53 protein-coding genes and 1 pseudogene (2 of these 54 cut by a window edge) are annotated in these 57671 nt (G+C 34.8%); 11 read left to right on the forward strand and 43 right to left on the reverse strand.

Annotated features, from left to right (window positions below):
• The 9 genes and pseudogenes from nadC to FNJ88_RS08065 all read right to left on the reverse strand — a co-directional run.
• Positions 1 to 617, reverse strand: the 5' portion of a protein-coding gene (gene nadC, locus FNJ88_RS08025) for a carboxylating nicotinate-nucleotide diphosphorylase (RefSeq protein ID WP_143852682.1). The gene continues 244 nt to the left of window position 1, outside the view; the window shows 617 of its 861 coding nt (coding positions 1-617); its start codon is at positions 615 to 617; the stop codon falls past the left edge of the window.
• Between the two features lie 48 nt (positions 618 to 665).
• Positions 666 to 1508 (reverse strand): sulfurtransferase, encoded by an 843-nt coding sequence (locus FNJ88_RS08030; RefSeq protein WP_143852683.1) that lies wholly within the window; start codon positions 1506 to 1508, stop codon positions 666 to 668.
• Between the two features lie 12 nt (positions 1509 to 1520).
• The gene (locus FNJ88_RS08035; RefSeq protein WP_143852684.1) at positions 1521 to 2069 is read right to left on the reverse strand and encodes a GNAT family N-acetyltransferase; all 549 of its coding nucleotides are present in this window, start codon (positions 2067 to 2069) and stop codon (positions 1521 to 1523) included.
• A gap of 10 nt (positions 2070 to 2079) precedes the next feature.
• Positions 2080 to 3654, reverse strand: a complete 1575-nt coding sequence (gene nadB, locus FNJ88_RS08040) for an L-aspartate oxidase (RefSeq protein WP_143852685.1) — start codon at positions 3652 to 3654, stop codon at positions 2080 to 2082.
• A gap of 40 nt (positions 3655 to 3694) precedes the next feature.
• Positions 3695 to 4324 (reverse strand): NAD(P)H-dependent oxidoreductase, encoded by a 630-nt coding sequence (locus tag FNJ88_RS08045; protein ID WP_143852686.1) that lies wholly within the window; start codon positions 4322 to 4324, stop codon positions 3695 to 3697.
• Positions 4325 to 4473: 149 nt separating this feature from the next.
• Positions 4474 to 5377, reverse strand: a pseudogene (locus FNJ88_RS08050) (IS1595 family transposase).
• Between the two features lie 228 nt (positions 5378 to 5605).
• Positions 5606 to 6088: a ribonuclease HI gene (gene rnhA, locus FNJ88_RS08055; RefSeq protein ID WP_143852687.1), complete on the reverse strand. Its 483-nt coding sequence runs from the start codon at positions 6086 to 6088 to the stop codon at positions 5606 to 5608.
• A 2-nt stretch (positions 6089 to 6090) separates the two neighbouring features.
• Entirely contained in the window at positions 6091 to 7680 is a 1590-nt protein-coding gene (dnaB, locus tag FNJ88_RS08060) for a replicative DNA helicase (RefSeq protein ID WP_143852688.1), read from the reverse strand.
• 246 nt (positions 7681 to 7926) lie between these two features.
• Complete coding sequence (locus FNJ88_RS08065; protein WP_143852689.1) at positions 7927 to 9165, reverse strand: MFS transporter; 1239 nt, start codon at positions 9163 to 9165, stop codon at positions 7927 to 7929.
• 208 nt (positions 9166 to 9373) lie between these two features.
• On the opposite strand from FNJ88_RS08065, the gene FNJ88_RS08070 reads away from it, so the two are divergent.
• Positions 9374 to 9712, forward strand: a complete 339-nt coding sequence (locus tag FNJ88_RS08070) for a DMT family transporter (protein ID WP_143852690.1) — start codon at positions 9374 to 9376, stop codon at positions 9710 to 9712.
• Positions 9713 to 9714: 2 nt separating this feature from the next.
• Here the strand turns inward: FNJ88_RS08070 and FNJ88_RS08075 are convergent, their stop codons facing one another.
• The 5 genes from FNJ88_RS08075 to FNJ88_RS08095 form a co-directional block, all read right to left on the reverse strand.
• The gene (locus FNJ88_RS08075; protein WP_143852691.1) at positions 9715 to 11214 is read right to left on the reverse strand and encodes a GH3 auxin-responsive promoter family protein; all 1500 of its coding nucleotides are present in this window, start codon (positions 11212 to 11214) and stop codon (positions 9715 to 9717) included.
• A gap of 74 nt (positions 11215 to 11288) precedes the next feature.
• Complete coding sequence (locus tag FNJ88_RS08080; RefSeq protein WP_143852692.1) at positions 11289 to 11900, reverse strand: hypothetical protein; 612 nt, start codon at positions 11898 to 11900, stop codon at positions 11289 to 11291.
• The gene (locus tag FNJ88_RS08085; protein ID WP_143852693.1) at positions 11900 to 12268 is read right to left on the reverse strand and encodes a hypothetical protein; all 369 of its coding nucleotides are present in this window, start codon (positions 12266 to 12268) and stop codon (positions 11900 to 11902) included. The genes FNJ88_RS08080 and FNJ88_RS08085 overlap by 1 nt, the downstream gene beginning before the upstream one ends.
• A 67-nt stretch (positions 12269 to 12335) precedes the next feature.
• Complete coding sequence (locus FNJ88_RS08090; RefSeq protein WP_143852694.1) at positions 12336 to 12599, reverse strand: hypothetical protein; 264 nt, start codon at positions 12597 to 12599, stop codon at positions 12336 to 12338.
• Between the two features lie 222 nt (positions 12600 to 12821).
• Complete coding sequence (locus FNJ88_RS08095; RefSeq protein WP_228414501.1) at positions 12822 to 13250, reverse strand: hypothetical protein; 429 nt, start codon at positions 13248 to 13250, stop codon at positions 12822 to 12824.
• A gap of 276 nt (positions 13251 to 13526) precedes the next feature.
• Between FNJ88_RS08095 and mfd the strand changes: the two genes are divergently transcribed.
• Both mfd and pth read left to right on the forward strand, forming a co-directional pair.
• Positions 13527 to 16952, forward strand: coding sequence for a transcription-repair coupling factor (gene mfd / locus FNJ88_RS08100; RefSeq protein WP_143852695.1), 3426 nt, complete (start codon positions 13527 to 13529; stop codon positions 16950 to 16952).
• A 42-nt stretch (positions 16953 to 16994) separates the two neighbouring features.
• Entirely contained in the window at positions 16995 to 17558 is a 564-nt protein-coding gene (gene pth, locus FNJ88_RS08105; protein WP_143852696.1) for an aminoacyl-tRNA hydrolase, read from the forward strand.
• Positions 17559 to 17575: 17 nt separating this feature from the next.
• On the opposite strand, the gene FNJ88_RS08110 is transcribed toward pth, so the two are convergent.
• From FNJ88_RS08110 to FNJ88_RS08160, 11 genes are all read right to left on the reverse strand, one after another.
• Positions 17576 to 18211 carry a carbonic anhydrase gene (locus tag FNJ88_RS08110; protein ID WP_143852697.1) on the reverse strand — a complete coding sequence of 212 codons (636 nt, stop codon included), beginning with the start codon at positions 18209 to 18211 and terminating at the stop codon, positions 17576 to 17578.
• A gap of 38 nt (positions 18212 to 18249) precedes the next feature.
• Complete coding sequence (locus FNJ88_RS08115) at positions 18250 to 19806, reverse strand: SulP family inorganic anion transporter (RefSeq protein ID WP_143852698.1); 1557 nt, start codon at positions 19804 to 19806, stop codon at positions 18250 to 18252.
• A gap of 136 nt (positions 19807 to 19942) precedes the next feature.
• Positions 19943 to 20236 carry a hypothetical protein gene (locus tag FNJ88_RS08120; RefSeq protein WP_143852699.1) on the reverse strand — a complete coding sequence of 98 codons (294 nt, stop codon included), beginning with the start codon at positions 20234 to 20236 and terminating at the stop codon, positions 19943 to 19945.
• Positions 20237 to 20267: 31 nt separating this feature from the next.
• Positions 20268 to 20933, reverse strand: a complete 666-nt coding sequence (locus tag FNJ88_RS08125; RefSeq protein WP_143852700.1) for a carbonic anhydrase — start codon at positions 20931 to 20933, stop codon at positions 20268 to 20270.
• A gap of 107 nt (positions 20934 to 21040) precedes the next feature.
• A complete protein-coding gene (locus FNJ88_RS08130; RefSeq protein ID WP_143852701.1) occupies positions 21041 to 21598 on the reverse strand; it encodes a serine acetyltransferase in 558 nt (185 codons plus the stop codon).
• Between the two features lie 26 nt (positions 21599 to 21624).
• Entirely contained in the window at positions 21625 to 22815 is a 1191-nt protein-coding gene (locus tag FNJ88_RS08135; RefSeq protein ID WP_143852702.1) for a glycosyltransferase, read from the reverse strand.
• 3 nt (positions 22816 to 22818) lie between these two features.
• The gene (locus FNJ88_RS08140) at positions 22819 to 23379 is read right to left on the reverse strand and encodes an acyltransferase (RefSeq protein ID WP_143852703.1); all 561 of its coding nucleotides are present in this window, start codon (positions 23377 to 23379) and stop codon (positions 22819 to 22821) included.
• 3 nt (positions 23380 to 23382) lie between these two features.
• Positions 23383 to 24543 (reverse strand): glycosyltransferase, encoded by a 1161-nt coding sequence (locus tag FNJ88_RS08145; RefSeq protein ID WP_143852704.1) that lies wholly within the window; start codon positions 24541 to 24543, stop codon positions 23383 to 23385.
• A 12-nt stretch (positions 24544 to 24555) separates the two neighbouring features.
• Positions 24556 to 25608 (reverse strand): acyltransferase family protein, encoded by a 1053-nt coding sequence (locus FNJ88_RS08150; RefSeq protein WP_143852705.1) that lies wholly within the window; start codon positions 25606 to 25608, stop codon positions 24556 to 24558.
• A 96-nt stretch (positions 25609 to 25704) separates the two neighbouring features.
• Positions 25705 to 26541: a glycosyltransferase family 2 protein gene (locus FNJ88_RS08155; protein ID WP_143852706.1), complete on the reverse strand. Its 837-nt coding sequence runs from the start codon at positions 26539 to 26541 to the stop codon at positions 25705 to 25707.
• 70 nt (positions 26542 to 26611) lie between these two features.
• The gene (locus FNJ88_RS08160) at positions 26612 to 27538 is read right to left on the reverse strand and encodes a glycosyltransferase (protein ID WP_228414502.1); all 927 of its coding nucleotides are present in this window, start codon (positions 27536 to 27538) and stop codon (positions 26612 to 26614) included.
• Positions 27539 to 27579: 41 nt separating this feature from the next.
• On the opposite strand from FNJ88_RS08160, the gene FNJ88_RS08165 reads away from it, so the two are divergent.
• Genes FNJ88_RS08165 through FNJ88_RS08175 form a run of 3 tightly spaced genes read left to right on the forward strand, consistent with a single transcriptional unit; the run spans position 27580 to position 30755 of the window.
• On the forward strand, positions 27580 to 28350 hold the full coding sequence (locus tag FNJ88_RS08165; RefSeq protein ID WP_143852707.1) for a class I SAM-dependent methyltransferase: 771 nt from the start codon (positions 27580 to 27582) through the stop codon (positions 28348 to 28350).
• Positions 28351 to 28360: 10 nt separating this feature from the next.
• Positions 28361 to 29794: an MBOAT family O-acyltransferase gene (locus tag FNJ88_RS08170; RefSeq protein ID WP_143852708.1), complete on the forward strand. Its 1434-nt coding sequence runs from the start codon at positions 28361 to 28363 to the stop codon at positions 29792 to 29794.
• Between the two features lie 49 nt (positions 29795 to 29843).
• Positions 29844 to 30755: a hypothetical protein gene (locus FNJ88_RS08175; RefSeq protein ID WP_143852709.1), complete on the forward strand. Its 912-nt coding sequence runs from the start codon at positions 29844 to 29846 to the stop codon at positions 30753 to 30755.
• On the opposite strand, the gene FNJ88_RS08180 is transcribed toward FNJ88_RS08175, so the two are convergent.
• The 17 genes from FNJ88_RS08180 to FNJ88_RS08260 all read right to left on the reverse strand — a co-directional run bounded on the left by FNJ88_RS08180 (position 30747) and on the right by FNJ88_RS08260 (position 47871).
• Positions 30747 to 31685 (reverse strand): glycosyltransferase family 2 protein, encoded by a 939-nt coding sequence (locus FNJ88_RS08180; RefSeq protein ID WP_143852710.1) that lies wholly within the window; start codon positions 31683 to 31685, stop codon positions 30747 to 30749. The two genes, FNJ88_RS08175 and FNJ88_RS08180, sit on opposite strands and share 9 nt — an antisense overlap.
• 3 nt (positions 31686 to 31688) lie before the next feature.
• The gene (locus tag FNJ88_RS08185; RefSeq protein WP_143852711.1) at positions 31689 to 32627 is read right to left on the reverse strand and encodes a glycosyltransferase family 2 protein; all 939 of its coding nucleotides are present in this window, start codon (positions 32625 to 32627) and stop codon (positions 31689 to 31691) included.
• Positions 32628 to 32632: 5 nt separating this feature from the next.
• Positions 32633 to 34429 (reverse strand): asparagine synthase (glutamine-hydrolyzing), encoded by a 1797-nt coding sequence (asnB, locus tag FNJ88_RS08190; protein ID WP_143852712.1) that lies wholly within the window; start codon positions 34427 to 34429, stop codon positions 32633 to 32635.
• A gap of 17 nt (positions 34430 to 34446) precedes the next feature.
• Positions 34447 to 35409, reverse strand: a complete 963-nt coding sequence (locus tag FNJ88_RS08195) for a glycosyltransferase family 4 protein (RefSeq protein WP_143852713.1) — start codon at positions 35407 to 35409, stop codon at positions 34447 to 34449.
• An 88-nt stretch (positions 35410 to 35497) separates the two neighbouring features.
• Positions 35498 to 36283 carry a glycosyltransferase family 2 protein gene (locus tag FNJ88_RS08200; protein ID WP_143852714.1) on the reverse strand — a complete coding sequence of 262 codons (786 nt, stop codon included), beginning with the start codon at positions 36281 to 36283 and terminating at the stop codon, positions 35498 to 35500.
• A gap of 4 nt (positions 36284 to 36287) precedes the next feature.
• The gene (locus FNJ88_RS08205; RefSeq protein WP_143852715.1) at positions 36288 to 37238 is read right to left on the reverse strand and encodes a glycosyltransferase family 2 protein; all 951 of its coding nucleotides are present in this window, start codon (positions 37236 to 37238) and stop codon (positions 36288 to 36290) included.
• A 9-nt stretch (positions 37239 to 37247) separates the two neighbouring features.
• Positions 37248 to 38171: a glycosyltransferase family 2 protein gene (locus FNJ88_RS08210; RefSeq protein ID WP_143852716.1), complete on the reverse strand. Its 924-nt coding sequence runs from the start codon at positions 38169 to 38171 to the stop codon at positions 37248 to 37250.
• Positions 38168 to 39049: a glycosyltransferase gene (locus FNJ88_RS08215; protein ID WP_143852717.1), complete on the reverse strand. Its 882-nt coding sequence runs from the start codon at positions 39047 to 39049 to the stop codon at positions 38168 to 38170. The genes FNJ88_RS08210 and FNJ88_RS08215 overlap by 4 nt, the downstream gene beginning before the upstream one ends.
• Positions 39050 to 39907, reverse strand: a complete 858-nt coding sequence (locus FNJ88_RS08220; protein WP_143852718.1) for a glycosyltransferase family 2 protein — start codon at positions 39905 to 39907, stop codon at positions 39050 to 39052.
• A gap of 1 nt (position 39908) precedes the next feature.
• Positions 39909 to 41009, reverse strand: a complete 1101-nt coding sequence (locus FNJ88_RS08225) for a DegT/DnrJ/EryC1/StrS family aminotransferase (RefSeq protein ID WP_143852719.1) — start codon at positions 41007 to 41009, stop codon at positions 39909 to 39911.
• Positions 41002 to 41781, reverse strand: coding sequence for an acyltransferase (locus tag FNJ88_RS08230; RefSeq protein ID WP_143852720.1), 780 nt, complete (start codon positions 41779 to 41781; stop codon positions 41002 to 41004). The genes FNJ88_RS08225 and FNJ88_RS08230 overlap by 8 nt, the downstream gene beginning before the upstream one ends.
• Complete coding sequence (locus FNJ88_RS08235; protein ID WP_143852721.1) at positions 41771 to 42184, reverse strand: sugar 3,4-ketoisomerase; 414 nt, start codon at positions 42182 to 42184, stop codon at positions 41771 to 41773. Before FNJ88_RS08235 ends, FNJ88_RS08230 begins: the two co-directional genes overlap by 11 nt.
• Positions 42177 to 43352, reverse strand: a complete 1176-nt coding sequence (locus FNJ88_RS08240; protein WP_185145791.1) for a glycosyltransferase family 61 protein — start codon at positions 43350 to 43352, stop codon at positions 42177 to 42179. Before FNJ88_RS08240 ends, FNJ88_RS08235 begins: the two co-directional genes overlap by 8 nt.
• Positions 43345 to 44604 (reverse strand): ABC transporter ATP-binding protein, encoded by a 1260-nt coding sequence (locus FNJ88_RS08245; protein ID WP_143852723.1) that lies wholly within the window; start codon positions 44602 to 44604, stop codon positions 43345 to 43347. The genes FNJ88_RS08240 and FNJ88_RS08245 overlap by 8 nt, the downstream gene beginning before the upstream one ends.
• An 85-nt stretch (positions 44605 to 44689) precedes the next feature.
• Positions 44690 to 45541 (reverse strand): ABC transporter permease, encoded by an 852-nt coding sequence (locus FNJ88_RS08250; protein WP_143852724.1) that lies wholly within the window; start codon positions 45539 to 45541, stop codon positions 44690 to 44692.
• Positions 45542 to 45575: 34 nt separating this feature from the next.
• Positions 45576 to 46553 carry a hypothetical protein gene (locus FNJ88_RS08255; protein ID WP_143852725.1) on the reverse strand — a complete coding sequence of 326 codons (978 nt, stop codon included), beginning with the start codon at positions 46551 to 46553 and terminating at the stop codon, positions 45576 to 45578.
• Between the two features lie 7 nt (positions 46554 to 46560).
• Complete coding sequence (locus FNJ88_RS08260) at positions 46561 to 47871, reverse strand: UDP-glucose dehydrogenase family protein (RefSeq protein ID WP_143852726.1); 1311 nt, start codon at positions 47869 to 47871, stop codon at positions 46561 to 46563.
• Between the two features lie 192 nt (positions 47872 to 48063).
• Here FNJ88_RS08260 and rimP point away from each other — a divergent pair, with 192 nt between their 5' ends.
• The 5 genes from rimP (at position 48064) to FNJ88_RS08285 (ending at position 57382) form a co-directional block, all read left to right on the forward strand.
• A complete protein-coding gene (gene rimP / locus FNJ88_RS08265) occupies positions 48064 to 48531 on the forward strand; it encodes a ribosome assembly cofactor RimP (RefSeq protein WP_143852727.1) in 468 nt (155 codons plus the stop codon).
• A gap of 98 nt (positions 48532 to 48629) precedes the next feature.
• Positions 48630 to 49877, forward strand: coding sequence for a transcription termination factor NusA (gene nusA, locus FNJ88_RS08270; protein WP_143852728.1), 1248 nt, complete (start codon positions 48630 to 48632; stop codon positions 49875 to 49877).
• A 74-nt stretch (positions 49878 to 49951) separates the two neighbouring features.
• On the forward strand, positions 49952 to 52801 hold the full coding sequence (gene infB, locus FNJ88_RS08275; RefSeq protein WP_143852729.1) for a translation initiation factor IF-2: 2850 nt from the start codon (positions 49952 to 49954) through the stop codon (positions 52799 to 52801).
• 295 nt (positions 52802 to 53096) lie between these two features.
• The gene (locus FNJ88_RS08280) at positions 53097 to 55949 is read left to right on the forward strand and encodes a SusC/RagA family TonB-linked outer membrane protein (protein WP_143852730.1); all 2853 of its coding nucleotides are present in this window, start codon (positions 53097 to 53099) and stop codon (positions 55947 to 55949) included.
• Positions 55950 to 55960: 11 nt separating this feature from the next.
• Positions 55961 to 57382 (forward strand): RagB/SusD family nutrient uptake outer membrane protein, encoded by a 1422-nt coding sequence (locus tag FNJ88_RS08285; protein ID WP_143852731.1) that lies wholly within the window; start codon positions 55961 to 55963, stop codon positions 57380 to 57382.
• Positions 57383 to 57661: 279 nt separating this feature from the next.
• On the opposite strand, the gene FNJ88_RS08290 is transcribed toward FNJ88_RS08285, so the two are convergent.
• A protein-coding gene (locus FNJ88_RS08290; RefSeq protein ID WP_143852732.1) for a hypothetical protein crosses the window boundary here: on the reverse strand, positions 57662 to 57671 show its end. It continues 686 nt past the right edge of the window; only the last 10 of its 696 coding nucleotides appear in the window; its start codon lies beyond the right edge, outside the window; its stop codon occupies positions 57662 to 57664.

Here is a 57671-nt window from a genome sequence, read left to right on the forward strand (position 1 = left end):
TTTCTGGTTTCGACTTCTATTTTTAGCGGTTTCTTTGTTTTTTCAATATAGTTTTTCGCCATTTTCACTGCGTTAGTGATACTTCCATTATAATCAATGTGGTTATCTTTCAGCATGATCATGTCATACAAACCATATCGGTGATTGGTGCCACCTCCAATAGCCACTGCCCACTTCTCGCAAAGTCTAAAGTTAGGGGTTGTTTTTCTGGTATCCAAAAGTTTGGTCTTTGTGCCCAAAAGTCGAGCGTCCCAGTCATGCGTCATAGTTGCAATACCGCTCATTCGCTGCATACAGTTCAAAACAAATCGTTCTGTGGAGAGAATAGAGCGTGCACTGCCGGTAACATAAAACGCAATATCACCCACCTTTGCAGAATCACCGTCTTTCATTAAAAGTTCTACTTTTAGATTTTTATCAAATTGTTTAAAGATTAATTCAGCCAATTCTACTCCGGCTAAGATGCAATCTTGCTTGACCAATAACTTGGCTTTTTGCTGTAAATCTTTCGGAATCGTTGCGAGGGTAGAGTGGTCACCATCCTGAATATCTTCTTCTAAAGCGTTTTTTATAAAAGTTTTTAAAGCTTCTTTGGTAACGTATGCGGGTTTCTTCATTTTTTTATATTTGAAATAAGCTGAGCTATTATTAAAGTTTGAATTTAGTTATAAGTTAGTAGCGATCGGTTTGTCATTTCTAGACCATTCGCTCCAAGACCCAATATACAAATTTGGAATTTTAAAACCAGCATAATCTAAAGCTAATAGAGTATGACATGCCGTAACTCCAGATCCACAATGGATGATGATTTTATGGGAAGGAATGTCTTTTAAAAATTCCACGTATTTTTTTTGAAGAATTTTTGGTTGTTTAAAAGTCCCGTCTGCATTCAGATTATCTTTAAAAGGAATATTTACCGCTCCGGGAATATGTCCAGCAATTTCATCGATCGGTTCAGATTTTCCAGCATATCGATCTTTATCTCGGACATCGATGACTAGATAGTCTGTATTTTCTGATACTTTTTCAACAAAATCAATATCGACTAAAGGAAGTTTCCAATGTTTCAAGGAAATTTTTTCTACTTTTTTGGGTTCGACTTTATTAGAATTAATTTTTGAACCTTTGTTTTTTGCGTTTTGCAGACCACCATTTAAGACTTGAGTATTTTCTATTCCAGCAGATCGCAGCATCCACCAAAATCTTGCAGCTGCATTGGTGCCATTTTGATCATCATAAACGATCACATGTGACTGCTCGCTAATTCCTAAACTTTGCAAAACTTCTGAAAACTTGTCTAAAGTTGGCAAAGGATGTCTCCCACCGTTTTTTGCATCGTTCGGTATTTCAGCTAAATCTTTGTTGAGATCAACATAAAGTGCATTATCTAAATGTTCTAAAATATATTTTTTATAAGCAGCATCTCCGCTTCCAGCGTTAACGGTTACAATATTTTCTTGGTCTAATACCTGTAATTCTTCAGGATTGATAATTGACGGCAAATTCATAATATGTAGCTTTTATTTGGTTGTATTCAATTGCCAATCCTTAATTTCAATTGTATACAAATCCATTTTCTGATCGTTATAAATTATTTCATGAGAATAATTTAGTCCGTTTTTCAAGGCAACATTTTTTGAGTTAAGATTTTCAGCATTAATTATAGATATCAATCTATTATGAAAATTATTTTCGAATGCAAAGTCTCGACATTTCATTGCGCTTTCAGTTGCGAAACCGTTTTGTCTGAATTTTGGTAGAATTGAATATGCAATTTCAATTTCAAATTTGTTTTCTACTTCTCTCACTAAAAGACCACATTGCCCAACTATTTGGTTATTAATTTTTGAAATTAAAATATTTTGACCTCCTAAATCGTTTTTATATCGGTGAAATGTCCATTCGAACCATTTTTCGCAGCGCTCTCTTGGTGTTTTGAATTCATGCATTCCAAGTAATCGTGTTACTTCTTCATCTTCAAATAATTCCTGCCATTCTTCAAAATCATTATCGTTTAATTTTCTGAATTTTAATCGCTCTGTTTCCTGATTTGTCAGTAGAAATTTCATTTGAATTATTTTATTTCACTAAATCTTTATTGAAAAACGCACCTTTGTTTTCAGTCATTTTCAAAGAATGTTTAATAATCAAATAAGAAATATTTGTCAGATTTCGTAGCTCGGAAAGCTTAGGGGAAATAATGGAATAACTGTACAATTCATTAACTGCTTCAAAAATTTCTTGCTGTTTTCTTTTGGCAATTTGAAGCCGCTCGTTGGTCCTCACAATGCTTACCAAATCACTCATCATTTCTTGCAACTGTCTTCTGAGGTAAGAAACCATGACCATTTCATCCATCATTTTCATTCCTTCTTCGTCCCATTCTGGAATTGCCTTTAAATCATCAAAGTTGAAATCGTTAATTTCTAAAAGTTCCACCGTTTTCAAAGCCGCGTTATGTCCGAAAACCATTCCTTCTAATAAAGAATTGGAAGCCAGTCGATTAGCACCATGTAATCCAGAATTGGTACATTCGCCAACAGCAAATAGATTTTTAATGGAACTTTGTCCATCAAGATCAATGTCGATTCCGCCCATTAAATAATGACAAGCAGGCACAACGGGAATGAGTCGCTGGAAGGGATCAATTCCTTCATCCATACATTTCTGGTAAATATTCGGGAAATGTTCGGTGAATTTTTCGTGATCCATTTCCCGACAGTCAAGTCCGACATAATCGTCACCCGAAATTTTAAGTTCATTGTCAATAGCTCTGGCAACAATATCACGTGACGCTAATTCTTCGCGCTCGTCATATTTGTGCATGAATTTCTCACCATCTTTGGTTCTTAATTTTGCACCATCGCCACGAACTGCTTCTGAAATCAAAAACAACATTCCATCTCTTTTAGAAAATAAAGCCGTTGGATGAAACTGATAGTACTGCATATTGGAGATTTTACCACGCGCTCGGTGTACGAAAGCTATTCCGTCTCCGGTTGCGATAATCGGATTGGTTGTGTTTTTATAAACGTGACCCGCTCCTCCAGTTGCAACCAAAGTGATTTTCGCCGTGATTTTTTTTATCTTTTTATTTTTCTCGTCGAGAATATAGGCGCCGTAACAGTCGATTTTCTCAAGATCGAAAACTTTCTCTGGAACATGGTGTTGCGTAATCAAATCAATGACATAATGATGGGCCATGATTTCGATATTGGGTGACCTGTTCGCCGTTTCCAACAAGGCGCGTTCGATTTCTTTTCCAGTAATGTCTTTGTGATGTACGATTCGGTTTTCGGTGTGCCCGCCTTCTCTGCCCAGCATGAGGTGACCATCTTTTTCGTCAAATTGAGTTCCCCATTCTACCAGCTCCCGGAATCGTTCGGGACCTTCCTGGATCACCATTTTTACGACCTCGAGATTATTTTCACCGTCACCAGCTCTCATGGTATCGTCAATGTGTTTTTGAAAACTGTCTTTATCAAAGTCTGTTACGACCGATAGACCGCCTTGGGCGTATTTGGTGTTGCTTTCATCTTCATCTGCTTTGGTGACAATAATAATTTTGGCCTCCGGCATTCTTTCCGAAATTTTAATTGCATAAGAAAGTCCGGAGATTCCTGAACCTATCACGAGAACATCTGCTTTTATCATGGAGTGGATTGAAAGTTAATTGTTGAGAAAATCATTTTAATTAAATAAATTTAAACAATTTCTCATTGGGTTTACGTACTTTTTTTAAATTTTGAAAATCATCTTCTTCTGATCGATAGCCAAGAGCTAGAGTCACGGCAACTTTTTCTTTAGTTATATCTAAATCTAAAATTTCATCGATAATATCTTGTTTAAATCCCTCCATCGGACAGGTATCTACATTTTCCAGAGCTGCTGCAAACATTAAGTTTCCTAACACGATATAACATTGCTTGTCTGCCCAGGTTATTACCTGTTCAGTGGATAAGCGATCAATATGTTTACTGATGCTTTCTCGAAAAGGATTTAAACTTTCTAACGAAACGTCCCTTGTTTCTGATATTTGCGTGAAATAAGCACCAATATATTTGGATTCGATATCATTTTTAGAAACAATGGCTATCAAATGCGAACACGTTGAAATTTGAGAAGGATTATAAAAAGCGGGAATTAATTTTTCCTTCATATCAGCACTTTGTGCGATGATGATTTTGTAGGGTTGTAAACCAAGCGAACTCGCAGAAAGTCTTGCTGCTTCTAGGATATGATAAAGCGCGTCTGCAGAAACACTCTTTTCTGGGTCAAATTTTTTAACCGAATATCTTTTGTTCAGTGCGTCAAGGTAATTCATCTAACAAAGATAAATAAATGAGACGGAAGTTTTGTGGATGAATCTTTTTAAGTGAATGGTGAATTTCAGTGAGTGAATTTTAAAGATGCGCTCAAAATTTTTGACTTATCAAAATAACTTAATAAATTTTTATGTATATCCGTTTTTCATCATACTCCTGTAATACTTGCTATCACAAGTCTATCGAACAGTTTATCTTCAAAATATCTCCGATTTAACTTATAAACAAACTCATTTAGATAAAGTTGAAGGTTTTTGCGTTTTATTTTGTGGTAATTTCCTAATAAATTCCTTTTCGCATTACTGATAAATATGTGAACCCAACGCAAAGTATCTTTTGTAGTTTCTTTCGAAGATTTTTCTGAAATATGAATTTCTACAAGTTGTGATATATCAACATATGACGTGCTTTGATCTGTAAAAACTATGCTGGATTCTGCCAAAGATTCTTTAATAGTCTCATTAATTCCCTCTGCTGTATGATCTTCTAATACTATTGCTTTAAAATATCTACAAGATTTCGATGTCTCTCCTGTTTCTATATTTTCTAATGGCGTAGATTCCGCCATCACTGCAACATTTTGCTTTCCAACTGCTCCTCTTCCACGAATCCCTTTCTCTTGTTCCAGTTCTCTAGATTCAACTGTAAAATACCCTTCATCCATTTCAATCATGCCCTCTAAAGTGTATCTTTCATCTCGTTTTCCCATCCCTTTTCTCAATTTGTGCATCAGCCCAAACTGGCTCATAGCGCTTCAAACCTAATTGCCTTTGCATTTCTTTAGCAGAAAATCCCTTTTTTGTTGCACTCATCAAAAACATCGCTTTATACCAAACTAGAAAGGACAAATTGGAATTCTCCATGATGGTTCCACTTCGTAATGAAGTTCGCTTTCTACAAGATTTACACTCGTAACTTAATCTGCTTTTAATCCAAAAAAAATCAGTTTTTCCGCACTTGCAGGAAACACCAATTTTGTCACGTTCTGCTTTGAAATGAGATATACAATCCTCTTCACTGCTAAACTCTACGCCAAAACTAAAAATATTCATCTCAATTATTTAATTATCAAACAAATATACGGAATTATGGGAAGTTACGGACATACATATAAATTTTTAATTCCTTTACCCAAATATTAACGGTTAAATTTCTTCATTTGAAATAGTGAATGAGGAATTTCAGTGAGTGAATAAGTGCATTTTGAATTTAGTGATCGCGAATTATAAAAAATTATCCATTCACTGCGAAGCAAATTGATACGAAGCAATTGACCATTTTCAGAAAAGCCCGCCGTCCTGTTGATTTTCAAAAAACTCATCAATCAGCAAAGGTTCTGTTTGGGCTGCTTTAACCGCGAGCTGATCGCAAATTTCATTTTCCAGATGTCCAGCGTGACCTTTTACCCAATGAAAAGTAGTTTGATGGGTTTTCAATAAAGGAACCATTCTGCGCCACAAATCCGGATTTTTTACATTTTTAAAACCTTTTTTAATCCAACCGAAAATCCATTTCTGATTAATGGCATCAGAAACATATTTACTGTCGGTATAAATGTGGATATCGTTTTCGGTAGATTTTAGTTTCTCTAGAGCTACAATCACAGCCAACAATTCCATGCGGTTATTGGTTGTTCTGCGAAAACCTTGTGAATATCTTTTTTCGTAATTTTTTTCGGGAACCTTCATCACAATGCCGTAACCACCTTTTCCCGGGTTTCCACTGCAGGCTCCATCTGTATAAATTTCTATTTTAAGCGCCATTCCTAGAATTGAAAATCGTCATCATCATCTAGATCATTCATAGAAGAACCGGAAATGTTTTTTTGATCACCAATATCAAAAGCAGCTCCTGGATCAATGGTTGTCTTTATTTTTTCGAAACCTCCAGGTGCATCCTGTTGCCCGAAATTTGAAGATTGGTAGCCATGTCCGCCGCCAAAGAGATCAAGATCGGCAAACTTTGCGATATTTTTGTAGAAAGACATTCTTACGTCTGCAGTTGCACCGTTACGGTGTTTTGCGATAATTAATTCTGCCTGATTTTCAGTGGAAGATTCACCGCCGTCTTCATCATTATCCCAGGTGGTGATTTTATAATATTCGGGACGGAAAATGAATGATACAATATCCGCATCCTGCTCAATCGCTCCAGATTCCCGTAAGTCGGAAAGCATGGGTCTTTTCCCAGGACGTGTTTCTACACTTCTCGAAAGCTGGGAAAGTGCAATTACGGGGACATTAAGTTCTTTTGCAATTGCTTTTAGAGAACGGGAAATCATCGCAATTTCTTGCTCCCGGTTTCCAGCACCGCCTTTTCCTGAATTTGCAGTCATCAGTTGTAAGTAATCCACCATGATTATTTTTACCCCGTGTTGCATAACCAATCTTCTGCATTTTGCGCGGAAGTCAAAGACAGAAAGTGATGGCGTTTCATCAATAAATAACGGAGCATTTTCCAAAGCAGAAACGTTGGAAAATAAGCGCTGCCATTCTTCATCAGACATTTGTCCTTTTCTTAATTTTTCAGAAGAGATGCCTGTTTCTGAGGCGATCATTCTGGTAATTAACTGTACAGATGCCATCTCCAGTGAGAATAAGGCTAAAGGAATATTATGTTCTACGGCAATGTTTCTCGCCATAGATAGTAAGAACGCCGTTTTACCCATTGCTGGACGAGCGGCAATGATAATTAAATCTGAATTTTGCCAACCGCCCGTTTCTTTGTCAATATCTTTAAATCCAGACGGGATTCCCGAGATCCCTTCTTTGTCTTTTAAGGCTTTGATGGTTTCAATTGCTTGGGTAACTAAAGTGTTTGCAGTGTCAAATCCTTTTTTAATCGTTCCGTTGGTAATTTCAAAAAAGGATTGTTCTGCTTTGTCCAGCAGTTCGAAAACATCAGTAGATTCCTTGTAAGAACTGTCGATAACGTTCGCAGAAACATTAATTAAACTTCGTAAAATAAATTTCTCCAAAATAACCCGAACGTGGTATTCAATATGTGCACTTGAAGAAATACCCATTGTTAAATCAATGATATAGTGGTCGCCACCAGCAAAACCTAACTTTTCTGTTTTCTTTAATTCCTGAATAACGGTCATTAAATCGACTGGATGATTACCTTCAAATAACTTAACAATTGCGCGGAAAATTTCCTGATGTCTGGGATCATAAAAAACATCTGGCGTTAATAAATCGATAGAAAAATCCAAACCTTTTTTATCAATTAAAAAAGTTCCGATAACGAGTTTCTCAAATTCTATTGCATTGGGAGGCATTTTACCATCGGAAATAGAAAGTTCCTTGGCGAAGTTACCGTGTATTAAAGATGATAAAGTTTCCTTCTGAGTCATGTGGCAAAGATAGTTTTTTTAAGTTTTTATTTCAATTTATTAATCAACAATCCTAAATATTTTATTATTAACTAACTGTTTAATAATCTATTACGGTGTTGATAAGTAAAAAGTACGGAATTTTTATTCTAGTCCGGATCGAAATGAAAATCCTTTTTTCGCGTTGGGGTTAAGGTAAGGTAAAAAAAGATTGTAATGAAGAGCCGGATCAAATTTGGAAAAAAGCAAAATCTTGATGCTCGTCAATTAATAGTTCATTTTACGAAGTTTTGGAACAGTAGTACCTACTAATAGCGCAATTAAAACGGTCATGGTTCCGCCAAAAATCACTGACCGCACGACGCCGAAGAGTTTAGCTGCCACGCCACTTTCAAATTGTCCCATTTCATTACTCGACATAATGAAAATTGAGTTCACGCTCAAAACCCTACCACGAATATGGTCAGGTGTTTTCAGCTGTACAATAGTACCGCGGATCACCACGGAAATTCCGTCGAGCATTCCGCTGGCGACTAGTAAAAAGAAGGAGAGCCAATATAATTTGGAAAGCCCAAAACCAATAATACATAAACCAAATCCAGCAACGGCAACAAGTAGAATCTTACCTTGATTCTTCGTCAATGGTACAAAAGCGAGGGTCATGATAATACACATGGAGCCAATATCCGAAGCAGCGTTCAGTAGGCCAAAACCTTCTGAACCCACCTTTAAAATGTCTGTTGCAAAAACGGGAATCATGGCGACAGCGCCGCCAAAAAGTACCGCAAACATATCGAGACAGAGAGCGCCTAAAATTTCTTTAGTTTTGTAAATGTACGCAAGCCCTTCACGCATACTCTTTACAACACCCATTTTTCGATCACTATTTTCTGACGGGTGTTTATTTAAAAACCAAAAGAAGATAGAAGCAAAAATCATCACGCCTACCACCACTAAAATTGTTCCTGAAATATCAATCCAATGGATTAAGAATCCACCGAGCGCATGACCAGAAACTGAAGCGGTCAAAAATGTAGCCTGGTTTAGGGTAATGGCGTTAGGCAGGGTTTCCTTGGAAACGATTTTTGGAATCATCGATGGTACGATGGGTCCGATAAATGCTCGGCAGAATCCTGTGCAGAAAATCACAGCATAAATAAAATAGGAAATCTGAACATTGCTTAAATGCATTAAGCTGTTGCCAAAGAAAGCAGGAAGTGCCAATAAGCTTATTAAAATAACATAGGCATAATTACAGATGAGTAAAAGCTTCTTCTTTTCCGAATTATCGATAACATGTCCTGCGTAAAGCGCCGTGGAAACTGCGGGGATCACTTCAGATAAACCAATTAAGCCGATGGCAAACGGATCTTTTGTCAATTTGTAAATCCACCACCCCATTAAGGTTGCCAACATTCGGAAGGCTAACACCAAAAAAAACCGACCTGCCATCAAGTTGCGGAATTCGGGAATTTTTAATGTCTGGATGGGTTGCAAAGAAATCATTTTGCAAAAATAGATTTTAGAAATGAGAAATCTTTTAAAAATGGTTGCTTCCCAGTAATTTATTTGATAATAATTACAAGCAGTTTTTGAATGAGCAGTTTTTCACCAAATTTGAATAAGTGTTTTCGTAATTTTAATTATCCTCAGTCTGTTACGGACAAATCTGATAATTATTTAAAAATTTAATTTAAAAATTTATCTTTGAAAAATGAATTGGATTTTACTCATCATCGGTGGATTATTTGAAACTGGATTCGCAACCTGTTTGGGCAAGGCTCAGGAAACGAGCGGAAGAGAAAGTTATTTTTGGTGGGCCGGTTTTGTGATTTCACTTTTTATGAGTATGTTTTTATTGTACAAAGCAATTTCTGTAGGCGCGAATCCAATTCCGATAGGGACGGCTTATGCGGTCTGGACGGGAATCGGTGCAGTAGGCGCAGTTTTTATGGGTATTTTTGTATTTAATGAACCTGCAACTTTTTGGCGCATGTTTTTTGTGTTTACTTTAATTGCATCTGTGGTTGGGTTGAAAGTAGTTTCGAATTAATTTTATTTCTTTAATTTTTCCAAAAAATCTGCAATTTTACGGTCATTGGCCAAACGAGGAATTTTGTTTTGTCCTCCCAATTTACCTTCAGATTTGGCATAGTCCTGAAACGCATTTCTCTTTAAATTGGTAATAATTAAAGGCTGCAATATTTTACCAGAAATTAAATCGTCGTAATAAGAATTCCTTTTTCGCATTTCTGCATCTAAATTATTTCTAAAGTTCTCTAAACTTTCCGGTTCTTTTTCAAACTCGATAAACCATTCGTGATAAGGCAATCCTTGAGTTGGATTTACCTGTGGTGCCAAATGAAACTCAGTGATTTGTGCGGGAAATTTTTCGACGGTTGCTTTCAAAGCTTCTTCCACTTCAAAAGCAATAACGTGCTCGCCAAAAGCAGACGTAAAATGTTTGGTTCTTCCTGAAACTAAAATACGATAAGGGTCTTTTGAAATAAACCGCACCACATCGCCGATGGAATAGGCCCAAAGTCCAGAATTCGTCGTTAAAATCAAAGCATAATCTTTATGAAGTTCGATCTCTTTTAAAGTCAAACGTTGTGCATTTGGCTTACCATATTGATCCAAAGGAATAAATTCATAAAAAATTCCATGATTCGTTAGTAACAATAATCCTTCTTTTTCAAAATCATCCTGAAAGGCAAAGAAACCTTCGCTCGCGGGAAAAGTTTGCAAAGTGTCGACTGGTTTGCCCAAAAGCTCACTCATCTTTTCACGGTAGGGTTCATAGTTCACACCGCCAGTAATAATCAGTTGGAGGTTTGGAAACAGTTCAGTTATTTTCTTGCCATTTCTTTCGATCAATTTTTCAAAATACATGATTAACCACGGTGGAATTCCCGAAATTAAGGTCATGTTTTCCTTCTCGGTTTCCTTTACGATTTCATCTACTTTCGTTTCCCAGTCTTCGATGAGGTTCGTTTTCTCACTCGGAAGTCTGTTTTTCTGCAAATAGGTAGGAATATGATGGGCCACAATTCCAGACAAGCGACCAGTTTTAATTCCGTTGATTTCTTCTAATTTTGGACTTCCCTGCAAGAAAATCATTTTGCCAGCTACGAAGTCCGCATTATTTTTTTGCGCGATATAATGGAAAAGGGCACTTCGGGCGGCGTTAAGTTGATACGGCATTCCTTCTTTGGAAATTGGGATATATTTTGCGCCGGAAGTAGTCCCGGAAGTTTTCGCAAAGTATTCAGGGGTTTCTGTCCAAAGAATCTGTCGTTGTCCTTTTTTTACTTTTTCAATATAGGGTTTCAAATCTTCATAGTCGCCGACTTGAACTTGATTTTGAAAGTCTTGGATGTTTTTAATATTTTCAAACTGATGGGTGCGACCGAACAAAGTTTTTTCAGCAGTTCTCACGAGTGCTCGTAAAAGATCTTCTTGATCTTTCACTGCATTTTGTTTAAAGGATCCGCTTCCTTTTACATGATTTTTCGCCCAGATCAGAGCAATGTTTTTCTTTATGAAATTCAGCATATCGCAAATTTAAATTATTTTCCAGATCAAAGACAAAACGCCCGGGATAAATGGTTGGTGCTATTACTCTTTTCTTAGAAATTATAGCGATAACCTACGTTTAAACTAAAAAAAGTAGAATGGTTGTAGAATTTTTTGATCTCAGCATTCTCGTTGTAAACGTTAGTGAAATAGAAATTGACTTTCGCGGCAACAAAAACCTGTTGATATCCTTCACGATCTAACGTGTATAACGCTTTTCCGCCCAAATTAAAACCGGTTGCATTATCCTTTGTCTTCTGACTTTTTGCGTCCACTAATAAATTAGTTTGGCGATAATAACTAAATCCAGCCATTTCTTCTATTGAGAAATCCTCCGATATCATTTCGCGGTGGGTTAAATAAAGGTCGATATTCGCAATAGTCGGCGAGCCTATATTTCCATAAAGATTCTGTTCACCATACTTAACATTCGCATACAATAGGTTATAATCCAGCCCAATTCCGAAATTAATTGGTGTCATTAAATTAGCTCCAAACCCGTAACCATAAAAAGGAGTCAGCAATTTCGACAGATGATTGTTTCCAATGGGCTTCATTGCAATGATTTTCACCTCGATATTAGAAACTACGTCGGGACCATATTTCTTTTTCTGTCCAGTGTATAAAGATGAGATTCCAAGAAAGAGTAAAAGTGCAATTCTCATTATTCTAGTTTTATTTCATTGAAGGTGATATAAGTGGTGCCCACTGGAATTTGAATTTGTAGAGAATCGGTTGACAGTGTGCAACCAAGCTTAGTAGTAGAGAATGATTTAATTTTTGTATTGAGTACTAAAGTAAATGAATCGTTCAGTAACGGTCCGGATAAAGTGAAATTTCCAGAAGCATTAGGAATTACTTCAGCTACATTTTTGCCATCGCTTTTAATACTGACCGTTGCTTTGGAAAGTACAGCTTGTGTTCCAGTTATTTTACCTTCAACATAGGCGCGGGAATTATCGCGGTTTTCGGAATTACAGCTGATAATGAGAATGAGCACAAAGGAACTGAGAATGTGATAAAAGAGTTTCATAATATTTTTTAAAGATAATAAAAAAGCATCAAAATAACAGTGAGGCTTATTAGTTAGATGAAATTAACTATTTTTTTTTGAATCTTTTGTCAGGGGTTCCGTCTTTTTTCAGATGTTCGTTTGCCTTATATCTTTTATCGGGAGTTCCATCCTTTTTCATTTTTATCGCAGAATTTTTATTGGTTGTTTTTGTTGCTACTGCTGGTTTCGCAGTTTGCATTTGCTCAGCTTTTGGCGGTGGAGGAGGTGTTGTCTGTTGCGGAGTAACTTGTTGTGCGGTAGCGAGTCCCAGTCCTAAAACCAAAGACAATACTGTTAATAATTTTTTCATTTTCTTCTAAGGTTCAAATTGGTGTTGTGTTGATTTTCAACAAAGTAAAAATAAACAAATAACAAGATCAATTATTGTTGTTGAATGATTTAACCAAACTTTAACGAAGAGGATGATTGTTAATTTGTTTCGTTTTTGAAGGTTAAGTATTCGGTATTGTAAGTTTTAACAAAAAAATTGCCTCAAAAATTGAAGCAATTCTAGTTCTGTAATATTTGTAAATTATCTTGTACAGTTAGCGGTCCAGGTTTTTCCGTCTTTCGTATAAGCTATTTTCAAAGTATTGTTATCTATTCTTATATAAGCGGTGCCAGTAGAACCTACCATTACCAAAACGTTATCGCCTTGCTTATTAAATTCCACACCATTTAAGTCTGGAATTCCGTCAGAAAATCTAAAATTATATTTTGTCCCACTCGCGATCTTCGTTACGAAAACACTTCCGTTGTCTTTGGAAAGATCTGTAGAAACATCATTGTATGCAATGCTACCTTTGTATGTTCCTGCGAAGAAATCGTTGTCTACCGGATCATCGTCACTTCTGCAAGAGGAAATTGCGAACATTGAAAAAACAAGAAGAACTAATCCTAAATATTTTAGGATATTTTTACGAGTTGATTTGCCAGAGTTTTCTAAAATTGTTGACTTCATAATATTTTTTATTTTTATTTTGATGGAGACAACTTTCCAAAATTAATGCCGTGACTTCAGAAATTCTTAATTTTAATAGGATGTTAATACTTTTTAGGAAACTTTATAAGTTGGAGGAGGCATTTGAGCTGTAATTAAACCTTCTTCTACGGATGCGAGTGTAATAGAAATAATTCCTAAATTTGTCCTTTCAAACGATTTCGGAATACTCCCGAAATCGCTTTTCCCGTTTAGGGCCGATTCATTTTAAAGACGATTATTTAGCGTCAGAATTATATGCAGTTAAAAAAAATTACCGAAACATTTCTTCCCGAACTCCTTCATTTAGGTTTTGGAAAAGAACTGATCACGCAACTCGATCACAATAAGCACCTTGCTGTAAAATCCTTTGCAGGATCCTCACCAGCCGTCTTCGCCGCAGAGTTATTTCTGATCAAAAAGAAATCTCTTTTGTTTTTAACAGATGATCGGGAAGATGCTTTATATATTACAGCGGAATTAGAGGATCTATTAGGTAAGGAAAATGTGCTCTATTTTCCGCCCACTCATCTGGAGCCTTATCAAATTGAGAAAACTCAAAATGCCAATTTGGTTTTAAGAACTGAGGTTTTGAACCGAATCCATACGGATAAAAAACCCAGAGTGATGATCGCTTCATTTTCTTCTCTAGCGGAAAGAGTGATGAAGAAAGAAGATTTTAAAGCAATTTCTCATACGATCAAAACTGGTGATCAGTTAGATTTTGATTTTACTGAAGAATTATTGCATCAGTTTAATTTCAATCATACCGATTTCGTTTCGGAACCAGGAGAGTTTTCAGTTCGGGGAGGTATTGTAGATGTTTTTTCTTATTCTAATGAGGAGCCGTATCGAATTAATTTTTTTGGAAATGAAGTAGAAAGTATCAAAACTTTTGATATCGAAACCCAACTTTCGAAAGAAAGAATTAAAGAATTTCAGTTGGTTTCAAATATGAATTTTTCTGGAGTAGGGAAGAAAGTATCGTTGTTTGATTTAGCACCGAAAGATTTAGTTGTAATTACTAAGAATGCTTTTGTGGGTTTTAATTTTATTAAAAGTTTCTATGAAAAAGCAGAAGTAAAGTTCGGCACTTTAGGTACAGAAATCAGACATCAAAAACCAAATGAACTTTTTGTTTCGGAAGAGGAATTTATTAACGATATCAATAAATTTGAATGGATCGATTTTACTTTACAGGAAGTTAAAGAAAGCGATGCTGCAATAATTCAGTTGAATCAAACTCCGCAACCAAGCTTTCATAAAAAGTTTGAATTATTACTGGAAGATCTAGAGGAAAAACAGAATAACGGTTTTGAAACATGGATTTCCTTTTCCACCGAAAAGCAGAAAGAGCGATTAGAATCTATTTTTGAAGAATTATCTGCGCAGCAGCGTTCTTCGATAGAGAATATTAACCAATCTTTAGAGAAAGAATCGAAGGTTTTATTCAAGTCTTTCAAATCTGAACTTCATGAGGGATTTATCGATCTTGACCATAAAATATCAGTTTATACGGATCACCAGATCTTTGATCGTTATCAAAGATTTAAAGCCAAAAACTCTTTTGCGAAATCGGAACAGATTACGCTGAAAGATTTAATGCAGATGAAAGTCGGCGATTATATTACGCATATCGACCACGGTATCGGTAAGTTTATGGGATTGGTGAAAGTTAATAATAATGGAAAGATTCAGGAATGTTTTAAACTCGTTTATAAAAATGGAGATTTACTTTATGTAAGTATTCACTCTCTCAATAAAATTTCAAAATACAATGGACCCGACGGACGGGAAATCGTTTTATCAAAGTTGGGATCGCCGGCATGGAAAACTTTGAAACAAAAAACAAAAGCGAAAGTAAAACAGATTGCTTTTGATTTGATTCGGCTCTATGCCGAGCGAAAAACGGCGAAAGGTTTTGCTTTTACACCAGATACTTATTTGCAAAATGAACTGGAAGCCAGTTTTATTTATGAAGATACACCCGATCAGGAAAAAGCGACAGTTGATGTAAAAACGGATATGGAAAATGATACGGTGATGGATCGTTTAATCTGTGGTGATGTAGGTTTTGGGAAAACAGAAATAGCAATTCGAGCAGCCTTCAAAGCTGCAACTGATGGTAAACAGGTAGCTATTTTAGTTCCGACAACGATTTTAGCTTTTCAGCATTACCGAAGTTTTAAGGAAAGATTAAAGGATTTCCCAGTTGAGATTTCTTATATGAATCGTTTTCGGACTGCGAAACAAAAAGCGGAGACTTTAGAAGGATTAAAATCCGGTAAAATTGATATCGTAATTGGAACGCATCAATTGGTTGGGAGTAGTGTAAAATTTAAAGATTTAGGTTTATTAATTATTGATGAAGAGCATAAATTTGGCGTCGCAGTAAAAGATAAACTAAAAACCATTAAGAGTAATATAGACACGCTAACATTAACTGCGACGCCGATTCCGAGGACTTTGCAATTCTCTTTGATGGCAGCCAGAGATTTATCGGTCATTAAAACGCCCCCACCGAACCGGCAACCTGTTGATACGCAAATCGTAGGATTTGATGAGGAGATGATACGGGATGCTATTTCTTACGAACTTCAACGGGATGGTCAGGTTTATTTTATTAATAATAGAATTGAAAATCTGAAAGATATCGCGGGCCTGATCCAGCGGTTAGTGCCTGATGCGAAAGTAATTACTGGTCACGGACAAATGGAAGGCAAACAGCTTGAACGGAATGTTCTCGATTTTATGGAGGGCAAATATGATGTTTTAGTTTCCACGACAATTATAGAAAGTGGAGTAGATGTGCCCAACGCAAATACGATTTTTATTAATGATGCACAACGTTTTGGGATGGCAGATGTTCACCAGATGCGTGGTCGGGTTGGTAGGAGTAACAGGAAGGCTTTTTGTTTTTTAATTACACCGCCTTTCGATATGGTCTCGTCTGATGCCCGAAAGAGATTAGAAGCTATTGAACAGTTTTCTGATCTGGGAAGTGGTTTTCAGATTGCTATGAAAGATTTAGAAATTCGGGGTGCAGGTGATTTATTAGGTGGTGAACAAAGTGGTTTCATTAATGAAATGGGATTTGATACCTACCAAAAAATTATGCAGGAAGCGCTGGAAGAATTACAGAATGATGAGGAGTTCGAAGATTTATTTGATAATGAAGAAGATCGTAAAAAACTCTTTAAGTCAACCAAGGAAGTTAATATTGATACGGATTTAGAATTAATGTTACCTGATTCTTATGTTCAAAGTATTGAAGAGCGATTGTCTTTGTATCAAAAATTAGCAGAAATTGAAAACAAAGAAGACTTGTACCAATTAGAATTGGAATTAATCGACCGTTTTGGAGCTTTACCATCAGAAGCGATTAATCTTTTAAAATCAGTGGAATTAAAATGGATTGCGGCCGAAATTGGCTTTGATAAAATTGTGGTGAAGAATGGTATCTTCCTCGGATATTTCCCGCCAAATCCTCAGGATAAGTTTTATCAAAGTGAAAAATTTAAGAATATTATTTCTTATTTATCAAAGAATCCGAGGGAAGCAACCTTAAAAGAAAAAACAAGCAAAGAAGGAAATCAATTAATGATGCGGAAAGAGAATGTACAAAATGTAGATGAAGTGAATTCTGTTTTGGAAAGGATTTTAGGGAATCATTCAGTGACCTAAATTTCTAAAAAAATAGTACTTTTGCTGATATCAATTTTTAATATGAAATACCTCATCGTTGGTCTAGGAAATAAAGGCGAAGAATACGCAGAAACCCGGCATAATGTAGGGTTTAAAGTTGCCGAAAAAATTGCCGAAACCATTGCCGCACCTTTTAAATCATCCAACTTTGGTTTGCTGGCAGAAGGGAAATACAAAGGACGAAAAGTTTTTATTTTAAAACCAGATACCTACATGAATCTTTCCGGAAATGCGGTGAAATTTTGGATGCAAAAGGAAAATATTCCCGTAGAAAATTTAATGATTGTTACCGACGATTTGTCTTTGCCATTTGGAACTTTAAGAATGAAAATGAAAGGTTCTGATGCGGGACACAACGGTTTGAAAAGTATTCAGGAACAACTGCAAACTCAAAATTACCCACGGTTAAGATTCGGAATTTCTGCGGAATTTTCGGAAGGGAAACAAGTCGATTATGTTTTAGGAAAATGGGAGGGGGAAGAAAAAGAAAAACTTCCCGAACGAATCGAGAAGTTTTCTAAGGCGTGTCTGTCATTTGTTTTTGCAGGAATCCAAAATGCCATGACAGCTTTTAACGGGAAATAATTATTTTTAATTATTGGTTACAACCAGTTTACAGCACCGCTTTCTACACAATAATTAGCGCCCACGATTTTTATACTGCCTTCTTGTTCCATTTTATTTAAGGTAGAACTTTGTTGCCGAATTTCTTTGATGGTTCGTTGAATATTACAAACGTTCAAGCGTTCCAGCAAATCTTCATTATAGGAAGATCGCTCTTCGTTTTCATTGATTATCTCATTGATGCAACCTTCAAAATGACCAATCAAATGGCTGAGGTTTTCCATTCCTAAATTTTCAATATTTCGTGCATCCAAACCTCCTTTTAGCGCGCCACATTTGGAATGACCCAAAACGACGATCAATTTGCATCCTGCGATTTTGCAACCAAATTCCATGGATCCCAAAATGTCCTGATTCACGAAATTTCCTGCAATTCTTATGCTGAAAATATCTCCCAAACCTTGATCGAAAAGCAATTCTGCGGAGGTTCGGCTATCAATACAACTTAATATTACGGCAAAAGGGAATTGACCTTCTCTGGTGTCGTTTACTTGTTCGAGCAAGTTTCTGTTCATTTTTAGATTGCTAACAAATCGGTGATTACCTTCTTTTAAAAATTGTAGGGCTTTATTTGGAGAAATGGTCGATTGTGTTTCTAATGTATGTGCTTTCATTATTTTTTTTATTCTTAAATTTTACTTTGAGTTTTGAATTACATTGATCGTCTGTGTGCGATGATTACGTGAGAATCTTTATCTTCTGCATATTCTTTGTAGGAAGTTTTAAAACCAATTAATCTCACTTCGATATCTTCCTCTTTTGCTCGAATATTCGCAAAATCCTCGATCATATCTACAATATCTGTCGCGATGTAGGACGTTCCTCTCGCGTCGATTGTTACAATTGAATGCTGTTTAACGTTCTTCAAAGTTTTTTTGATGGCGGCTTTATTCAGAAAGGAAACTTCTTCCGCTAATTTTATTTTGATTTCATCAGCTTCATCCAACTGTTCGCGACTCAAATAATAGGCTCTTTTCATATTTCCTTGTAGAATATAGAATACCGAAATGAGCAAACCAATCCCAACTCCTTTTAATAAATCAAGGAATACCACCGCAATAAGGGTCGCAATAAATGGGATAAACTGATATTTTCCTTTCTTCCAAAAATGAATAATGGTGGCAGGTTTTGCCAGTTTGTATCCTACTAAAATCAACACCGCTGCTAAAGTTGCCAACGGAATTAAATTCAAAATAAAAGGAATAGAAAGTGCACAGATCAATAAAAGCGCGCCATGAATCATGGCTGAACTTTTTGAAGTCGCTCCAGCATTTGCATTGGCAGAACTTCGTACCACAACTGAAGTCATCGGTAATCCTCCGATGGCGGAACTGATTAAATTACCAATTCCCTGTGCACGAAGTTCGAGATTAGTGTCAGTAATTCGTCGATGAGCATCCAAACGATCGGAAGCTTCAATACACAAAAGGGTTTCAATGGAAGCAACCACCGCAATTGTGGCACCTACAATCCAAACTTTCGGGTTTAAAAAACCCTGAACATCAGGAAAAATAATGAGGTTTTTGAAATCTGCTGCACTTTGCGGTATTGGTAAGGATACCAAATGTTCAGCCCCGATTGCGAGAGAACTTCCGGAAATTTTAAAAATATAATTCAATAAAATTCCAGCAGCAACAGCAACCAAAGCTCCGGGAATCATTTTCATCTTTTTAAGCGACGGAACTTTGTCCCAGGCCAAAAGAATTCCGATAGAAACTAAGGTGACCATTATTGCTCCCGGATGAATTCCTGCAATTAATTCTGAAAAGTAACTGGCATCTTTGTCGAATCCGAGTGCATGCGGGATTTGAGTTAAAATGATGATGATTCCAATTCCCGCCAACATTCCTTCGATAATGTTGTTGGGGAAGTAATTGGATATGCTTCCTGCTTTTACAAATCCTAAAATTAATTGTAAAAGTCCGGCAATAATTCCTGCACAAAGAAAGAGTTCAAAGGCTCCTAAATCGGTGATTGCTGTAAGTACAATCGCAGTTAAACCCGCAGCAGGACCGGAAACTGAAACATTGGAATTGCTTAAATATCCAACAACTAAGCCACCGATAATTCCTGCTATAATACCGGAAAGTGGCGGTGCTCCTGATGCCAACGCAATTCCCAAGCAGAGCGGAAGTGCTACTAAAAAAACGACGAGTCCTGAAGGAAAATTTTCTTTTATTCCTCCTATTAATGAGATTGCTTTTTTCATTTTTTGAAAAAGTTTTGTCTTGTACTTGTGCAATGGTAATCGCAACAATTACAATAGATTGAAATTTAATTTTTTAGTCAAAATAATACTTCCCTAATCAATTTGATTGGAGTATTTGAGGTCTTATGATAAAAAATTAAGCTTCCGGAGGAGGTGAAAAAATAGCCAGAAACGGCGACAAATGAATAGAGTCATTTGCAAGAATGAAAGATTTACCTAATAAATCTCCTTTAAAAAATTTCAGAAAATCATTTACACTTAAAGTGTTTGGAAGTGTTTTTTCATTGATAACCAAAGGTGAGTGTTGTGTTTCTTCTTCAGAAATGATCATATTACTCGCAGGCAAATCCCAATTGAAAAGCGTGGCAATACTTGGTAAAGCCATAAAATTCAAAAAGACCGTTAATGTAATAATACTCCAAAATTTCATAGAAAACTTTAAATAACTAGATGAGGTTGAATTATTTCTTTCTACTCATCACCCATTCTGAGTTGGTCAGATTGTATATTTTTTGAATGTCTTTCAAAATTTTCTCAAAATCAATATCTAAATCAATTATTTTTCCCGTCTTCATATCAAAAACCCAGCCATGTACAATCGGATATTCATCTATGATATATTCTTCTTGAACTGAAGCCATTTTTATAACGTTGATACATTGTTCCTGAACATTCAATTCTACCAAGCGATCGTAGCGTAATTGCTCGTCTTCAATTGAATCTAATTCTGCTTGATGCAAGCGGTATACGTCACGGATCGTTCGCAACCACGGATTTAAAAGGCCCAAGTCTTCTGGTGTCATCGCTGCTTTAATACCACCGCAACCGTAATGTCCACAAACGATGATGTGTTTTACTTGCAAATGTTCAACAGCATATTGAATCACGGCGGTTGAACTCATATCCAAAGTATTCACCACATTGGCGATATTACGGTGGACAAATAATTCTCCTGGTTTCATGCCCATCATTTCTTCTGCCGAAACTCGACTGTCCGAACATCCGATATATAAATATTCAGGAGTTTGTGTGGCAGCAAGTGTTTTAAAAAAATCAGGATTTTCGGCCAGCTGAGATTCCAGCCATTTTTTATTATTTTTGAAAATGACTTCGTAGGATTTTTTCATCGAGTAGTATTTGGTTTAAGGTTGTTGTGTCTTACAGAATTACGACTGTAAAAATAAGTGGTAAAAATTGAATATAAAAGATTTAAGGATTTTAATTTCCTTTATTTTTAATCGATCTTATGATTAATATAACCAGAAGTTGCCTTTTCGTTGATCGTAAAACTGGCAGGATTTCCTACTACGACTGTGTTCGAAGGGATATCGCAATTTACGTAGGCGTTTGGTCCGATTAAAACATTGTCTCCAATCGTAATATTGCCAACGATCACTGCGTTGGGTCCAATCCAAACTTCATCACCAATTGTTGGCACTCCTTCATTCTTTCCTCTATTTGCTTGCGCAATGGTTACGCCTTGCGCAATATTACAGTTTTTGCCAATTTTTACTTTTGGATTAATAACCAAAGCACCCCAATGTCCGAGGTATAATCCTTCGCCAATTTCGGTTTCAGGATAAATTTGAAAGCCATATTTAATTTGATAATGTCGCAAAATTAAGCGCCAGATTTTACCTAAAAAAGTACTCTTCGCATATTTCTGTGTCGTTCGTAAAAGATAAATAAAATGCAAATTCGGGCTGAAGCATTTTTTCCAGATTTGAAAGGTAGAAAGCCATTTGCCACTTTCGCGATAAAAATCTTTTTGAAGTACAGAATGATTCGACATAAACACAAAGATAAATTAAAATGATTTTATAAATCATCTATTATTTTAATGATAGAATTCACCGAGTTTTCAAGATTAAATGGCATTTGATAATCTTTCAAATGATGTTCATATTGCTTAAAACTGTCAGGATTCTGAAGGGCTTTTTTCATTCCTTCATAAATTCCGTCTTCAGAATTCTCAACGATTAAACCAAGTTCTCCAACTTTCAACATTTCCCGTACGCCAGAGACATCAGTCGCAATAATTTTCTTTTTTAAAGTAATGGCTTCAAATAAAACCGTTGGAAATCCTTCATATCTGGAACTTAAAATATAGAAATCTGCATTTTTAATGTGAGGATAAGGATTGTCTGTGAAACCCAACAGAGTAGCTGTTTCAGAAACGCCTAATTCGCCTTTTAATTTTTTGATGTTTTCGAAGTCATAACCATCACCAACAATTAAGATTTTGTGATGATGACCTTCGTCTAGAAGCTGTTTATGAACTTTCAGTAGTCGGTCAAATCCTTTTTGGGGGAAAACGGTCCCAACTGAAATAAATGTTGATTGATAGTTGATGGCTGAAAGTTCGGAGTTCGGAGTATCGAGTTCACCTACTGACTTTATCCTTTCGACTTCGGACTTTCTTAAAATTTCGTCAGTGTCCAAAGGATTATAAATCCTAACTATTTTACTCTTTTCCTCTTCATTTTCGGCTAAAGTTTCAAAATCCTCTTGAATTTTCTCAGAGATTACCATAATTTTATCAAATCCAAAAAACTTTCGAAACTCTTCGTCGGTATAGTTGTGGAATTCTGTTTTCTTTAAATCGTTGTGAATCCAGATAATTTTTTTGGATGATTTTACCGGAGAATTTAGTATTTCATCACGCATTCCGTGGATAGCTGCAAATTCGATATCGTATTTTTTTCCTTTTAAAATAAATTGATAAAGAAGTTGAGGAAAAATTTTGAAAACTTTTTGATACAAAACCCGAAAAGCCTTTTCCGGCAAATCTTGAATACGATTGGTGGTAATCATCTCTCCTTTGTTCAGATACAAAACGTTAACCCAACTAGGAACCTCGGTAAGATATTTCCCTGAATACAAATTCAATAAAAGGTCAATTTCATATTTGTCTGTCGGTAAATTTTTGAGAAAGGTAACCAACACTTTTTCTGCACCACCATGACGAAGAGAACCAATTCTGATAAGGACTTTCTTTTTCGCAGCCATTGATTATTTTATCGGTTTATAGGTGTGTGGGAGATTTTCTTTGATATAGGCATCTAAATTAGGACGAACCTTTTCTAATTCTCGCGGATACATCACATTATGCGCTAGTAGTTTGTCACCATATTCTTCGATCGTACAGATGAATTTCGCGGGAACACCAGCATAAACAGACCCTTTACGTGTTGAGGTGGTTAAAATAGAGCCAGCACCTAAAATGCAATTGTCTTGCATTTCAACTCCGGGCATAATAATCGTATCGGCCCCGATGAGACATTGTTTTCCGATTTTTATACGTCCGAAAGTTCTTACGTCTTTATATTTCTCCAAAAAATGAAGCGCATTTTGGCCGCCATCATGATTTACAAACCGGACGTTATTAGAGAAAGTAGTCTCGTCACCGATTTCAATTAAAAAAGGTTCCGTTCCAAACTGAGGAACTTCTACAAAACGAACTTTCTCGCCTACTTTCAAACCTTTTGCAATACAGATTTTAAGATAAATGTTCTGTATGAAGCGATCGTAAGTCGTATTTAATTTTAAAATAATTCGGTACAAAAGAATCATAACTTAGTTTTTTGCTAAATTAAGAATGATTTCTTCAATCTCATTAAAGATTTTTTGATTGTCAAATTCTTGCTCAATTTCTTGTAGATTTATTTTGAGACTTTCTACCAGTGGTTGATTGGTCAAAAATTCTTTCATTGCACTGTAAATATCTTCTGTGTTATAGTCAATCAAATAACCGGTTTCTCGGTCTTTAATCATCATTTCAACATCGCCAACTTTCGTCGCGATAATAGGTTTTTGTAAGATAAGTGCCTCGGCAATAACCAATGGCCAGGCTTCCGATTCGGATGACATGATGAAGAAATCGGCATTTTTGATGTATGGATATGGATTCATCTTGTTTCCTAAAAATAAATATGTTTTCTCGACTCCTAATTTCTTTTGTTGCTCTAATAAATTAGGAAGTTCTTCTCCATCGCCAATGATTATCACCGAATGATCAAATCCTTCCTTTATTAATTTTGCATGTGCATCCATTAATAGATGAAACCCTTTTCTGGTATGCAATCTGCCGACAGACACAAAAACAGGACTTTTTGGTAAATCATTTATTTTTTCGTCGGATTTCTTTTTGATCTCTTCAATGGGAATCGCGTTGATAATTACGCTTTCCTGAGGATATTGAAGTTGAGGATAAACCGAATGCATAATTGTCTTTATTTTTTCTGAACAGTAGATCATGTAATCGAACTGTGGGAACTGCTCTAAAATTGTGGGGACTAATGGTTGCAATTTTGGCAAATCAATCTCAGAGTGAAACCACCCAATTTTCTTAGAATTTTTATTCGTAGAATTCAGGACAGACTCGAAATCATTGTAAGTCATCGCGATTTCTACATCAAATGATTCGGTAAGATAATGGTGATCAATAATACTAGGGTTTTTACGGAGTTTCTCTAGTTTATTTTTTCTTTTTAGAAGTTGGAGTTTTCGTAGTAAAATGTTTTTTGAAAAATCTTCTTTACCATCAGTCAAATATACTTTTCTAACATGCGAGGGAAATTCATTTCGCAATTCTCCCTGATTCAGATTTAAAAGAACGGTCAACTCAAATTTTTCTTGATCCAAATTATTGAGTAAGCTCAGCATCACTTTTTCTACGCCACCCATTTCCATGGAACGGTGGCGGAATAAAATTTTGATTTTTCTAGAGTTTGGCATTAACCTTAAATTTTATTTTGCAAACTTTTTACGAATCCATAAATTTAATGGTTCTTCTAAATATTTAAACATGATGATGGATAAAATATTAAGTAAAACAAAAATGAGTAAAACATTTTCCGCGATATAATCATAAATCAGCATGGGTATAAAACCTTTGTGAATTAAATAAAATATATAGGAACTTTTCCCCAATAGAACCATAAGTTTTGAGGATAGGAAACGTTTTATGAAAGTGTCTTCGAAAATCAAACCCCATATTAACGGCGCTATACCAAAGCTACAAAGCAAAATAGCCATCGCAGCTTTCATCCAGTCAGATTCTGTATAATTGGTGGGAAGTGTCAATAGAAACAAAATGATAAACGATATTCCAAAGTAAGTCGTCCCTTTTAATTTTAGCTTTAATTTATTATTCACCATTAAAGCTAAACCGATCCCTATAAAAAATTCAAAAATGTAGTAGGAAATATTTTTCTGCATAAATCCCCAAGTGTTTTCTGGTGTTTGCGAAACCACTTTAAGTACAAGACCGAAAAGAAAAATAAGTACTGGCAAAACAAAAAACCAGTATGATTTTTTCCGCAGCAAAATAAAATAGAAAGGTGCTGTTATGTAGAAGAGTTCTTCTAACGTTAACGTCCAGCCTTGAGAAATTCCTGCGCTGAAAAAATACTTTTGAAAAAGTGCTTTTGTCATTGTAAAACTCAGGATTGCTTCTATCGTTTTTTCTGAATTCCAATTTCCATTTTGTAAAAGAAATACAGCAAATACGCCAAGGGTAACCATAAAATACATCGGGTAAATTCTCGCAAATCGATTCACCATATATTTTTTAAAATTGATAGGATGTTGATCAAAATACCGGAATGTAATTAAAAATCCACTCAACACGAAAAACATATCTACTCCAATATGCAATTCTTTAACGAAAGATTTCAAATACTCTGGTGCCAAAGGATTATTAGACGGAAAAAAGTGGAGCACAAAAATCATCCAAGCAGCGATTGCGCGATAACCAGTGAGCGCGGGGATAAATTGTTTTAGTGAATTATCTTTCGACATTACTTATTAAAATTATTAATAATGACATTATTAAATTCTACTTGCAATACAGGTTTTATAATATCTAAATTATTTCCCATTTAAACTATCGTAATATTATAATTTTTGTAAATGTTGTAGTAAAATCATCACCTTTAACTTTAGTCGGTAGATGATTGAGTTTTGATAATTCAAAAGTGAGAACACTTCCTTTGATCCAGGGTAATTCTCAGGAATTTTTACACCGTTGATCTTTTTGATATTTCGTCTTTTAAATGTCTCAAAGATTACTTTAGCAAAATTTTCTTTGGCTTTGTTTTTCGATAAATCCTGCGAAATTCCAGCATTATGTCGTCGGTATAGGTATAAATTTTCTTTTATGTAAACGACATTTCCATGTTCCAAAATTTTCAAATATAAATCTTGATCTACCGCTGATTGTAAATTTGGATTTATACCTTCTGTTTTACTATACGCTTCTTTTAAAAATGTAAAGAAAGCATTCAGCTGAGTCGGACAGTTAAAAAAATATGTAGAATTATATATTTTCTTGATTTTTTTAAAATCTTGTACAGGTTCAAGATTTTCATCGCAAAATGTGATTTTGGAATAGGTTGCGATTATTTTATTATTTTTATATTGAGCGATCGATAGTTCTAGCGCATTCGCAGTAATTGCATCATCCGGATCCAAAAATCCACAAATTTCACCAGAAGCCAATTCTAAGGTGCGTCTTTTTGTATATCCACAGCCTTTATTAGAATCATTTAGCATAAATAAAAAGCGATCATCATCTCTAATGAGGTTTTCTATAATTGATACTGAATCATCAGTTGATCCGTCATCAATGATAATTACTTCCCAATTTTCATGAGTTTGTGCAAGAATAGAATTATAACAGTTTGCAAAGTATCTTCCGTTATTGTAGTTGGCAATAAGAATAGAGAATTTCATCAGAAAAAACTTTGTTTAGGTATGTGTACAAAGATACTACCTTTTTTCAATTTGTATTTTCCGGATATAATTAATTCTTCAAGATTTTGTAAAGGAAATTAGATAAAAAAGATTCGTAAAAAAGATTTAGTCTCCTTTTTATTTTATTAGAAATCGAATTTTGAAGTCGTAACATCTCGAAAATTTCCGCAGAATTTTTATAATTCAATGGGATTTCTCTTCCTCCAACTGACTTTAATCTACGTCTTCGCATGGCATCCCAAATTACTTTTCCCCAATAATCATAAGATGCTGTTTTGTGATCGTTTTGTGAAATTCCGCCACTATGAGCTCTGTAAAGGTAATTAGTTTCGTTAATGAAAACTACTTTTCCTTTTTCATATAATTTTAAATATAAATCCTGATCTTCTGAAATTTTAAGTTCTGGATTCATTTTTTCTGTTGCTTCATAAGTTTCTTTTCTAAAACAAACAAAGTGATTAATCTGAATAGGACAATTAAAGAAATATGGATTATGATTTTCTACTTGTTTTGCTCCTTTAAAAACTGCAATTGGTTTTAAATCTCTGTCACAAGCCATAAAACGAGAATAGGTAAGGACGGCTTTTTTATCTTTTTTGAAAACAGAAATACTCCTTTCAATGGCAGTAGGAAGTATGGCATCATCGGGATCAACATATCCTAAAATTTCACCAGTGGCACATTCAATTAATTTATTTTTTGTAAATCCAACCCCTTGATTGTTGTGGTTTTCAAAAAAATTAAAGCGGTGATCACCTTTAATTATTGTTTTAATTAAGTTTTTCTCCGCTTCTTTTGAGCCATCATCTAAAATAATTGCTTCCCAATTGGTATAGGTTTGCGAAACTAAAGAATCAAAACATTGTTTAAAAAAGCGTGCATTATTATAGTGTGCAATAAGAATTGAAAACTTCATCAAATTGGTAAATTTTTGTATTTCATGGATGATAAACAAATATACAGCGTTTTTTAACATTACGGGAATTTTGACTATTTTTACAAAATAATTAAAACACTGTGAGCGAACTAAAAAGAGTTGTGAAAACCTTCTTCGGCTATGCAAAGCGTCCGGATCTTTACCCTGAATTGGGACGAAAAATTATTAAAAATATTTTTAATAGGAAAAGTGCTTTTCGCGGAAAAGAAGAAACCCAAAAATGGGCAAAGTCCAATGCAATTTCACAAACAGAGGCCATACAAACGCTCTTTGGAATTCCTGCACAGAGATTTCAAGCATTATTCCCTGCAGAATTATCTCTAGCTGTAAAAAAAGAATTAGAATGCCCAATTAAAATGGGTGGTGCCGGAGCACTAGAATTAATCTACCATGCCTGTGAATTCACACAAGCCAAAAGCGTAGTAGAAACAGGAGTGGCTTATGGGTGGTCGTCTTTCGCAGCATTGCTATCTTTAGAGAAAAGAAATGGAACTTTATACAGTTCAGATATGCCTTATTTAGGACAAAATGGTGATCAATACGTTGGTTGTATCGTCCCGGAAGAATTAAAACCGCACTGGAAACTTTTTCGCCATGCGGACAAAGAATCTTTACCGAAAATTTTCTCCAAAAATACCACTTTTGATGTCGTTCATTATGATTCTGATAAAAGTTATGAGGGAAGAACCTGGGCTTACAATGAACTTTATAGTCATTTGAGAAAAGGAGGTGTTTTCATAAGTGATGATATAGGAGACAATTCTGCCTACCAGGATTTCTGCGAAAAGAATTCCCTTAATACTGCGGTGGTTGAATTTGAAGGGAAGTATATTGGGATTTTTGTGAAATAAGTTTTACATAATGCTTTTTAACTCTCTTGATTTCGCAATTTTTCTACCAATTGTATTTGGTCTCTATTGGTTTGTGACGAACAAGAATTTGAAGTTCCAAAATGTACTGATCGTTGTTGCAAGTTATTATTTTTACGGTTTATGGGATTGGCGATTTTTAGGATTAATTTTATTCAGTACAGTTTTAGATTATTCCTTAGGAGTTGCATTAGGAAAGTATGAAAAGCCGAATCATAGGAAGATCTTACTGTGGATCAGCATCATCACCAATTTGGGTTTTCTAGGAATATTTAAATACTATAATTTTTTTCTCGATAATTTTATTGAAGTTTTTTCTGTTTTTGGCTATCGTTTTAGCGCAGGAAGTTTAAGTATTATTCTACCAGTTGGAATTAGTTTTTACACTTTTCAAACTTTAAGTTATACCATAGATGTTTATAAAAACAAATTAGAACCTACAAAAGATTTCGTGGCATTTGCAGCTTTTGTAAGTTTTTTTCCACAACTGGTAGCAGGACCTATTGAAAGGGCAACGCATCTCCTTCCACAATTCTACAAAAAAAGACACTTTAATTACCAACTAGCTTCAGACGGAATTCGCCAAATTTTGTGGGGACTTTTCAAAAAAATGGTTGTTGCAGATAATTGTTCACCCATTGTAAATGAGATCTTTGCAAACTATCAAAATGAAAGCGGTAGTACGTTGGTGTTAGGTGCGGTATTATTTGCATTTCAGATATATGGAGATTTTTCCGGATATTCAGATATCGCAATTGGTACCTCCAGATTATTTGGATTTGATCTGATGAAGAATTTCAACTATCCTTATTTTTCTCGGGATATTGCGGAATTTTGGCGAAGATGGCACATTTCACTTTCCACTTGGTTCAGAGACTATCTTTACATACCATTGGGAGGAAGCAAAGGTGGATTATGGATGAAGATCAGAAACACTTTCATCATTTTTATCGTCAGTGGATTTTGGCATGGTGCAAACTGGACGTTTATTTTTTGGGGAACTTTGAATGCCCTCTTTTTCCTACCACTCTTGCTTCGAGAAACCAACAGAAGTAATTTAGATGCAGTAGCTTTAGGCAAGTTAATACCTAATTTTAGAGAGTTTTTCAGTATTTTACTCACTTTTGGTTTAGTTTGTTTTGCCTGGATCTTTTTTCGTGCAGAAAATCTGTCACAAGCTTTCTCATATATAGAAAGTATCTTTACCTGGAATTTACTTTCAATTCCACCAAAATTCCCCACGAAAGAAATAGGGTTTATAGGCATCTTGCTTTTGTTTGAATGGATGAACAGAACGCAAGAGCACGGTTTAGAAATTGAGCGATTTAATGTTTGGATCAGAAGATCACTCTATCTCTGCGTTATGTTTTTAATTTTGAGATATGCAAATTTTGGAAATAATGAATTTATCTATTTCCAGTTTTAAATGGTGGTGAAGTTCTGTGTAAATAAATTAAAGTAAAGATGTGTCTGAGATGAAGAGATTTTTAATTAAAGTATTTCTATTTTTAATTCCTGTATTAGCGTGGTTTTTAATATTGGGTAGTTTTGCAGACGGAAACACAGATAATTATTATCAACATTTTACTTCGCCAAAACCAGATAATATGATCTTGGGAAGTTCACGCGCAGCACAGGGGATTAATCCAAATATTTTAGGAAAGAATTTGCCTGATCGAAAATTTGATAATTTTGCTTTAACAGTGGTAGATTCTCCTTATGGTGAAATCTATTTGGGTGCCATCAAAAAAAAATTAGATCCTAAAACAAAAGATGGAATATTCATTCTTGGAGTTGATCCGTGGAACCTCTCTATTCCAAAAGGAACTGATAAATTTTCAGATTTGCCCGAATACAACTCTCCATTGCGCAAACTATCTTCTTATGATTCTAAACCTAATTATGAATATTTGGCGAGAAATTTTCACAGGACATGGTATCATATTTTTCGAGATCGAGAAAGCAATGGAAAATCAAATGCTTATTTACATCAAAATGGCTGGATGGAAGTAACTGTTTCTATGAAACCACAAGAAGTGGCAGAAAGAGAAAAAGACAAGTATGCAGATTATAAGAAAATTGTTGCTGTACAACATTTATCTAAATATAGACTTGAATCTTTAGAAAAAACCATCTATTTTTTAAAGAATTATGGTAAGGTTTATATAGTACGTATTCCTTCCGGAAAGAATATTAAAAATTTAGAAAAAGACTATTATCCCCAATTTGATAACGTATTATTAGACCTATCAAAGAAGAGTAAAATACCTTATTTAAATTTCAATTCGGATTCAGAGAAATTTCAATATACCGACGGAAATCACATGTACAAAGAATCGGGAAAGGTTTTCACCAAACAGATCGCAGATTCTATCAAATTAAAATAAATCTTCACGAAAATTAATATTATACAAACCAGATCGAATACTTTTGAAATCTATCGTCAAGTATTTTAAAATCATTCCCCATTTTTGTAGAAAAGGTGCGTTTGCTATTGTAAAACTTCGGTGCATTCTGTGGATATGAAGTTTAATATCTGCTGGAATTTCTGGGTGATCTTTTGCCCAATTATCCATTTCTTTCCAGAGCAAAACTCTGGTGGTTGCTGGTTTTATTATTTTAGAATCAACTTGTGTAATTCTATTATTTTGATGAACCCCGCGATTCGCCACTGCTTTATCTAAAATTCCTGGATATAAATTGACTTCGTACGAAAGTCGGTACAAAAATTCTGAATCCTGATGTAAGCGAAGATGCGTTTTCATCCAAGGTTTCATGCGATCCAATGCAGATTTTCTCACCGTCAAACCATCAATACTGAACAGACCAAAGCTTCCATTCATTCCCAAAAGACCACGAAAAACATCTCTTGGATCGTGATTTTTATAAACGGTGGTCAATCGATCTCCGAAAATTTTATAATACTGTTCTTTCGCTTTGTCACTGTAATAATGAACGCCGATGGCGCCATAAACTCCCTCTACTTCAGGGTTTTTAAAAAGCTTTCTTTCGGAGTCAAATCGATTGGGTAAGTAATAGTCATCAGCATCTAAAAATGCAATAAAATCCCCGGTTGCGTTCTTCATTCCCAAATTTCTGGAAGCTCCGGCTCCATGATTTTTTTGATCGGGATGTTGAAAAAGTTTCACACGATCGTATTTTTCTGCCAAATTCTTGCAAACCTCCAAAGCATTGTCGGGAGATCGGTCTTCTACCAAAATAATTTCCCAAACTTCTGGAAATTGTAAAGCCGATTCTACAGCTTGAGTTACATATTTTTCGGCATTATAAACCGGTGTAATGACGGATATTTTCATGATTTATCGGTTAAGAAAGGTAAATCGATACCTGCTTTGGAGAATTTTTGGATCTTTGATCACGGTGCATAAAATATTAAAATATTTATCAATTCCTTTTTTTACCGCCAGATCAAACGACCTGTAAATAAGGAAGATCCTGTTTTTTGCAGGTCGGTCAAGATTGTTTAAATCTGCCCATTCGTAGATAGATCTCCACAGCAGAAGCTGCCGTTGATTATATTTTTCAGAATAGCGCACAATTTTGGTTATGCGATTATTATCATGAACTCCCCGAATAGCAACGGCTTTGTCAATTGTTCCGCTTCTCAAATAGGATTGGTAAGAAAGTTTTATAATAAAATCAGAATCTTGATGTACGCGTAAATTTTCATTAAATCGAAGTTTATTTTTTAAGATTGCCGATCTGCGGATCGTCAACGCATTCAAATGAAAAAAAGTACCAAAAACTTTTGGAGTTAGACCAAGCAATCCGTCAAAGACTTCTTTTCCTTCGGCTGGATAATTAACAGTTGTTAAAGTTGTATTTTTAAATTTTTCTTCAAATTCTTTTTTTCCTTTTTCTGAAAGAAAATCTGTTCCGATTGCTCCGAAAACACCTTCAATTTTTTCATTTTTAAAGAGTTTTCTTTCTGCGTTGAAACGGTTTGGAAGATAGTAATCATCGGCATCTAAAAAAGCAATGAAATCCTGCGATGCTTTTTCCAGTCCTAAATTTCGGCTTGCTCCTGCACCATGATTTCCTTTGTCAGAATGTTGAAAAAGTTGAACTTTGGAATTTTCTGCTGCCAATTTCTTACTGATTTGCAAAGAATCATCCGTCGAGCAATCTTCAATCAGTAGAATTTCATTTACTTCCTCAAACTGCAAGGCAGATTCTACAGCTTTCTTTAAAAAAGCAGAAGCATTGTAAACCGGAATGATGACCGTTATTTTCAGCATTTTTTTTAAATAAAATCCTTGTAATTTTCTGCCCAAATCGCCAACTGCAACAAATTCCAATGTTTTTTGTCTTTATTCAAATGTTTTTGGGTGGTTTTGAAATCGATATAATTAAAAACTTTGTGGGAAGAATTTTTCAGTAATTCATCTGATAATTTTATTAGACTTTCTTCTTCAAACCAGCTTTCTACGGAAGACCCAAATCCTTGTTTACCACGATTTCTGATGTTTTCTGTCCAATAATTTTGCATCGTTTCCCGCAGAATTATTTTATCTCTGTTAGAATTTAATTTTAAATTGTCTGGAAGTTGAATGCAAAATTCTGCAAAGTCTTTATCCAAAAACGGCGTTCTTACTTCAAGAGAATTTGCCATCGCCATTCGATCAGATTTCATGAGCATATTTCCTGGCACATATTTTTCCAGATCCACCCGCATTATGTCGTTGATAGAATTTGAGTTAATGTTAAAACTGTATTCCTGCTGAAAATCTGTCTTTATTCCCAAAGCATTTCTTTCCGTTTTGGAAAAATAATTCCGAACATTATTTTGATGAAAATCCAGAATATTTTTATACATCGAATTTTGTTTTGTGATGTAAGAAGTTTCCCGAAATTTTCCAAATTGTTTCAGGCCAAATTTCAATAAAGCATTATTGTAAGAAAAATGATCTTTCATTTCTTGTTCCACCGTATAAAAGTGATAACCACCAAAAAGTTCATCACCCACATCGCCAGAAAGCACCACCTTTAGATGTCTTGCAGCAGCCTGGCAAATTTTAAACTGAGGCGTATAGCTCATATCTGCAAATGGTTCATCAAAAAAAGGCGATATTTTTTTTAGATCTTCAGCAATATCTCCACGGTTTTCGTGAATTTCGATATGATTGGTTTTGTATTTTCGGGCAATTTCTTCTGCAAATTTCAGTTCGCTTTTTTCTCCAGAATATCCGAAAATGATGGTCGTTTGTTTTGATTTGAATTTATTAACCATTGCAACAATGGTGGAGGAATCTAAGCCGCCACTCAGAAAACTACCCACTTCTACATCAGCGATCAACTGTTTTTGAACCGCGTTTTTTAACAAATGAGAAAATTCTTCTTTGGCTTCAGAAAGATTAATTTTCAAATCATTTTTTGGAAGATTATAATATCTTTTTTGCTGAATTTCATCATTGGCAAAAACCAAAAAATGAGCGGGAGGAAGCGTTAAAATATTAGAATAAATGGTTTGTTGAGCATTCACATAACCATATTGTAAAAAATGAGAGATAGCTGCTTGATTCACGATTGGCTTTATCAATCCAGAAGCCAGAATCGCTTTAATTTCAGAAGCAAAAATAAATTCACCATTCTTTCCACGAGCGTAGTAAAAAGGTTTTTCTCCAAATCGGTCTCTTGCACAAAATAACTCCTGTTTTTCTTCGTCCCAAATGGCAAAAGCGAACATTCCGGGAAGCTCATCTAGTAATGACTTTCCTTTTGCTTCATACATCGCAAGAATAACTTCTGTATCAGAAGTTCCGCGGTATTCGTAATCAGCATATTTTTTCTTTAAACCTTGATACCCGTATATTTCACCATTGAGTACGATGCATTCTTTGCCGGTATTTGAAAACATAGGTTGTTTCCCTGTTTCTGTAAGATCTACAATAGACAATCTCCGGTGACCTAGAGCAGCGTTTTCTAAAAATACATGATGTGTAGAATCTGGACCGCGATGTGCGATTGCATCGGTCATATTCTGAATTTCTTCAGCGTAATTTTTAGAGTTTGGAGTTATGATTCCGGCTATTCCGCACATGGTTTATTGATAAAAAATTAATCTAAAAATACTTTTTTAAACTTGTCCATCACAGTAATTGGTAGAAATTTCTGGTAATTTTCTATAGCATTCAAACTCAAATCTGAATCGAGAAGAAGGTCTTTCAAATCCTTGCTGTCTCGGTAATAGTATGCTTTGTCTTTCAATTCCATGATATGTGCTTTTTCTGGCGAATTTGCAAAAGTAAGGATTGGTTTTCCCATTATCGCAAATTCTGCCACCGTAATTCCAAAAGTTTCGCCGCGTTCTCTTGCATGCAGCAATGCATCACACGTATTGATGAATTTCTGTTTCATCACAATATCAGAAGTCGGAGGTAGAAATATTACATTTGGCAAAGATCTATTCCACCATTTTGTTTGTATAAAAGAATCTACAGCCATATACAAAAAATAAATATCCTTATATTTTGATGCAATCTTTTCTACCGTTTTTTGTGCAAATTGAATGTTGAAACTTTGTGCACCTCCGAAATATCCAAATACTTTTGCGGACCTTGGAATATTTAGTTCTGCTTTCAAATCTTCCGAGATTTTTTTTTCAAAATTGACCATGTGTGGCACAAAAGGTGATTTTCCAGCGGTCATTTCTTCGCTTAACCATTCCGAAACGTAGGCATACACATCTCCATGAGGTTCAAAATGTTTGAAAACAGAATGAACCACCGATTTGCATTCTTTGGTTTCTATACCATCAATGTCGCCGTTTTTGATGGCGTAAAATAAATCGATATCATTTTTTTTGATGATGGAATCCACTTCTTTAAAGTCCGAATAATCAATAACTTGAAATCTTTTTTTAAATTTTTCTATTCCAGAAATATGGTTTGTGGGAAGCGTTTTGTCGTAGATAATCAAAGATTCATTGCCCAAATATCTTTCATTGAAATCTGCATAATCGTATAGCGCGATGGAAGTTCCGCGATAGTTGAGTTCGTTTTCGTGAAATAATATTTTCATACAATACGGTAATTTTTAACGCAACGAGCGCAAAAATCTTTTAATGATATTCTGCATATTTTTCGAGCGCAAAGGCATTTTCAAAGGGTTACTTTAAATTTTTAATACGTTTTATAATCTTGGTAAATAAATTTTTTTTTGGATATTTCGCCAAATCATTATGCATAAATAGACCTTCTCCTTGCGCAATTTTGAAATTTTGTTTCGTCCACCATTCTGCAATATTTCTTTCAAAATAAACAGATTCTCCCGCAAAAGAAAGGATCTTATCCAACAAAAAGCTTTTTTTTACCAGAAATGGATTATTCGTCCAGTTTGCCCACCGAGAAGTGGTGACGAAAAAATTGCCATCTTTTTGTATTTTATCTGGAAATTCTTTGGCAGGGTCCAACCAATGTAAAGACTCCAGAAGATGTGGCGAAGTGCAATTGTGCCAATCATCAAAATAATCCAATTCATTTCCCTTGTGTTTTAAGGAGTGGAGTGGATACCCCGGTTTTTTGCGGCTTCTGTAGCGTACAACATCGTATTTTTTATTTAAAAAATCCAAACCAATTTTTAGTTGATGAAATGTTGTGTTTTCATTTTCGATCAATTGCCAATCGTTTTCCAGAAATAGAATGTTTTCAAATTTTGCATTTTCTGCGAGTATTTTTATGGCTTTTCCAATGCCAATATTTTCCTTTAAAATGATGGTTTTCAATTGGTATGTTTCTGCCAATTTTACATCTTTTTCACTCGCTTCTTGAAATAAAACCACGATGTCTTCTGACATTTCCAGGAGCCCGAATTTTTGGTAAGATTTCAAAGTGTTCTCTAATGTTTTTACATTATTCCAAGAGAGAATACAAATACTTATTGGTAATTTTTCCATCAATTTAAATATTTAAATAGGAATGGTTTCCAGATTTTGAAATTTCCCGGGCTTTTGCTATTTCTTCAAATTTTGATGCAAAGTATTTGTATTGTTGTTTATAAAACTTCGCTTCATCAAATTTTCCTTTTAAACTTAATTTTAAAATATTAGAATAGAATTCTATTTTTTCTCTTTTTACATTGAAGTTAAAGTGAGGATCCAAATATCTGGTTTCTCGTTGCATTCTCATTGAGAGTCGAGTTTGCACTAATAATTCTTCTTTGTTTTTGGGCTCTTCTTTGTGAAAAGATTGCACCGTATCATGCACTACTTTACTTTCAGCGCAGATTAGAATTTTTTTGCCAAAATATTTTACACGGTTTACATAATCGTAATCTTCTGCGCCTTGAAAAAAGTACGGATTGAAACCACCAATTTTTTCAATAGTAGATTTTGGCAACAACCAATGTGCAGCATTGATGAAATTTATTTCGTAAAATGCTTTTTGAGAATTGGTGAAAACATCAGATAGAAATCTGTTGAATTCCGTATATCTTGCTAAATATCTTTCAAAGTGAACATCTAATTTTTGTTCACTTCCATCTAAATGCATTGGACTTAAAACTCCTATTTCTTCTTTTTGTGGATGATTCTTATAAATTTCTAATAATTTTTCCAATGAATTTTCGAAAAGCCAGGCATCTTGATTCATTAGATAAAAAAAATCTGCACCTTTTTTATAAGCTATTTCAATTCCCAAATTGTTGGCTTTCCCGAAACCTAAATTTTCAGGAGCTTGGACGAATTCTGCTTCTGGGAAATTTTTTTTAATATATTCCTGCGTTCCATCATTTGAACCATTATCTACTACAATGATCCGCACCGGATGTGAAGAACTTCGTAAGCTTGAAAAGCATTGTTCGACCCAATTTATAGCGTTGAAGGTGACGATAATAACATAAACTGAAGCCATTATGAAATTTTATAGTTCTAAAAACGTGGGACCAGACATGGTGGTTTTTTTTCTTATCTCTCTTAATTTTGCACTTTCTGCTTTTATTTTGTTGTATTTTGTGCTGATCGCTTTAGCGGTTGAAAATTGACCTGCGACTAGGTATTTTAAGCGACTTAAATATAGTTCTTTTAATTCATTTTCTAAACTATTTTGGTACGAAGGATTAATGATTTTAGTTTCTATTTTTAGATTTTGAAATTTTTTATAATCCACTTTCCCTAATTCTTGTTTCCCATCATGCACAACTTTACTTTTGGGACAGAGTATTATTTTTCTCCCATGAAAAGTAAGGCGATTTACGTATTCATTGTCTTCGCCATAGTGAAAGAAATAGGGATTGAAACCACCTACTTTTTCTATCGTTTCTTTAGGAATAAACCAATGCGCAGCGTTGATGAAACTAATTTCATAGAAAGGTTTTATCGAATTCAAGTAAAAATCGGAAATAATTCTAGATTCAAAATTCTGCGAAATATATTTATCCAGAAAAATATCCAGTTTTTTTTCTGAACCATCCAAATGCATCGGGCTTAAAATACCGATCTCTGCTTTTTTAGGATAATTTTGGTAAACATCCAATAGGTTTTGGATAGAATTTTCATAGATCCATGCATCTTGATTCATCAAATAAAAAAAATCTGCGCCATTTTTATACGCTATTTCAATTCCCAAATTATTTGCTTTACCAAACCCCAGATTTTCCGCTGATTGAATCAATTGAACTTCTGGAAATTGAGTTTTAATAAGCTCCTGTGTCCCATCTGTAGAACCATTATCCACCACGATTACTTCTACAGGAAAAGACGACCTTCTCAAACTGGAAAAGCATCTTTCTGCCCATTTCATGGCATTATAGGTGACGATGATGAGGTAGATTTTTTTTGAAATCATTTTTTTTGTCTAGTGAATTTCTGTTTTTTATTGAGGTCGGCAGAAAATCTGATATAATTATAATAATTTTTCAAAAGAGATAGATTTTTTTTATAATCCATATACTTTATTGGATAATACTGTAATGTGAAAATAATATTTTTTAAATTCACCGCGTTCCACTCGAAATATCTGTGAAGAAATCCAACAAAAACTTCTTTTTCTACTTCACTATCTTTCTTTTTGTGGAAACTTGATCCAAGTTTTTGTCGAACTTTGGTCGTATTATCAAACCAAATTTTATCTAAATTTCCCTCAGAGAAATGTTGAAGTAAAATATCATTGATCACGTAATTTTGATATCTTTTGGAAACTCGTAAACTGAAATCCAAATCATAGCCATGAAAACCAGTTAAGTTTTTTTCATCAAAAATAAATTGAGCATAAACAACTTTTTTTACTGCTAGAAATACACCATCTACCGCAAAAACTTTATTTCTTTTCTGTGGAGTATTCTGAATTAAGAATGCTTCCTTATTCAATTTGTTGCCCTGAAGAATATGAAAGTAATTATATTTTTTCGTGACGGTCCAGCTGCTTGGAGCAACCGGAACGTAGGACGAACCCGCAACTCCTATAATTCCCGTATTTTTTTGGTTTAAATGATCAATCAAAATTCGACCCCAATTTTCCGTTACAAATTCTATGTCTTCATGTAAAAAAAGCAAATTCTCATATTGTGCTTTTTCTGCACCGATGTTGTAAGCGGCACAGATTCCCATTATTCCGGGATTTTCCACTTTTATTATTTCATAAACAATCCCGCAGGTCGCTGCAATGTTTTTTTCAAGTGCGAAATAATAATCGGGACGATAAGATGATATAATGATGGAAAGCATTTAGAAATAATTTATAATCATTTTTAATATTACTTTTTTCGATTTAAATTGATAGTTTAAATATTTCATAAAAATTAATTTTACAAAATCTCGACCATATCGCTTTGTTTTTAATGATGTTGATTTATTAATCACATTCGCAAACTCACGATCGTTGAAATAGGTATATTTTAATAATTCTGTCTCTACTTCCAACGCGAGTAACTTTGTTTTTGAGATGTTCGAATCATGTTGTCGGTAAAAAACTAGATTTTTATTGATGAACGAAATTTCGCAGTTATTATTAACTGCGCGTAGGATAAAATCATAATCTTCTAGTAGGAGATCTATTTTATAATTGCCGATTATTTTTATAATATCCATATCGTAACACAATGTCGCACCAGAAATATAGTTTCCACAAGCCAATTTTGTTTTAATATCTTTTGTCGGATTTTCTGGAATGGAAAAAAAATTCTCTGATAGTACATTAGATTTATTATCTACCGAAAATGCCTGAGTAAAAACAATCTTTGTTTTTTCCCTTTGCATGGTTTGGATACATTCTTCTAAATAGGATGGATGTAGAAAGTCATCAGCAGCTATTAATTTCACGTACTTTCCTTGGCATAGGCTTAGGGCCTGATTCAAAACTGTAGCTAATCCCGTATTTACTTCATGGTAAATTTCTTTTGCATTAAAACCATTTTCATGTAGCCAAGTTTTGAATACTTCTACAGAGCTGTCTTTGGAAGCATCATCTGCTACGATCAGTTCCCAGTTAGAATACGTCTGATTTTTCAAACTATCCAACATTTCTTTAATGTAAATCTCATGGTTGTACGAAATAACTACAACGCTTACCAATGGTTGGTTCATATCAATAATTATTGATTGCTTCAATTACTTTCTGCACCTCCTCATCTTGCATCACCGGACTAATTGGCAAACTTAAAACTCCTGTATGGATCTTCTCCGTAATAGGAAAACTTAAATGATTGTAATATTTATAAGCCCTCTGTTTGTGAGGCGGAATGGGATAGTGAATTAAAGTTTGAATTCCGTTTTCCAAAAGATATTTTTGTAGCTTTTCCCTTTTGTTTGTTCTGATAACGAAAAGGTGCCAAACATGTTCAGCAGAGTTAAATGGTAATTCGGGAAGCGTAATTTTTGGATTGGTAATTTCTGCGCAATATTGTTCTGCAATTTTTCTTCGCTTATCATTATCTGCGTCAATGTATTTCAACTTCACATCGAGCACGCCAGCCTGAATTTCATCTAAGCGACTATTTAATCCTTGGTATTTATTAATGTATTTTTCTTCCGAACCGTAATTGGCTAAACTTCTGATTGTCTGCGCCAAAAGTGAATCTTTACAAGTGACTGCACCTGCATCGCCTAAAGCACCTAAATTTTTACCAGGATAAAAACTGAAACCTGCAGCATCGCCAAGATTTCCTGTTTTTATCCCATTCCATTCTGCACCAATTGCTTGTGCGTTGTCTTCAACGATTTTTAATTCGTGTTTTTTTGCCAGAGCTTCTAATTCCTTGGACCAGCAAACTTGTCCATAAAGATGAACAACCATGATTGCTTTTGTTTTCGGCGTAATTAAAGCTTCAATTTTAGAAATATCTAAATTGTAATTATCAATATTTGGCTCTGCAAAAACGGGTTTCAAACGATTATCGGTAATCGCCAAAAGAGAGGCGATATAAGTATTTGCGGGAACGATTACTTCATCACCAACCTTCAACTGTCCAAGTTCGAGGTACGCTTTGAAAATTAAACGCAATGCATCCAAACCGTTGGCAACACCGATTGCATTTTGAGATCCAATATAACTCCCAAGGTTCCTTTCAAAGTGTTTTACTTCATTTCCCAAAAGATACCAACCGCTACGGAAGGTTTCTAAAAGTTTAGCTTCAATTTCTTTTTGATATTGAAGATTGAGTTTTTGAAGGTCGAGGAATTTAATCATTTTCGTATCCGTTTTCTATTTTCCATTTATCAAATCCAATATTTTCCCAAGGCATTCCACGTTCAAAGTGATAAGGCCAAGGATAATGAGAGTTTCCTGTTTCTTTTGATTTTAATTCACGAACATCCTTAATTAATTTCGCAGGGTTACCCGCAACTAATTGATAGTCTTCAGCATCTTTGCCTACTAAAGATTGCGCACCAATTAAACAATGTTTTCCAATGTTTACACTTGGTAAGATAACGGTGCCTACTGCGACTTGGGAAAAATCTCCAATTGTTGGTCCTTTACAAATCATTGATGGTGGATGTGGATCGTTCGTAAAAACTACATAAGGATAAATAAAAACGTAGTTTCCTATTTTAGATTGTTGACCAATATGTACGTTGCTGTGTAACCAGCAATAATCTCCAAATTCAACAAAACCTTGAATATCGCTTACCGTACCGATTCTACAAAACTTACCAAACGTAGAATTCTCTCTAATAGTAACGCGGTGGCCAGTTGAAAATCCTTCACCGAAAGTACTGTTGGCATAAATGATTGTATGACTTCTAATCATAGCGTTTTTTCCAATGAAAGTTGGAGGGTTTTCATACGAATCATCGGTGTAATAATTACTTAATGGTTCTCCAATTACGCAATCATTACAAATTGTTACATTGTCCTCCAGAACGACATTGTCATAAATGACACTGTTGTCGCCGATTCTTACATTCTTTCCAATTGTGGCTTTCGGGCTTATAAAAACATTTCTATTATTAAATTTCATTTGTCTTATGTTTTAAGAAAGTTGCGTAATCACGGATATAATCCGATTCCATATATTTTTCAGAAGCTAAACAAAGAAGAACTGCGCTATGCGAAAATTTAATATCTCGCCAAATCAATTTTGGAATGTAGAGGCCTTTTTCCGGACTATCCAAAATAAATTCTTTTTTGTTTCCTTCTAAATCTTCAATATTAAATATAATAGTTCCGGAAACTGCAACAATAACTTGTTCCAATTCTAAATGTGCATGTCCACCTCTTGTTACATCTTGTGGAGTATAATAAGTCCAATAAACTCTTTTTATATCAAAAGGAATATTTTCGTGATTTTCTGCCACAGAAATGTAGCCTAGATTTGGGCTTCCTATTTTATTGAATGAAAGGAACTTTGGGTTTTTAGTCATTTTCAGTTGTTAAAAAATTATCTAGCTGTTGTAAGTCAATAGTAAAATTACTCTTAGAATGTTCGTTATCGCCATTTTCATAGTAAAGATAACTTAAATTTACACTAAGCATCTCTGCCATTTCACTATAAAATGAGAATGCTTTATAGTTATTAGGCATAAAGATAATAACCTTTGAATTTGCTTTGCAAAATAAAATGTTTGTCCATGCTGCTCCTGTTATTCCTATTAATGTTTTTGCTTTGTAAAAAATATTTACCTGTTCATCTATACTTTTTGTAATTAAGTCTATATTTTTAAAACCTCTATCAGTGATTTTATTTAATAAATCTCTTTGATTTTGTGCAATTCTATGTGAGCCTTTCCTTTCAAGGTAAACTTTTTCGGGATAAAAGTTATCATTAAAATAGATATTTTGAAATTTCAAGGCCATGCTTCTTAAACTATTTTGTCTGTAATAATACAGGGGGAAATGATTGTTTTTAGAATCGAATTGATTAAATATAACTTTATTAACTTCATTAATAAAATAAAGTTTTTTTACTTTATAGGTTTTATGTTTATTGAGATAGATAATTTTTAAATTCAACAATTTTGTAAAAACCCGTAGTGATTCTGCCATACTCTGAATATACTTGCAACTCTCATCTACTAAAATATAATTGGTCTGATCTGATTGGTAGTACATCATTTTTGGTAATATTTCAATCATCCAATGGTACCAATTGTGACTACCGTTTCCTGCAAGAAAAAAACCTTCGTCTATTTTTTCAATATCATTTAAACGTACTAATGCTATTTTTTTTGAATGACGTTCAATATATCCTTCATTAAATCTTTCATTATTATTTATTGCTTCGTAATATATGTTTGTACCTTTAATAATAGCTGAAGACCGAGAGTTTATAAGTGCGTTTTCAATTAAATATAAATTTAAATTTGGTATATTTATATTAATGTTGTTTTGTGTTTTACTAATATAGTCATAACCATCTAAAATTTTTTTTGCAGGATTTAATCGATTAAAATGTTTGATTTTAAATACTGATTTTTTTTCACCTCGCAGTTTGTTTAAAATTTTAATTTGTAAAAAACTTAAAAAATAGATGTCAAAAAATATATTTGTACTTAGTAATCTTATTACAATATTTTTTAATTTTCTAATCATAACTCCATTCAAAATGTGTCGTAATAAAACCAGGTTCTTTCCCCATCCAGTCACCAGCTTCACGTCCATTTTGTAAAACAGTGAACGTTAGAATATCCTCCTCAATTACTAGACTATTCTGTTTATTGATAATAACATATAAATCTAAAGAGTATTTATCAACATTTAAAAAATTTGCGGGAATTTTAAATTTAACAATGTTTTCTCCTACTTTTAAAGGATCATGATTATTGGTCGAAGTGAAAATAGTTAGATTTTCAGAATTTTTAAAAACGAACGACAAATGAATTCTATCAGTTTTTGTTTTCACAAAACATTTAGTTTGAATGAAGAACTCAGTGTTTTGTTCTAATATTTTTAAACTTAAACCGTTTGCAGAAACGATTTTTATTTCTTGCATTGAAAATTGTGGAGAATTATAGTCTTTTACACTTTGATCAAATTGCACTCCCATGCTTTCTTTTAATCTGTCTCCACTATAATTGATCAGTGCTTCATTAATTTCCCCATTAAAAACTAGATTTCCATTTTTTAAGACTATACCACTATTACAAAGAGTTTTCACCGCCGTCAAATTATGACTCACAAACAAAACCGTTCTCCCTTCCCCTTTACTTACATCACCCATTTTCCCCAAACATTTTTTCTGAAATTCAGCGTCACCAACGGCGAGAACTTCATCCACAATCAAAATTTCAGATTCTAAATGTGCCGCAACTGCAAATGCCAAACGAACATACATTCCGGAAGAATATCTTTTAACCGGCGTATCAATATATCTTTCAACACCAGAGAAATCGACAATCTCATCAAATTTACGTTTGATTTCTTTCCGCGTCATTCCGAGGATAGCTCCATTCAGGTAAATGTTTTCCCTGCCGGTCATTTCTGGATGAAATCCTGTTCCGACTTCTAATAAAGAGGCAATTCGTCCGTTGGTATGGATTTTACCTGTAGTTGGTTTGGTAACTTTACTTAATAGTTTTAAAAGCGTCGATTTTCCTGCGCCATTTCTGCCAATAATCCCGACAGCATCACCTTGTTCAATTTCAAAACTAATATCACGCAAAGACCAAACATATTCGCTTTCCCCTTTTGAAGCACGGTCGTTGGCCTCCCCAATTTTCAAATAGGGATCTTCTTTGCCACGAACTTGATGCCAGAATCGGTTAAGGTCATGAGATAAAGTGCCCGTTCCAACTTGTCCGAGACGATATTGTTTTGATATGTTTTCTGCCTTTAATGCAAGCATTTTGTGTTCTTTAATAATTTTTTTTAAACTACTTGTGATTTGCTTTTCGTCGCAGTTTTCACTTGTCTCTTTTCACTTGTCTTTTCTAAACCGTATCCATAAAACTTTTCTCTACCTTATTGAAGGTTACCGTTCCGATGACCAAAAGTATGAGAATAATTCCAGTGCTGATGAGCAGCATTTCTACAGTAAATTCTCCCTGGCCCATCCAGCCATATTTAAAGCATTCGAAAATTCCGGTGAGTGGATTGTAGTAAGCCAGTTCTTTCCATACACCTTCAATAGAAGAAACAGGATAAATAACGGGTGTTGCATACATCATTAAACTCACACCAAAGGTTAAAAGCATCTGAAGGTCACGATATTTTGTGGTTAATGCAGAGAAAATCATCCCAACTCCTAATGCAAAAATAGCCATTAATACAATTAAAAAAGGGGTAGCCAAAATCCAAATATTAGGCTCGATTTCACCTTTAGAAAAATAAAAAATCCAGACTGCTAAGAAAAGCGTAAACTGAACGCCAAATTTCATCAGGTTTGAAATAACAATCGTTATGGGCATGACCAATCGCGGGAAATAAACTTTACCGAAAATACTAGCATTGGCGGTGAAAATATTAGACGTGCCCGTTAGGCACGAAGAGAAATAGTTCCAAAGCGTAATTCCTGAAAGATAAAATAAAACCTGTGGAATGCTGTCTGTCGAAAGTTTTGCTATGTTTCCAAATACAAATACAAAAACGATTGTAGTAAAAATTGGGTTAATGAAGAACCAAAGTGGACCTAAAATTGTCTGTTTAAACGAAGACACAAAATCCCTTTTTACAAACATGTAGACCAAGTCTTTGTATCGCCAAACTTCTTTTAATTTGAGATCAAAAAGGGAATGATTAGATTCAATAGTTTCTGTCCATTGTTGTTGTTTCGGCTCAAGCATCTAAATTTGTGATTTTTTGCAAAATTAAAGTAATTTAATCAATATTGGCTACCGATATTCGGCTAAGTATTAACGAGGTTAGGAATAATGGAACGTACAATCGGATCTCGTACAAAATTCCAGTATAAAAGCACACTACCAGATAAGGTGTTGCCAATAAATGAAAAAGCAGAATATGCTTAATCGCTTTCTGATCTTTCGCCAAGATTAAAGTGAAAATGAAGAATACGATCCAAAATAAAATACCTAATATATTTTTAGGTTGTGTGAAATTTTGAATGAATAAGTTACCATCATTTGTGGTGAAATTCTCACTCATTACCCTCAATCCGAAATAAACTGCCATAAAGATCATCACCAAAATAACAATAAGTGAAACACTCTTTTTTTGAATTCCAAATTTCGAGTACAATAATGTTGCAGCCAACGAAAGTGATAAGGCAGATGATTCTCTGTTCAGTGTAGAAAAAAGCAGGATCACACTAAGTATGATTATGTTGAAAAATGACTGGTCTTTTAAATATTGAAGCAGTACATAAAAAAACAGCAGTAAGAAGAAATAACTGGACACATCATAAGGAACAATCACAAATTGGGTCAAGCCTATAATAAATACAGCGACAGCAACAAAAAGTGTTTTTTCTGAATGGGATGCGATAAAACTTTTGGACTCTGTTATAAGTACCAAAATGAACGCTGACAGTATAATGAACACCGTATTTAAAATATAAAAAGATAAATACATCTGTGGCTCTGCCTGCGGATTGATGAACTTTAATTTAAAGATACTGTAATCAATATTTAAAGTGGACAAACATTCATAAACAGCACCTAAGAGGTAACCACTTAATATCCGATACTGGTAAATTCCGGACTGAAATTGATCTTGAAAATGGGCGTAATTTAAAATAGTGGAAGAATAAACATTTGCAAATCCAAAATAGACAAAACTGTTGATGGTGAAAGCCAGCAGCATTGCAAAAATAATTTTGGAAGGTAAATTTAATTTCAAAGACTATTTATTTGATCGTTTTTCTACCGATGGATTTATAAAAGAAACCAGTTTCTTCTACTTGCTCCAAGGCAAACATATTTCTACCGTCGAAGATCGCTTTGTTTTTCATTTTCTGGGCCATTAACTCAAAATTAGGATTTTTGAATTCACTCCATTCTGTAGCAATTAAAAGACAGTCTGCATCTTCTAAGGCAGAATACATATCTTGTGCATAAGAAATTTGATCACCTAAAATTTGGCGTACATTTTCTTCAGCGATAGAATCGTAAGCAGTAATCTCTGCCCCTTTTTCTAATAGCAATTTAATATTATCTAAAGAAGACGCTTCTCGAATATCGTCGGTATTGGCTTTAAAGGCCAAGCCCCAAAGTGCGATTTTTTTGCCTTTTAAATCTCCTTTAAAATAGTTTTCAATTTCAGAAACCAAAATTACTTTCTGTGATTGATTAACTTCTTCGGTTGCCTCTAAAATCTGGAAATCAAACCCTTCTTGCTTGCCGGATCTGATTAAAGCTTTTACATCTTTCGGGAAACAACTTCCGCCGTAACCGATTCCTGGGAATAAAAAACGATGTCCTATTCGGTCATCAGAGCCCATTCCTAGACGAACTTTATCTACATCCGCACCAACTTTTTCACAGTAATTAGCGATTTCATTCATGAAAGTGATTTTGACCGCTAAAAATGAATTTGCTGCATACTTGGTTAGTTCTGATGATTTCTCATCCATGAAAATAATCGGAATTCCAATATTGGTAAAGGGCTGATAAATCTTAGCCATAATTTCCTGCGCTTTCTCAGATTCACTTCCGACAATAACACGCGCGGGGTTCATGGAATCTTCCACAGCAAATCCTTCGCGCAAAAATTCCGGATTAGAAACGACGTCAAAACCAACTGAAGTTTTTGACGCGATTGTTTCCCGGACTCGATCTGCAGTGCCCACAGGAACGGTTGATTTATTTACGATCACTTTATAATCGGTCAGCATCTCACCAATTTGGTTGGCAACAGAAAGAACATAAGAAAGATCAGCAGAGCCATCTTCTCCTGGTGGAGTTGGTAAAGCGAGGTAAATGACTTCACTTTGATCCAGAGCCTCCTTTAGATTTGTCGTAAAAAATAAACGCTGTGCCTGAATATTCCGAAGGAACATTTCTTCTAAACCGGGCTCATAAATAGGAACAATTCCCTTTTTCATTCGTTCTACTTTATCAGCATCGATATCTACGCAATAAACGGTATTGCCTAATTCTGCTAAAGTAGTCCCGGTAACCAATCCTACATATCCTGTTCCAACAATAGTAATATTCACAATGTGAGTTTTTTAGAAATTTTGGCAAATATAAGAATTAATCATTTGCAGGGTGATTGTTTCTGTGTCAATAAATGCCATTTATTTTGATATTTTATTTAAAAGATGTATATTTGCAAACGGATTTACGGAAATTATAATGAAAAGGCCTTCGGAAGAATGCCTTTTTTCGTAAGAGTATTTTAGAGAAATATGGAAATTAGAACGCAAATAGAACAACTATTAAATGATTTTTTAGCAGAAAGGGAGGATCTTTTTTTGATCGATATTAAGTTTTCTGTGACGGATCATGTTCGGGTAATTCTAGACGGTGATAATGGAGTTACGCTTCAGGATTGTTTGGATGCAAGTCGTGCGATTGAATTTAATATGGATCGTGACGAACATGATTTCTCTTTAGAAGTAATGAGCGCCGGCTTAAGCGAACCACTTAAAACGCCCAGACAATATCGAAAGAATGTTGGTCGTTCTCTTGAATTATTGATGAATGATTCTTCAGAAATTGAAGGAGAGTTGGTAAATGTTGAAGAGGATAAGATTACTTTAATTTTAAAATACCGAAAACCCAAAGATATTGGGAAAGGGAAAGTAGATGTAGTTGAAGAGAGAGAGATTCCTTATTCCGATATTAAAAAAGCACTTGTTGCAATAAAGTTCTAAAATAGAAGTTCTCGTTTTATAGAACGTGACTTTTTTATGATAAATTAAATTAAAGGGTAAAACCTCTATAGTTCGAACCTTAAACAAAACATATATAAATGGACGGTTTAGCATTGATTGAAGCATTTGGCGATTTCAAAGAAGACAAAAACATCAGCAAGATTGACCTGATGGCAATTATTGAAGATTCTTTGAAAACATTATTAAGAAAAAGATTTGATTCCGATGATCATTTTGATGTTATCGTGAATCCTGATAAAGGGGATTTTCAGATATTTTTGAATAAAACTATTGTAGCAGACGAAATGTCTGAAGACGATGATTTAGAAATTGAAATATCGGAAGCGAAAAAAATAGATCCAACTTTTGACGTTGGAGAAGACTTCACTGTGGAGATTCCGATTGAACAATTGGGAAGAAGAAGTATCTTAACGCTGAAACAAATTTTAGCAACAAAACTTCAGGAGCATAATAATGCAGTCCTTTACGATCAGTTCCGTGATAAGATCGGGGAGATTGTGATGGGAGAAGTTCACCATATTCGTCATAAACATGTAATTTTGTTGGATGATGATGATAATGAGTTTATCATGCCTAAAGAAAATCAGATCCCTTCTGACTTTTTTAAGAAAGGTGAAAGTATTCGTGCCATTGTAGAAAGTGTTGATTTCAAAGGTGCGAAACCACAGATTATTGTTTCAAGAACTTCTCCAAGGTTTTTGGAAAAATTATTGGAACTTGAAATTCCTGAAATCCAGGACGGTACAATTATCTTGAAGAAGGTAGTGCGTATTCCAGGAGAAAAAGCGAAAATTGCTGTAGATGCTTATGATGATAGAATTGATCCTGTTGGAGCTTGCGTTGGAGTAAAAGGTTCTAGGATTCATGGAGTGGTAAGAGAATTGAAGAATGAAAATATTGATGTGATCCAATGGTCTAAGAATCCTGAAATTATGGTGAAAAGAGCTTTAGGAAACATTACCATTAATAAAATAGAAATCAACGAAGAAACCAATTACGCGCTGGTATATACACCGGTTGAAGAGATTTCAAGAGTAATTGGTAAGCAAGGTCAAAATATCAGACTAGCATCTTGGTTGAGTGGTTACGATATCGATGTTTATAGAGAAGCTAATGAAGATGATGATGTTGAGTTAAGAGAATTTGCCGGGACCGATGAAGGTGATATCGAGCAGTGGATCATCGATGAATTCAAAAAAGTTGGATTAAATACAGCAAAAAGTGTCTTGGATAAGGAGACTGATGCTTTGGTTAAGCTTACAGATCTGGAAGTAGAAACCGTAGAAGACGTAAAACGAATTCTAAAAGAGGAGTTGGAGGACTAAATTTCTCTAATACCTTATCTAAAGTTAAAATAGGTTAACTTTGCCAAAAATTAAAATAAAAGTATAAAGTATACATGCCAAAAATTAGATTAAACAAAGCGGTTAAGGAATTTAATATTTCGATGACAAGACTTGTAGAATTCCTACAGGCCAAAGGAATCGAGGTAGAAAGTAATCCGAACGCTCAATTGGAAGAATCGGCATATTCTGCATTAGAAGCTGAGTTTCGCAAAGACGGGGAACAAAGAAAAGCTTCTCATGAGGTGGTGATCGCAAAAGTTCCAGAAGAAAAACTGGAAATTGAGCCGGCACAACCTGAGGTAATAAGAGCCAAATCGAGTTTGAAACCTGAGACCAGAATTTTAGGAAAAATTGATTTAGATCAAAAGAAACCTGAAGTGAAGGAAGAGCAACCAGCTCCTCCAGCTGAAGAACCAAAACCAATGGTAGAGAAATTAACCACGTCTGAAAAGCAGGAATTCAAAGTTTTGGATAAAATTGATTTATCACAAATTCAAGGCAACAAGCCAAGATCCTCCAAAAAAGATCAGCCTAAAAAAACAGAACCCATCGCAGAGAAACCTGTAGTGGAAGAACCTGTTGAAACTCCGGCTGCGCCAGCTTCGGTCGAAGCTCCAGCTCCTGCTGTAGAAACGCCCAAACCGGCAGAAGCTCCAGAGTCTGATAAAATTGAAACGGTTTATAAAAAATTAGAAGGAGTAAAAATTCTGAAACAAACAGTTGATTTATCTCAGTTTAATAAACCAAAGCCTTCTGCTAATTCCGCAGCAGCTAAAAAGAAAAGAAAACGTATTGAGAAGCCAAACCCAACGGGTGGTGCGACTCAGCAAGGTACTCAGGGTAATAGGCCTCCAGGTCAAGGTGGCAATCGCCCGCCAGGTCAGGGTCAGGGCAATCGCCCACCAGGTCAAGGTGGTGGTAACCGACCAGGTGGTGGTTATCAAGGTGGTGGAAACAGAGGTCCTGCAAGAAGAGGTCCTGTTATGCCAGTTGAATTAACGGATGAGCAAGTTAAAAATCAAATTAAAGAAACTTTAGAAAAACTGACCAGTAAAGCCGGTAAAAATAAAGGAGCTAAATATAGAAAAGAAAAGAGAGTTTACCGAAGAGAACAAGACGAGCGTCAGGATGAAATTGATGCGGCTGACAGAACTCTAAAAGTAACTGAGTTTATTACTGTAGGCGAATTAGCATCATTAATGAGCGTTAGTCCCACAGAAGTAATTTCTGCTTGTTTCTCATTAGGAGTAATGGTAACAATGAATCAGCGTTTAGAAGCTGATACATTATTACTTGTAGCTGATGAATTTGGATATACTATTGAATTCTCTGATGCGGATGTAGAAGAATCTGCAATCGAAGAAGATACTGATACAGCAGAGGATCTGAAGGATAGAGCGCCAATCGTAACCGTTATGGGACACGTTGATCATGGTAAAACTTCCCTGTTAGATTATATCAGAAAAACCAATGTAATTGCCGGTGAATCTGGTGGAATTACACAGCATATTGGTGCTTATAACGTGAAGTTGGAAAACGGTCAAAGAATTACATTCTTAGATACGCCAGGTCACGAGGCATTTACCGCAATGAGAGCCAGAGGTGCTCAAATTACTGATATTGCAATTATTGTTATTGCAGCAGATGATGATGTGATGCCTCAAACGAAAGAAGCGATTTCTCACGCACAGGCTGCGGGAGTTCCAATGATTATTGCAATTAATAAAGTAGATAGACCCAATGCTAATCCAGACAATATTCGTCAGCAACTTTCTGCGATGAACGTATTGGTAGAAGAATGGGGTGGAAATGTACAATCGCAAGAAGTATCTGCCAAGTTTGGTAATAACATGGATGCTCTTTTGGAAAAAGTATTATTGCAAGCTGAAATATTAGAATTAAAAGCAAATCCAGACAAAAATGCAAGTGGAGTAGTAATCGAAGCGTCTTTAGATAAAGGTCGAGGTTATATTTCAACAATTCTTGTACAGGCTGGAACTTTGAAAGTTGGCGATTACGTTCTTGCCGGGAAAAATCATGGTAAAGTAAAAGCAATTCTTGATGAGCGTGGAAAATCTCTGGACGAAGCAGGTCCATCAATTCCTGTAACTGTTTTAGGATTAGATGGAGCGCCAACCGCCGGTGATAAATTCCGGGTGTTTGAAGATGAAAGAGAAGCGAAAACAATTGCTACCAAGAGAGAGCAGTTGCAACGTGAACAATCAGTAAGAACCAAGAAACACGTAACACTGGATGAACTTGGAAGACGTATCGCTTTAGGAGACTTCAAAGAATTGAATATTATCCTTAAAGGGGATGTAGACGGTTCTGTAGAAGCGCTTTCTGATCAGCTTCAAAGTTTATCTACCGAGGAAATAAGCGTGAAGATCATACACCAGGGTGTAGGACAAATTACGGAGTCAGATGTACTATTAGCAGCGGCATCCGATGCGATCATGATTGGTTTCAACGTGAGAGCGGGTGTTAATGCAAAAGAATTAGCTGATAAAGAAGAAATCGAAATTAGAACTTATTCAATTATCTACAAGGCAATTGATGAAGTAAAAGAAGCGATGGAAGGAATGCTTTCTCCTGAGATTAAAGAACAGGTGATCGGTAACGTAGAAATCCGTGAGACTTTCAAAATTACGAAAGTAGGAACGATCGCAGGTTGTATGGTTCTTACCGGAAAAGTAACCCGTAATTCTAAAATCAGATTGCTGAGAGACGGAATCGTAAAATTCGAAGGAGAACTGGAAAGTTTGAAACGATTTAAAGATGATGCCAAGGAAGTAACAAAAGGTTATGAATGTGGATTGAATATCAAAGGTTACAATGATATTGAAGTTGGAGACATACTGGAAGTTTACGAAGAAATCTCTGTGAAGAAAAAATTGAAGTAAAAATTCATATCGATAAAAAAGCCTGCTGATTTCAGCAGGCTTTTTTGTTTCCATTTGCTGCTGAGTTATTTTTTTTGTAATAATTAACAAATATAGTTTTCATAAAGAACTGATTGAAAAGTATCGAAATTATGTTATTTCCTTTAGTCTCATTCGAATATATATCATAAATGTGGTAATTTTATTAAGTTTGTGTACATATGTATTTATTTATGATAAATCAAAAATGGTAATATTTTTGGTTATGTTAATTATTATTAACATATTTGTGGTTAGATTATTAAAAAATGTTAATATGAATGTGAAATTACAAACATTGAGCGTTGGAGCTATGTTTTTTGTTGGAGCTATTATGGCATCAGCACAAACTACTTCAGACACTGTAAAAGTTAGCGACATTGAAGAAGTTGTGGTTGTAGGTTTTGGACAGAAAAGAACTGTTCAAGAAATGACAGGCTCCGCAAGTACAATGAAAGCAGACAGGATCAAAGAGGTGCCAGTTGCATCTGTAGATAAAATGCTACAAGGTAGAGTATCAGGTGTGCAGACAGGAAGTTCTTCGGGGCAGCCTGGTGGGATGGCGAGTGTGCGAGTTAGAGGGATTTCTTCTATCAACGGTGTTGTTTCTCCAATTTATGTAGTAGATGGAGTTAGAGTTGCTTCAGGCGATTTAACAACAGGAAATACGACAGGGAATATCTTAGCAAGTATGAATCCCGATGATATTGAAAATATTACCGTCTTGAAAGATGCGGTTTCTACTGCTGTTTATGGTGCAGATGCTGGTGCTGGTGTAATTATTATTACGACTAAATCTGGTAGAAAAGGAAAGGCTAAATTTAATCTTTCAATGAATACTGGTATGAATGAGCGTGCTATTGAAGGGCATAAATCATTTAATATTACGCAGTGGAGAGAGTATTTAGCTCATGCTGTAATGAATACTTATAATGACAATCCACAATATGGTGTAGCGTTCAACAATCTTGCAGAAGTTTATACTTATCTGGAAGATGGTGAAGAGGGGGCAGATTTGCAAAACATCTTTACAACTACGAACGATACAGACTGGAGAAAAGAAACGCAGAAAACTGGTTATCAGCAAAATGTTGATTTTAACATGTCTGGAGGAAATGATAAATTAACTTATTATTCATCTGCTAACTATTTCAGTCAGGAAAGTATTGTTAAAAATTCCGGATTTAGTAGATTAGCTTTTACAACAAAAGTTGGTTATCAAGCAACTGATAAATTAAAAGTTACTACTGATTTTCAAGTGTCTCACACCAATTTGAAAACTTTAAGCGAAGGTGGTGCGTTTTCTAATCCAATTTTAGCACAGTATTTTAATAGACCTTCTGATCCAGTTAGAAACCCTGATGGTACTTTTTATTGGAACCCTAGTAATTCTAGATTGTCGAATGGGTTATATAATATCCCATACCTACAAGAAAATAATTATTCCAAAGGAGGCACATTAAGAGGATATGCTAATCTAGGGATAGAATATAAAATTTTCAAAGATTTAACTTATAAGTTTGTTTTCTCTCCTGAATATATCAACATTGAGGAAGATACGTATTGGAATCCATTGCATGGTGATGGGTATACTTATGGTGGTTACCAAAGAACTTCAAACAATAGATATTTTAACTTCAATCTTCAGAATATCTTAGATTGGAATCATAAATTCGGAATGCATAATGTAGGTGCTACTTTGATTCAGGAAGCTTACAAAACCGACAATAAATTTATTTCTGCTACTGGTATTACGGTAGGTACTCCAACTCTTCAAACCTTAAGTAACTTTATCGTTCCTTATGGGTATAGTGGAACAGAAGGGAATAGTTCTAGATATGGTTATGCTGTAACGGGTCACTACGACTATAACAGATTGATTTTATTAGATGGTTCATTCAGAAGGGATGTGCTTTCTCAGTTCGTGCCGGAAAAAAAGGCTGGTAATTTCTGGTCTGTTGGTGTAGGGCTTGACTTGGCTCGAATCAATTTCATTAAAGATATTAATGTACTGTCTCAAATGAAATTTAGAGCTTCTTACGGTAAGTTAGGAAATCAGGTAAGTGCAAATCCTTACGCGCTTTATTCTTATACTAGTAATTATAATGATTTTGCAGCAGGTGGATATTCTGGATTGTACAATCCGAATCTTTCATGGGAAACTGTTAATCCATTGAATATTGGTCTAGATCTAGGTTTTTGGAATAACAGAGTAACTTTGTCTGCAGAATATTTCAACAAAAAAACGAAAGATCTTATCTATAATTTGCCACTATCTGGATCGCAGGGTCTTACTTCTTATGTGGATAATATTGGTAGCCTCGTAAATAAAGGATTTGAATTTTCCTTAAATGCAGATATCTTTAAAGGTGATAGAAGTCAATTTACATGGGACTTAGGATTTAACCTTTCTACTTTGGATAATGAAATTACTGAACTTTATGGAGGAGATGTTAATACAGGATCAACCACGATTAGAGTTGGTGAAAGTGTTAGAACTTGGTATCTTAAAAAATGGGCTGGCGTAGATGCCGCAAACGGAGATCCGTTATGGTATAAAGATGGTGTTGGTGGTGAAACTACCAATGATTATGCTTCTGCTAAACAAGCTGTTCAAGGATCAATGTTAAGTAATCTTTATGGTGGATTAAACACTAGAATGGGTTACAAAGGCTTTGCTTTAGATCTGCAGTTTACTTATGGATTTGGTGGTAAAATTCTTGATGATTGGGGTACTTATCTTTATTCTGATGGTTACTATTCCGATAGTTATCCTGGTTATGCTGACGTGATTGGTAATTTCTGGACTCCAGAAAACACCAATGTAGACAATCCAAAACCAGTGTATGCATTCGGTAATAAAAACTCTTACAGAATTTCTGACCGTTTACTTTATGATTCTGATTATATCAGATTAAGTAATGCGAAATTCTCGTACTCTTTCGAAAACAACATCCTAAACGGAACTGGTCTTACAGGAGTGCAAATTTATGTAATGGCAAACAATGCATGGACTCATGTATTTGATGACAAACTTAAATTTGACCCAGAGATCAATATTGCGGGATCATCAAATTTAGGATTACCAATTCTTAAGTCGTTTTTATTTGGTGTTAATTTAAGCTTTTAAAAGATAGAACAATGAAAAATATATTTAAAATAGGCATGGTATCCCTCGGGGTCCTTGCTGCGACATCTTGTAGTAATGATTTTGTCGAGAGAGAATTTAAACAATCTGTAATTCAATCGGATCTTACTACTGTTCAAGAGATCCAGTCATTTGTAAGAGGTGCTTATGTATCCATGAGATCTTCTACTTATTATGGGCGTGATTATCTTGCATATGGAGAGATCAGATCAGATGAAATGTTTAGTAATGGGGGAAGTGGGTATTATAATACTGTAAGACAGTATACCATGCTTTCTAGTGATGCTTACGCTAGAGATACTTATAATCAGATTTATACAATGGTCGGTAAAACGAACATTGTAATTAATACAGATATAAATAAAATTACAGGTACTAGCGCTGATGTTGCGAAAGCAGAATATTATCAAGGTCAGGCTTATGCATTAAGAGCACAAGGTTTTTTCGACTTGCTAAAATTGTATGGTCAACAGTACACAGGAGGTACTTTAGGAGTAGTGATTCCTACAAAGTATGATCCGAAAGCTTTAGTTGGAAGAAGTACGATCGCTCAAACCGAGACGCAGATTGAAAATGATTTCAATAAAGCATTAGCAATGATGACTGCGAGAGTAGCAAATGATACTCCATCTAATAAGACCGAGCTTTCCATCAATGCTTTGAAAGTATTAATGGCTAGATTTTACCTTTACAAAGGTGATTATCCTAAAGTAAGATCACTTACTAATGATGTTATTGGTAAATATAGTGTTGTAGCTAGAGATCTTTATCAACCATCCTTTGATTTCACATTAAGAGGGGCTGCACCTAATGCAATTTGGGAGCTGGAAGTAGGAACAGATTCTTCTTTATCAACAAGTTCTTATAATCAGATTATGAGTTACAATGGATATAAAAATCTTGTTGTTAATCCTGTTGCAGTAACAAAATATGCAAGCAATGATATCAGAAAAGGTTTGTTTATTTCTGATGGAACTTATACTTATCTTTCTTATCAAACCAGAGGTAAATACCTTAATAGAACAGGAGCTGATAATATCAAAATGATCAGATATGAAGAAGTTCTTTTGAACGGAGCAGAAGCTGAATTAAACGGTGGGGATCCAGCGAAAGCCCTTTCATACTACAAACAAATCTTAGCAAATAGATTAGGTCCAATCACAGTTGGTTCGGTTGTAACTTCTGTTCAAGATCAGCTAAATGCAATTACTTCAGTTAGTTTAGCGACCATTAAACTGGAAAGAAGTAAGGAATTGATTGGTGAAGGATTCAGACAGTGGGATCAATTGAGATGGGGTGATACTTCTTTCAAACCTACAGCTGTAAACATTAATAAATTAGCTTTCCCAATACCAAGATCAGAAACGGATATCACTGGGACACCAGTAGTTTCTAACCCTGGTTATGATAACTAATATTTAATTTTCATATCAAATGAAGGCTCTCAAGTTTTGAGAGCCTTTTTTAGGTAATAATTCGTGAATTTTTGAGGGTCATGTATAGTCAGGAGCAGATTCAGTAGTCCAATCAGGTTCCGTATTTTTTAACTTCAGAAGGTTTGCAATATATGCTGGTGTAAAAATGAAATCTTATCAGCTGAAAGAGTATTTAATAAGTCAATCTTATGAATAAAAAAAGTTATTGAAATCAATTCAATAACTTTTTTGTAGTAGTATGTTCTATATCTTATTGACCTATAGCGTG

The organism is Chryseobacterium sp. SNU WT5, from assembly GCF_007362475.1.
GTDB lineage: Bacteria > Bacteroidota > Bacteroidia > Flavobacteriales > Weeksellaceae > Kaistella.

Excerpts from the sequence above, each read along its gene's own strand:
- FNJ88_RS08250 (WP_143852724.1), bottom strand. The coding sequence starts at position 45,541 with ATGCTTGAGCCGAAACAACAACAATGGACAGAAACTATTGAATCTAAT.
- FNJ88_RS08280 (WP_143852730.1), top strand. The coding sequence starts at position 53,097 with ATGAATGTGAAATTACAAACATTGAGCGTTGGAGCTATGTTTTTTGTT.
- FNJ88_RS08155 (WP_143852706.1), bottom strand. The coding sequence starts at position 26,541 with ATGAAATTCTCTATTCTTATTGCCAACTACAATAACGGAAGATACTTT.
- FNJ88_RS08065 (WP_143852689.1), bottom strand. The coding sequence starts at position 9,165 with ATGATTTCTTTGCAACCCATCCAGACATTAAAAATTCCCGAATTCCGC.
- FNJ88_RS08085 (WP_143852693.1), bottom strand. The coding sequence starts at position 12,268 with ATGAAACTCTTTTATCACATTCTCAGTTCCTTTGTGCTCATTCTCATT.
- FNJ88_RS08110 (WP_143852697.1), bottom strand. The coding sequence starts at position 18,211 with ATGAAAGCACATACATTAGAAACACAATCGACCATTTCTCCAAATAAA.
- FNJ88_RS08285 (WP_143852731.1), top strand. The coding sequence starts at position 55,961 with ATGAAAAATATATTTAAAATAGGCATGGTATCCCTCGGGGTCCTTGCT.
- FNJ88_RS08135 (WP_143852702.1), bottom strand. The coding sequence starts at position 22,815 with ATGGCTGCGAAAAAGAAAGTCCTTATCAGAATTGGTTCTCTTCGTCAT.
- dnaB (WP_143852688.1), bottom strand. The coding sequence starts at position 7,680 with ATGACTCAGAAGGAAACTTTATCATCTTTAATACACGGTAACTTCGCC.
- FNJ88_RS08080 (WP_143852692.1), bottom strand. The coding sequence starts at position 11,900 with ATGAGAATTGCACTTTTACTCTTTCTTGGAATCTCATCTTTATACACT.
- FNJ88_RS08205 (WP_143852715.1), bottom strand. The coding sequence starts at position 37,238 with ATGGCTTCAGTTTATGTTATTATCGTCACCTTCAACGCTATAAATTGG.
- FNJ88_RS08240 (WP_185145791.1), bottom strand. The coding sequence starts at position 43,352 with ATGATTAGAAAATTAAAAAATATTGTAATAAGATTACTAAGTACAAAT.
- FNJ88_RS08095 (WP_228414501.1), bottom strand. The coding sequence starts at position 13,250 with ATGAAGTCAACAATTTTAGAAAACTCTGGCAAATCAACTCGTAAAAAT.
- FNJ88_RS08030 (WP_143852683.1), bottom strand. The coding sequence starts at position 1,508 with ATGAATTTGCCGTCAATTATCAATCCTGAAGAATTACAGGTATTAGAC.
- FNJ88_RS08195 (WP_143852713.1), bottom strand. The coding sequence starts at position 35,409 with ATGAAAATATTATTTCACGAAAACGAACTCAACTATCGCGGAACTTCC.
- nusA (WP_143852728.1), top strand. The coding sequence starts at position 48,630 with ATGGACGGTTTAGCATTGATTGAAGCATTTGGCGATTTCAAAGAAGAC.
- FNJ88_RS08230 (WP_143852720.1), bottom strand. The coding sequence starts at position 41,781 with ATGAAATTTAATAATAGAAATGTTTTTATAAGCCCGAAAGCCACAATT.
- FNJ88_RS08215 (WP_143852717.1), bottom strand. The coding sequence starts at position 39,049 with ATGCTTTCCATCATTATATCATCTTATCGTCCCGATTATTATTTCGCA.
- FNJ88_RS08045 (WP_143852686.1), bottom strand. The coding sequence starts at position 4,324 with ATGAATTACCTTGACGCACTGAACAAAAGATATTCGGTTAAAAAATTT.
- FNJ88_RS08140 (WP_143852703.1), bottom strand. The coding sequence starts at position 23,379 with ATGATTCTTTTGTACCGAATTATTTTAAAATTAAATACGACTTACGAT.
- FNJ88_RS08130 (WP_143852701.1), bottom strand. The coding sequence starts at position 21,598 with ATGTCGAATCATTCTGTACTTCAAAAAGATTTTTATCGCGAAAGTGGC.
- FNJ88_RS08185 (WP_143852711.1), bottom strand. The coding sequence starts at position 32,627 with ATGCTGAAAATAACGGTCATCATTCCGGTTTACAATGCTTCTGCTTTT.
- FNJ88_RS08210 (WP_143852716.1), bottom strand. The coding sequence starts at position 38,171 with ATGATTTCAAAAAAAATCTACCTCATCATCGTCACCTATAATGCCATG.
- nadB (WP_143852685.1), bottom strand. The coding sequence starts at position 3,654 with ATGATAAAAGCAGATGTTCTCGTGATAGGTTCAGGAATCTCCGGACTT.
- mfd (WP_143852695.1), top strand. The coding sequence starts at position 13,527 with ATGCAGTTAAAAAAAATTACCGAAACATTTCTTCCCGAACTCCTTCAT.
- FNJ88_RS08170 (WP_143852708.1), top strand. The coding sequence starts at position 28,361 with ATGCTTTTTAACTCTCTTGATTTCGCAATTTTTCTACCAATTGTATTT.
- FNJ88_RS08220 (WP_143852718.1), bottom strand. The coding sequence starts at position 39,907 with ATGAACCAACCATTGGTAAGCGTTGTAGTTATTTCGTACAACCATGAG.
- FNJ88_RS08235 (WP_143852721.1), bottom strand. The coding sequence starts at position 42,184 with ATGACTAAAAACCCAAAGTTCCTTTCATTCAATAAAATAGGAAGCCCA.
- FNJ88_RS08160 (WP_228414502.1), bottom strand. The coding sequence starts at position 27,538 with ATGTTAAAAAACGCTGTATATTTGTTTATCATCCATGAAATACAAAAA.
- rnhA (WP_143852687.1), bottom strand. The coding sequence starts at position 6,088 with ATGGCGCTTAAAATAGAAATTTATACAGATGGAGCCTGCAGTGGAAAC.
- infB (WP_143852729.1), top strand. The coding sequence starts at position 49,952 with ATGCCAAAAATTAGATTAAACAAAGCGGTTAAGGAATTTAATATTTCG.
- FNJ88_RS08225 (WP_143852719.1), bottom strand. The coding sequence starts at position 41,009 with ATGATTAAATTCCTCGACCTTCAAAAACTCAATCTTCAATATCAAAAA.
- pth (WP_143852696.1), top strand. The coding sequence starts at position 16,995 with ATGAAATACCTCATCGTTGGTCTAGGAAATAAAGGCGAAGAATACGCA.
- FNJ88_RS08150 (WP_143852705.1), bottom strand. The coding sequence starts at position 25,608 with ATGTCGAAAGATAATTCACTAAAACAATTTATCCCCGCGCTCACTGGT.
- FNJ88_RS08125 (WP_143852700.1), bottom strand. The coding sequence starts at position 20,933 with ATGAAAAAATCCTACGAAGTCATTTTCAAAAATAATAAAAAATGGCTG.
- rimP (WP_143852727.1), top strand. The coding sequence starts at position 48,064 with ATGGAAATTAGAACGCAAATAGAACAACTATTAAATGATTTTTTAGCA.
- asnB (WP_143852712.1), bottom strand. The coding sequence starts at position 34,429 with ATGTGCGGAATAGCCGGAATCATAACTCCAAACTCTAAAAATTACGCT.
- FNJ88_RS08075 (WP_143852691.1), bottom strand. The coding sequence starts at position 11,214 with ATGCTGAATTTCATAAAGAAAAACATTGCTCTGATCTGGGCGAAAAAT.
- FNJ88_RS08070 (WP_143852690.1), top strand. The coding sequence starts at position 9,374 with ATGAATTGGATTTTACTCATCATCGGTGGATTATTTGAAACTGGATTC.
- FNJ88_RS08245 (WP_143852723.1), bottom strand. The coding sequence starts at position 44,604 with ATGCTTGCATTAAAGGCAGAAAACATATCAAAACAATATCGTCTCGGA.
- FNJ88_RS08115 (WP_143852698.1), bottom strand. The coding sequence starts at position 19,806 with ATGAAAAAAGCAATCTCATTAATAGGAGGAATAAAAGAAAATTTTCCT.
- FNJ88_RS08180 (WP_143852710.1), bottom strand. The coding sequence starts at position 31,685 with ATGAAAATATCCGTCATTACACCGGTTTATAATGCCGAAAAATATGTA.
- FNJ88_RS08035 (WP_143852684.1), bottom strand. The coding sequence starts at position 2,069 with ATGAAATTTCTACTGACAAATCAGGAAACAGAGCGATTAAAATTCAGA.
- FNJ88_RS08120 (WP_143852699.1), bottom strand. The coding sequence starts at position 20,236 with ATGAAATTTTGGAGTATTATTACATTAACGGTCTTTTTGAATTTTATG.
- FNJ88_RS08090 (WP_143852694.1), bottom strand. The coding sequence starts at position 12,599 with ATGAAAAAATTATTAACAGTATTGTCTTTGGTTTTAGGACTGGGACTC.
- FNJ88_RS08145 (WP_143852704.1), bottom strand. The coding sequence starts at position 24,543 with ATGCCAAACTCTAGAAAAATCAAAATTTTATTCCGCCACCGTTCCATG.
- FNJ88_RS08175 (WP_143852709.1), top strand. The coding sequence starts at position 29,844 with ATGAAGAGATTTTTAATTAAAGTATTTCTATTTTTAATTCCTGTATTA.
- FNJ88_RS08200 (WP_143852714.1), bottom strand. The coding sequence starts at position 36,283 with ATGGAAAAATTACCAATAAGTATTTGTATTCTCTCTTGGAATAATGTA.